Here is a 55,137-nt window from a genome sequence, read left to right on the forward strand (position 1 = left end):
CACCACGCCGGAGGAGGCGGACACGATGACCCTCGTCGACACCGCCGACCTCCGCCTCCGCGAGACGCCCGCGACGCCCGAGTCGCCCGCCCCGCCGGCCCGTCCCCGCACCGACCGTCCCCGCCGGTCCCTCCTCCGCACCGCCCTGATCGTGGCGACCACCGCCCTGCTGGCCGTCCTGGTCGCGGCGGCGCTCCTGTTCCACGCGTCCGGCGGACGCTGGTTCATCGTGCAGACGCCCTCCATGGGCACGGCCGCCCCGGTCGGCACCCTCGTCCTCACCGAGCCGACGGCCCTCGAGGACGTCCGGGTCGGCGACGCGGTCAGCTTCCACCCCACCACCACGCCCGACGAGACCTACACCCACCGGGTCGTCGAGATCGCGGACGACGGCACGCTCCGCACCCGGGGCGACATCAACGGCGCCGTCGATCCGTGGGCCACCGGCCAGGACCAGCTCATCGGAGTCGTCACCACGGCGCTGCCGGTGCTCGGCTGGCTCGTGCGCGGCCTGCCGCTGCTGATCATCGGCGCCGTCCTCGTGCAGCTGCTCACCCGCTTCATCGCCTCGCCCACCCAGCGGGCGTCGATGCGGATCCTCGGCCTCTCGCTCGTCGCGTCCGTCACCGTCTTCGTGCTGCGACCGCTCGTCGGCATCGTCGTCCTCGAGGCCACGGTCGACAGCGGCACGACGAACGCCACGCTCGTCTCGACGGGCGTCCTCCCCATCCGCGTGAGCGCCGAGGGCGCCGACCCGGTCGACCTGGTCTCCGGACAGGTCGGCCGCCTGCGGATCCCGGCGCACGACGGAGACGCCTACGCGCTCTCCTCCGCTCTGCACCTGCCGTTCTGGGGCTGGGTCATCTTCGTCCTGCTCTGCGCGATCCCGGTGCTCTACACGGTCTTCGTCGGCCTCCCCGGCGAGCCGGAGCGGACCGCCGAGCGAGGCCGCCGCGCCGCCCGCGAGGAGGAGACGGCATGAGCCGGCACCGCCTCTCCGCCGCCTCGCCGGCCGCGCGGCTGCGCACCCTCCTCGCCCGGCCACGGGCGGTCGCCGCCGCCCTCGCCGCCGCCGCCCTGACCGCCGTGCTGCTCACCGCCCCCGCCACCTCGGGCGCGTACACCGCATCGATCGTGAACTCGACAAACACCGTCGGCAGCGCCGCCGCGTTCTTCACCTGCGACGGCGCCCTCGCCGCCGACCGCGGAGCCGCGCTCTTCGCCTACACGCTCGCGCAGCCGAGCGGATCGACGACCGCGCCCGACACGGACTCCGGCCAGTACCCGGGCACCTACCGCTCCACCAGCCTCTTCCCGACCGCGATGGTCAGCTCCGCCGCGACGCCCAAGGCCTGCCCGCGCGACGCGGGCGGCTCCTGGACGCCGAACGGCACCAACCAGTACCTGAGCACGCCGCTGGAGCTCAGGAACCCCGGCACCTTCAGCACCGAGATCTGGTTCAAGACCACGAACGCGGGCGGCAAGCTCTTCAGCTTCAGCGCGGGAGCCACCGCTCCCGGCGGCCAGTACGACCGGCACACCTACATCGGCGCCGACGGCAAGCTGGTCTTCGGCGTCTACAACGGCGCCGCGCAGACGATCACGAGTCCCCGCGCCGTCAACGACGGGCTCTGGCACCACGTCGTCTCCACGCTCTCGCCGACGGCGGGCGTCGCGCTGTGGGTCGACGGTGTGAAGGTCGCCTCCAACAGCAGCTACCGCACGGCCGAGAACACGACGGGCACCTGGAAGATCGGGTACGACAGCCTCGGCGGCCAGTGGCCGAACGTCGGCTCGTCGTACTTCGGCGGGAGCCTGCGCTACGCCGCGGTGTACTCGACCGTCCTCACGCCGGAGCAGATCCAGACGCACTACGCGGCAGGTCGCTGAGCGAACGGCCCGGTCGGCGGCTCCTCCGCAGCCCTAGGGTGAGCGGATGAGCACCCCCGCCCTCTCGCGCCGCGCCCGCTTCCACCAGCGCTTCCTCGTCGAGGAGCGCGTGATGGCCCCTCAGGCGCGCCGCGGCCTCGACCGGGCCGGCTTCGGCCTGATCGGCGTCGGCGTCGTCCTCTTCGCGGCCTTCACCGCGCAGGTCGCGAGCGGCACCGGCCTCACCGTCCTCGACCCGGTCGTCGCCGAGTGGTTCCGAGAGAAGCGCTCCGCCGAGGGCACGGTCGTGATGGACGCGCTCGCCACCGTCTTCGGGCCGGTCTACCTGCCGGTCATCATCCTGGCGGTGCTCGTGCTCTGGTTCGTGCTCGCGCGGCATCTCTGGCGGCCGATCCTCCTGGCCGGCGGCATGCTCGTCGGGATGCTCAGCGTGCAGCTGGCCGCGCACCTCGTGATGCGGATGCGCCCGCCGGTCGAGTACATGCTGCTCGGGCCCGACGGCACCTTCTCGTTCCCCTCCGGCCACGTCACCGGCGTGAGCGACTTCTTCCTGATCACCACGTTCCTGCTCGCCTCCCGTCGCTCCTCCCGGAGCTGGATGATCGGCGGGTTCGCGCTCTCGCTCGGGATGATCGCCGGCCAGATCGTCGCCCGGCTCTACCTCGGCTACCACTGGCTGACCGACACGCTCGCCTCGGTGTCGCTCGCCCTGATCGTCCTCGGCTCGGTGATCGTGATCGACACCCGCCGGACCGCGGTCGTGCGCAGCGGCGCGGACTGATCGGAGCGGCGGCTCCGCGTGGGTCGAGGCACGGATCCGCACTCGTCACGGCCGCACGACGGAGGCGGGCCGACCCGAGGGGGTCGACCCGCCGAGAGGAGGAGCCGTGCTGTGCGGGGAGGGGCTAGCCGCGGGAGCTGGCGGTGTTGTCGATCGCGAAATACCGGTCGCTGACGTCGCGATTGTTCTCGGCGTTCGAGTCGACGGCGCCCGACGACCCCACCATGATGCGCGACCGCGACCGCAACGAGAGCGAGCCGTACTTCGGGAAGCCCACACCCGACGGGTTCGACGGACGATCCCGGAGCTGGGCCTTGTAGGTCAGGTTGAAGACCTCTCCCGGAGCGAGCGGCTTCTCCACGCGCTGGGACCACCACTTGATGTTGACCGAGACGTTGGGATCCTCCTCGAGTTTGGTGGTCGCGCTGGTGTCGATGCCGAGGTCGGTGAGCGGGATCGAGGCGGGGTTCTCCTGCACCGCGAGCGAGTCCCAGTAGCCGGCGAACGCCAGGCCGAAGCCGATGACGGAGCCGGCGGGCACCGTGTCGGGCCCGTTGTTGCGGTAGGTCGTGACGAACGTCAGGTCCCGGTAGCCCTTGTACATCGGATTGCCGTTGAAGGTCCCGCCGCCCGAGACCGCACCGTCGGGGGCCTCGGTCGGGCGCCGCACCGTCGTCGCCAGGTCGACCTGCGGGTCGGTCGGGACGGTCGACGCCGCCGCGAGCGGGGCGGCGATCGTGGCCGCCACGACCGGCGCGGCCCAGACGGCTCCGCGGACGATCGTCCGGCGGGAGGTCGCCTCGCGCGCAGCCCCGGACAGGGCGTCCGTCGATGTCTCGTCGAGCTGAGGGGTGTGTGACATGGATGTCTCCTAGAGGACGGTGGTCCGTCCGGTTCGCGGTGTCGTGTCGGCGCCGGCGATGCGGCGACGCAGACGAGGGCTCCGTCCGGCCGCCCGGGAGGGCGACCGGCCCGCCTGCGCGTGTCGGGTTCTTCTCCGCAGCCGACGGGTGGATCTGACCGATCGTCACCGAGACGCGGCGTCAGATCGAGGGCGCGGCGGCGATCGGACGGTTTCTCGTCAGGAGCGGTCGCATTGTCGTCCGTTCGGCGCGGATAACACGCGTGTGGTTGTGTACGGAGGACGGATCGAAGGCCGACAGGGGAGGGGTGGGCGCATGCTGCGGAGCGACCCGGTGGTGCTCGAGCGGAGAGTGGGCCTCGGAGGTGCGAGCGCGGCCGCCTGGCTCGGCGGGCGCGGCTTCGCCACCGCAGCGGCCGCCCGTGGCTTCCGGCTGGTGGCGGACACCTACCGGGCGCCGGATCTGGCCCTCGCGCGCATCCTCCGCGGACCGGGGGAGACGAGCTGGGGCGGGTCGCGCTCGCCGGGCGTCTCGCTCTCGATGGTCACCGAGGGCGCGCTCGAGCTCCTCCTCCCCTCCGGGAGCGTCCGGGTGGAGCGCGGGCAGGCCGTGTTCACCCGGGCGACGCGCGTCCTCGGAACGAGGAACACCGGTCCGGTCGGCACGATCGAGATCGTCTTCGGATCGACCTCCTCCCGGTTCGACCTGCAGCTGGGGGAGGAGCCTCTGCTCGTCGAGGGCGCCCTCCGAGGGGTCCGGACCCTCTCCGCGCTCGCCAACGAGATCCTCGGGAGCACCGACGAGTCGTCGATCCCGCTCCCGACCGGCTACCGGACGGCGCTGGAGGCGCTCGCCTCCGACGTCCTCGATCGGATCGGACCGGACCTGCCGCGGACGCTCGACCCCGCGGACCGCCGCCTCGTCCTCGGCGCGCGGCGGATCATCCGGGAACGGCTCGGCGATCCGGCTCTCTCCGTCCGCCGCCTCGCGGCCGAGCTCGCCGTCAGCGAGCGGAGGCTGCAGCGCGCGTTCGCACCGACCGGCACCACGGCGAAGGGCGCCCTGCGGCTCGCCCGAGCGGAGACGGCGGAGAAGCTGCTGCGCACCTACCCGGCGGTGACGCCGATCGAAGCGGAGCTCGTCGCGCACCAGGTCGGGCTGCCCGGCGTCCGCGCCCTGAAGGACCACCTCGCCGCCCACGGGCTGTCCCTCCCGGGTCCGGCGCGGTCGTCCGTCAGTCCCGTCCGGCCGGATCCTCCTCGGGAACGACCGGGAGCGGCTCCGTCACGCCGATCGTGCTGACGATCGGCACGACGCCGGTCCGGACGAACGGCTCCTCCGCCGCGGTCGCCGGCTCGTCCGGCAGCGGCGCGGCCGCGCGCGGGGACGACTCGTCCGGGGCCGGTGCGTCCGCCTGCTGCTCGGGGGCCGCCGCGGCGTCGTCCTGGTAGAGGACGTCGGCGGCGAGGGCCTGCTCCATGCCGCGGTCGCGACGCGTCCGGGCGCGGACCGGCGCCACGGCCCGCACGATCGGAGTGCGCAGCCGGCGGTAGGCGATGCGGCCGAGCGTGACTCCGCCGGCGAGGCCCAGCGCGATCATGCCGGCCTGCAGCAGGAGCTCGATCCCGGCGCTCGGGCCGGCGTTCGAGGTGAGGCCGAGGACGCCGCGGTAGAGGGTGAGGCCGGGCAGGAGGGGGACGATCGCGCACGCGGTGGTCACCACGGCGGGCACCCGCATCCGCTCGGCCAGCATCTCGCCGAGCAGGCCGATCGCCAGCGCCGGGAGGGCGTTGGCCATGAGCGGCGCGAAACCCGAGGTGGTCAGCGAGTCGGAGACGAGGAAGGCGCCGGCGCCGGTGAGGGCGGCGATGAGCGCGGGCCGCGGCGGGGTGTGCGACGAGAGCGCCCAGGCGCCCGCCGCGACCCCGGCGCCGAGCACCTGCACGGCGGCCGGCCAGGGGCGGGCGTAGGAGTCGACCAGCACCAGCTCGACCCCGAGCGAGCGCGCGCCGTCCAGCACCACGGCGATGCCGACGACGATGCCCAGCGTCAGCAGTCCGACCTCGAGCAGCCGGCCGCCCGCCGTGATCGGGAACCCGTTGATCGCGTCGTCCGCCGCTCCCACGAACGAGAGCCCGGCGAGGAGCACGACCACCCCCGACGCGACGACGAGCGCGGGCGGGAGCACCGCCAGCTCCACGGGCAGCCGCGGCACGACCGCGAGCAGCACCACCGCCACTCCGGTCGCCAGTGCGGCACCGGCGATCTGCTGGAAGAAGGCGGGCAGGCCCCAGCGGGCGAGCAGCTGGTTGACCAGGTCGATCGCGGCGGCCGTCGCGGCGGCGAGGAGCACGACGAGGGGTCCGCCGCCGAGCAGGAGCGCGACGCCCGCCGCCATCAGCGCGAGCGTGAGGGTGACGACTCCGCGGCGGTAGCGGTGCGGCTGGACGAGGATCGCGTCGAGCCGGTCGTGCGCGGCCTCGAACTGGTGCCGCGCCTCCTCGCGGGCCTCGGCGGAGTCGACGGCGTCGGCGACGCGCACCTCCGGCGAGCCCTCGGTGATGGCGGTGACGAGCGCCGTCACGCGGGAGAGCCGCTCGTAGTCGGCACTGCGGGAGGGGACGACGCGCAGCACGCTCACGCTGGGGGAGTCGTCGCCTCCGTCGTGCACGACCAGGATCGACGTGAAGGTGAGGTCGACCTGGCACTCGATGCCGTACGCGCGGCACACCCGCTGGATCGTCTCGGTCACCTCGGCGGCCGCGGACCCCAGCGAGAGCAGCGTCTCGCCCAGCCGCACGGCGAGCTCGAGCACCCCGCGGACCGTCTGCTCGGCGAGGAGTGCCCGCTGCGCTCGACGGCTCACCGGGGCCGCGGGCCGCTGCCCGCCGAGCTTGCCGACGACCTGCTGCAGAAGACGAGGAGAGCGCACCGTCCAGGGTAGGCATGCGGGGGCCGGTCCGGGGACGGGTTGCGGCCGCGGCTCCTGCTCCCCGTTCAGCACCGCTCGGCCGCGCGGCTCGGTAGCATCGGCGCGGAAGAAGAGATGAGGGGGCGCACGATGCCCGACCGATCGGATGTCGTCGCCGTGCTGGACGCGCTGATCGCTCTGCTCGAGGAGTACGAGCGCCCGCAGTGGGCCGTCGTCCTGCGCCACGATCGATCGCGTCTGCGATCCGGTGACGACGGAGCGTACGACGTCCTCCGGTACCGGCTGTCGGCGCCTCGGGGGCTGCGGGAGACGACGACAGGGCTCGCCGATCGGCGACTGAACGAGCGCTTCCGGGTGCTGGTCGATCGGCTCGACGGGCTCCTGGTGCCCGACCGCGCAGTCGACTCCGACTCGACGCCGCTGCCTCCGCCGGACTTCGGTGAGCGCACGGAGCGGACGGCGCCCGCGCCGGTCCTCCATTCCGCAGCCGCCTACGAGCGCGGCACGCTCCTTCTGCTGGGCGGGGGGCGGTTCTACCGGTCCACCTGGACGGTCCTCTCTCGTGATGACCGCGATCGCCTGCGTCCCGTGCTCCGGGTGTGGGTGCCGTGCGAGGTCGTCAGCGTGGAGGAGTACCGGAGTCTTCAGCACGCCTGTCTCGGCTGGTGGCTGACGCTCGCCGGGATCGTGCCCGCCTTCGCGGCCGTGGCCGTCTTCGTCGCGCCGCCGCCGACGTTCGGCCTGCTCTACAGCGTCTGCTTCGTGCTGCTCGTTGCGGCCGCGGTGATGGTCGGAGTGGTGGAACGGCGTCGCTCCGCGGTGGCCGCGCTCTGGAGCGAGCGGACCGGGCGGCTCGTCGCGCCGATCAGCCGAGGAGTGCCGTCGCGCGAAGCCGAGCGTCGCCCGCCTCGCTGATCCGCGGCCGGGGGCTGCGAGCGCGTCGCCCTCAGAAGGAGGCGTGCACCCGGGTCGTCAGCCAGAGGGCGGCTTCGAGCTCGGTGTGCAGCTCGCGGCCGAGGGCGAGCCAGCGCTCCTCCGCCTCGGCGCTCCTCCAGCCCTCGAACACGTCGCACCCGGACGCCCAGAGCTCCTGCCAGCGGAGCAGCGGTCCGAGCAGGGCCTCCGGGACGCCGACCGCACCCGGATCGTCGATCATGCCGTCGACTCCCCAGAGCGGATACCCCGCGCAGTGGTCGGGGGACAGGCGCAGATCCGTGAGCCGCCCCTCCCGATCGGCCCGCGCGCGGGCGAGGGTGCCCTCCTCCGTCGCGAAGCGCGGGACGATCCACTCGACCTGCGTGACGGGGTCGACGACTCGGCGTTCCACGGCTCCTCCTCCGCTCCTCGATGCGCGCACGACCGTAGCAGGGGCGTTCCACGCCGCGTCGGAGGGCGCCTGCCTACACTGGCGAGCGACTGCGTCCGCCAACGGGCGGGCGGGGCGAGGGGTGGGAGCGCATGAGGGTTCACGAGCGCGCGGTGCGGCACGGGCGGCTCCGACGGCGGTCCGGGGTGCGGACAGTCGTGGTCGGGATCGCGGCGGTGGTCGGCGTCCTCGCCGTCAGCGCCACCTCGCTCGTGGCGATCGCGACGGTGAGCATCAGCCGGAACGTCGCCGACAACGCGGTCGACCTGGGCGTCGCTCCTCCCACCGCCGGGAACGTGCAGATGGGCGCCGTCGAGGGCGGCTTCGACGTCCTGGTGGTCGGCACCGACAACGACGCGACGCAGGGCGACACGTTCGGCGTCCGCGACGACACGCTCAACGACGTCAACATCCTTCTCCACGTCTCGGCCGACCATCGCAGCGCGACGGTGATCAGCTTCCCGCGCGACCTGATCCTGGACCGTCCCGCCTGCACCGATCCGGAGACGGGCGTCGTCACCGAGGCGACCACCGGCGTCCCGCTCAACTCCGCGTTCCAGTACGGCGGGCTCGCCTGCGTCAACGACACCCTGCAGCAGTTCACCGGGCTGACCGTGCCCTACGCCGGCTGGGTGTCCTTCAACGGCGTCATCGAGATGAGCAACGCCGTCGGCGGCGTCCCGATCTGCCTCACCGGTCCGATCCTCGACACCGACTCGGGACTCGACCTGCCCGCCGGCACCTCCACCGTCTCCGGGTCGATGGCGCTCTCGTTCCTCCGCAGCCGCCACGGCGTCGGCGACCAGAGCGACCTCAGCCGCATCTCGTCGCAGCAGCAGTACCTGGCCTCGCTGATGCGCACCGTCCGCTCGGCCGACACCCTCTCGAACATCCCCGCCCTCTACGGACTCGCGCAGGCGACCTCGTCGAACGTGCACCTGTCGACGTCGCTCACGAGCCCGGCGACGATGATCTCGCTCGCCCTCGCGCTGAAGGACGTCGACCTCTCGAAGATGGTGTTCGTGCAGTACCCGGCGCTCGACGACCCGGACTACCCGGGCAAGGTCGTGCCCAACGCCGAGGTCGGGGCCGAGCTCATGAACCGCGTCCTCAACGACCAGCCGGTGACCCTCGCATCCGACGCTCCGGCGGAGGAGGCGCCCGCGGCGGAGGCGCCCGCGGACGGCGGCGCGGCTCCGACGGATCCCGCTCCCGTCGCCGTCGACGCTCCGGGTCAGACCGCGGCGGAGGAGACCTGCGCGGTGCCGTCCGACTGACCCGACGGGTCTCGCGACCGCGAAGGCGCCCGGGCGGTGTGCCCGGGCGCCTTCGTCGTCCGCGGTGCGTGGCCGTCTACGCGCGGCGGCGGAGCACCGTCAGGGCGAGACCGCCGAGGATGCCGAAGGCGGCCAGGGCGAGCGGCGCGGTCGTCGAGACGCCGGTCGAGGCGAGGACAGGGCGGTGGCCGCCCGTCTGCGCAGCGGGTCCGGAGCCGGCCGGGTGCCCTGCGGGCCCGGCGCCGACAGGGTGCGCCGTGACCGCGGCGACCGCGGCGGAGCAGTCGGCCTCTCCGGCGATCGGGTCCTCCTCCGTCAGGGTGTAGTCGTAGGAGGTGCTCGCCACGAGACCGCTCGACGTGCCGCGGGCGATGACGCAGTAGATCTCGCTCGCCGGGTCCTGCAGCGGGTACTGGCCGAGGGAGATCAGGCTCCAGCCGAGCGCGTCGACGCCGACCTCGAGGCTCGAGCCGCCGCCCGTGAGCGTCTGGCGCGCACCCGAGGTCGAGAAGACGCCGATCGAGACGGTCTCGTCCGCGCCGAAGCCGAGGAGAGCGCCACCGCTGGTGGGCTGTCCGTCCGCCGGGGCGGGCTCGGGCGAAGCCCCCTGGGGCCAGATCCGGATCGCGGTGCGCGAGGGGACCTGCTCGAGCGACGACGTCACGGAGCGTCCGCTGGTCTCTCCCGTGGCGGTGACGGTGAAGGTGCCCAGCTGGTCCGCCATGGTGTCGGCGTCGAGCAGGACGAAGGCCTCGCCCGAGAGCGGGGTCGGCGCGGGGGGCACGAGGGCGGAGGTGCTGCCGTCGGGCGCGGTGAGCGTGACGGACACGTCCTCGCCGCGGTCGAATCCGCGGAACGAGGCGACGACGCCGTAGATCCGGAACTCGCCGACCTGGATGTCCGCACCGGCCGGGAGCACCCCGCCGTCCTCCCGGTTCTGGAAGACGACGCTCGTGTCGGGCTGCGTCACGGTCAGCTCGACGGCATCGGAGGCGACACGGGCGCCCGAGGCGTCGAGTCCCTCCGCGACGACGGAGATCGTCTCGCCGGGGAGCGGGAGGTGGGGGTCCACCGCGACGCCGTCCGCGTCGGTGGGGAGCCAGTCCTGGAGGCGGAGCTCGCCGGAGGAGGTGATCACGCTGGTGGTGACGGCCTCCTCCGAGTCGCCGTCGCGGAGCACGACGACGGCGACGGTGCCGGGCTGGAAACCGGTCCCGGACACGTCCAGGCCGCCGGCCCAGCCCTCCGCCGACGGGATCGCGGAGAACGCCGAGCCCGCTTCGTAGGTGGTGCGGTCGAGGGCGATCGCCAGGGGCGACTGCGCGCTCTCGACGGGCGCGATGGTCGGAGCCGGAGTGGGCGCCGGAGTCGAGGCCGGCTGCGGCGTCGCCGTGGGCTCCGGAGTCGCGGTCGGCTCCGCGGTGGGAGCCGGCTCGGCCGGTGCAGGACTCGAGGCGGCGTCTGGGACGACCTCGGTGGCCAGGGCGACGGACGGGAACGCGAGCGCCCCCAGCAGTGCCGCAGTGGTGATGACGGTGACGCCGTGGCGTCGTCGCGCAGAGCGCACGATTCCTGCTTCCTCCGAGCCGCTGATCGCGGTCGGCTTCCCCATGAGCGGGGGACGCTCGCCCCCTGTCGCTGAGTGTGTCCTATGCGGAACCTCAGCCGGTGCCGGATCCTGCAACGATCCGATCACGCCGCGCGGCGCGAGGTGACGGTTCGGTCACGGGCGCGCGCGGCGACCCGGACAGACTGGTGGGCGACGCTCCCCGGGGGGTCCTCAGACCGGCGGCACGACCAGCAGCACCACGCCGATCGCGGCGCTCATCGCGGCGACCACGCACCAGCGCTCCGCTCGGGTCCCCGCGGGACCGCGCGTCCGCGCCACGGCGCCGAGACCGATCGCGAGCACGGCGATGCCGACCTGCAGCGCCACGGTGGTGCGGATCAGCGTCCAGGCCTCGAAGGCGCTCGCTCCGGTCGATCCCGTGGCGAGCAGCGGCACTCCGCCGACGCCCGCCGGCACCAGCAGCAGGCCGGATCCGATCGCCAGCGCCGCGATCAGGTGGGCGAGCACGTCGTCCAGCGCGGTCCGAGGCGGCGCGCCGACCGGCCCGAGGGCGGCGGCGCCGGGCCTGATCGCGACAGTGCGGAGGTGCATGGGGCGAGCGTAGGACCGGACCGCACCCGAGCGGACCCCCTGCGGAGGCCCCTGTCCGGTGGGCATCCCGGAGGAGGATCGGCGCTCACGGAGCAGTCCCTGCGCCGGAGGTCGAGCCGCTCGCGCGCGGGAGACCGGCTCGCTCGGAGCCCGTCAGTCGCTGCTTCCGGTCCAGGTCCCTTCGATCACCTGGATCGGGTCGTGCCGCTCATCAGGTCCCAGGTGCGGTTCGAACTCGATGACGAGCCGGTCCGACCGGTAGACGTCCCTCGTGCTGTAGACCGTCGCCTGCCGCGCGAGATCGAGGGAGCGGTAGCGGTGGATCGACGCCCCGGGCCCGTCGACGCCCTCCACGCACCCCCGACGATCTCCGCAGGCGTCCCTGCTCGGAGCGGCGGCCCGCTCGAGGCCGTCCAGGTCCGCGCGGGTGACGTCCCGGATCGTGATCCTCGATCTCGAGTCGTCGAGGAGGAGTCCCGCTCCGAAGACGGCGGCTCCTCCCACGACGGCGCCGACGACGAGACCCGCCGCCCCGAAGACGAGGGCGGTCCGGCCGACCGTTCCCGTGGCTCCGCTCGTCGCTGTCATGGAGGACCTCTCTTCGGTCGGCTGCTCGGGCGGACGGCGGAGTGCGACCGCATCCGGAGAACCTCCCAGCGCTCGTCGACGGAGTCAAGAGCGGGCACCTCGATGGCAGGAGAAGTGGCGCGATCATCGACGCAGAGCGTGCAGCAGGCTCTCCACCCGCCCGGCACCTCGGCCTCGGGCACCGTCTCGGGCAGGATCAGGGGATGCTCCTGCAGACCCTCACCACCGGATCCGGACCGCGACACGTCGGGCTGGTGCACGGTCTCGGCGGGTCGGCGGCGACCTGGGGGCCGCTCGTCGAGCGGCTCGTCGCGACCGGCCGTCACACCGTCACCGCCGTCGATCTGCGCGGGCACGGCGAGAGCCCGCGGGCCGAGTCGTACCGGATCGACGACATGGCCGCCGATCTGGTCGAGACGCTGCCGGCAGGGCTCCACAGCGTGGTCGGCCACTCGCTCGGCGGCGCGGTGCTGCAGCGTGCCGTCGCCGGACTCGCGCCCGGCCGGGCCGTCTACCTCGATCCCGGGTTCGCCCTGTCGCTCCCCACGAGCGGCCTGCGCGGACGGCTGTTCTGGGCGGCACCGCTGCTGTCGCTCGGCGTCGCCCAGCTCGGGCAGGCGCGGGCGAGCGCCGCGGTCCGCGCCGCCTACAGCCCGGAGATCCGCGCGCTGCTCGACGACGCGAAGAAGAGGTTCGACGCGCGGATGGCCGTCGGCGTGTTCCGGGACGTCGCCTTCCACCCGGTCCCGGTCCAGGCGCCGGCGGTCCCGTCGACGATCGTGCTCTCCGACCAGTCGCCGGCGGTGCTGCCCGACGCCCTGGCCGCGCGGCTCGAGCAGCGGGGCTGGCAGGTGCGCCGGCTCCCGGGCGTGCACCACGACATGCAGCTCGAGGACCCGGACAGGACGTTCGCCGCGATCGCCGACGTGCTCTAGCCGCGAGCCCCTCCGCGGGTCGGGCGCCGATGAGCGGGGATTCCCCGGAGCATCCGCGTTCCGACGACCGCGGAGGCGGGCGATACCGGAGCTCCGCCCGCCGTCCTCCTGCGCCCGCGGTCAGCGGACGGTCGTCGCGGCGGTATCGGCGTTGCTGCGGATCGACGGGTCCGGCGTCCTGACCGAGAACGCGGCGGCGAAGGCCGTCGCGGTGCCGGAGCCGGTGGCCGTGACGGTGATCCTCTCGGTGACGGTCCGCCCGTTCGCCAGACTCGAGCGCGGGTAGATCACGATGTTCCCGATACGGCTGTACGAGCCCGTGGCGGAGACGAACTGCACGGTCGGGGGGAGGACCACCTTCGAGTAGACGGACGTCGACGCGGAGGGTCCGGCGTTCTTCGTGAGGAGCGTGTACGTGAACGTCCTCCCCTTCACCGCCGTGGTCGGCGCCGAGACGTCGACGCGCAGGTCCGCCTTCGTGGTCGCCTTCTGCGGAGAGACGGTCAGCGTGCTCGCCGCCTCGGCGGTGCCCGCCGAGTTCACCGCGCGGAGGGTGAAGCTGTAGGTCCCCGCGGCGGTCGGGGTGCCGGTGAGGCGCCCGGAGACGTCGAGGGCGAGTCCGGGAGGCAGAGTGCCCGCTGCGACGGTGACGACCGGCGCCGGGGATCCGGTCGCCGTGTACGTGAAGTCGTAGGCGGAGCCGACCACGCCGGCCGCGGCCGTTCCCGAGAGGGTCGGAGCGGTCGCCGCCGGCCCGACGGTGAGGGTGTGCGGCGCGCCGGTGGTGGTGCCGAAGGTGGTGCGGGCGGACACGGTGAAGGAGGACGCTCCCTCGGCGGTCGGGGTGCCGGAGAGGACGCCCGCGGAGGTGAGGGCCAGGCCGGCCGGGAGGGACCCGGAGGAGAGCTCGAACGTCGACGCGCCGCCGGCGGTGAAGGTGTAGGAGAAGGGCGCTCCGAGAGGCGCCGTCACCGGAGGGGCGTCGGCCGTGAAGACGGGCCGAGCGCCGAGAGCGAGGCTGTGGAAGCTGCCGCCCGCCACGGCGGTGACGCCCGTGAGTCCCGTCGGCACGGAGGCCTCTCCGAAGCCGTCGTAGCCCCAGGCGGTGACGGTGCCGTCGCGGCGCACGGCGAGGCTGTGGTAGCCGCCGGCGGCGACGGCGGTGACGTCCGCGAGGCCGTCGGGGACGTCGGACTGGCCGTCGCTGTCGCTGCCCCAGGCGACGACGGTCCCGTCCGAGCGCAGCGCGAGGCTGTGGGAGGAGCCGGCGGAGACGGCGGTGACGCCGGAGAGCCCCGCGGGCACGTCGGTCTGCCCGAAGGCGTCGTCTCCCCAGGCGGTGACGGTGCCGTCGCGGTGCAGTGCGAGGTCGTGGAAGCGGCCGGCGGCGATGGCGACGACTCCGCTGAGCCCGTCCGGCACGGTCGCCTGTCCGGAGAAGTCGTATCCCCAGGCGGTGACGGTCCCGTCCTCGTGCAGGGCGAGGTTGTGGTAGCCGCCGGCGGCGATGGCGGTGACGTCGGTGAGCCCGTCCGGCACCGTGGCCTGCCCGTCGCCGTCGTCGCCCCAGGCGGTGACGGTCCCGTCCCTGCGCAGGGCGAGGCTGTGGTTGACGCCGGCGTCGACGGCGACGACGTCGTCCAGACCGGTCGGCACGGTGGCCTGCCCGCTGCTGTCCTCGCCCCAGGCGGCGACAGTGCCGTCGGCGCGCAGGGCGACGCTGTGGGAGCCGCCCGCGGCGATCGCCGTCGCGTCGGTGAGCCCGGCCGGCGCAGTGACCTGCCCGCTGGAGCCGTCACCCCAGCCGACGACACCGGTCGCAGCGGGAGCCGCGGCGACGGCGGTCAGAGGAGCCGTCGTCCCGATCAGGAGCGCGACGGTCGCCGTCAGCGCGAGCAGGCCGACCGCCGCCCGAGGCCTCGTCCTCCGCTCACGGGCGGAGCGGCGTGTGCCGGCGTCCGGGTCGGTCGGGCGGGAGGCGGAGGGAGAGTGCACGCTGGAGCCTTCGATCGGGTCGACCGTGGGTGGCCGTCTCCGAACAGTGGCACCCGGTCCCGCCGTCGACAACAGCCGCTAGCGGACATGTCCGCAACAGGGCAGCGGCGGGTCCGCGGAGGAGGCGTCCACCTCGGCTCGGGCCCGCGGAGCATCCGCCGCCGGTGCCGGGAGCGGTCCCGCCGGATCGCGCGCCCCGCTCGGTCGTGCCGACACCCCCCCGACGCGAGGAAGGGCCGCCCCGAGGGACGGCCCTTCCTGCGACTCCGTCGGCCCTCGCTCCTCCAGAGGAGCCGGGCCGACGAGTGCTCAGTGCTGGCGGATCTTGTCGATCAGCTTCCCGCCGAGGTCCTTGACCTTGTCGGTGATGGGGGTGCTCGACGTCGGCCGCTCGGTGACGGTGAACGGCAGGGTGATCGCCTTGCCGGTCTGGTCGCCGGTCACCGTGACGCTGTAGTCGCCGGGCGTGGTGGGCGCCTTCGCCGTGACGGTGAGGCCGCCACCGGCGAGGTCGCGGGTCGCAGTGCGGTCCGTGAACAGGGGCGCGGAGCCGATCAGCTGCGTGTCCCCGTTGAAGCCCTTCGCGGTGAGGGAGACGTCGGCTCCGGGGGCGAACGACGAGCCGGAGAGCTCGGCGGTGGCTCCGAAGCTCATCGAGCGGATGTCGCGGTCCACTCCGAGCGCGTTCGTGATGGTGAAGAACGTGTCGGTCTGGTCGGTGAGCCCGGCGACGTTCGCCGCGCCCGGCCCGTAGGCGGCGATGCGCAGCTGCGTTCCGGTGTGCTGCTGCGATCCGCCCTCGGCGGCGGTGCCGTACGACACCTTCATGGTGCTGCCGTCGGCGGTCTTCAGCGCGGTGCTGAGCGAGGTCGGCGGGGTGGAGTCGACGATCTGGCTGGAGTGGGCGTGGTCGGCGGTGACGATGACGAGGGTGTTCCCGTCCGCCTCGGCGAACGCGAGCGCGGCCTGGACGGCCTCGTCGAGGTCGACGGTCTCGCCGATCTGGCCGCACGCGTTCGCGGCGTGGTCCTGCTTGTCGATGCTGGCGCCCTCGACCTGGAGGAAGAAGCCCTTGTCGCCGGTGTCGAGGAGGTCGATCGCCTTCTCGGTCATGGAGCGGAGCGTCGGCTGCTCGGCCGGACGGGCGGGGTTCGCGACGCAGGTCTGCGGGGCGGCGTCCGCTCCGCCGACCGTCGCCGGCGTGGGCGCGTAGCGGACGGGCAGGTTGCCGGCGTTGAACAGTCCGAGCACGGGCGCGTCCTGGTCGGCGACGGTCAGCGCGTCGAGCTGCGCGGCGGTGGCGGGAGTCGTGGCGTCGCCGAGCACCTGGAAGCCGCGCTCCGCGGCCTGCTGGAACAGCGGCTCGCCGCTCCAGTCGCCGGCGCGGGCGACCTGCGCGAAGCTGGCCGAGCCTCCGCCGAGGGTCAGGTCGGCGCGGGTGTCGAGGATCTGCTCGCTGATCGAGCCGAGCCCGCCGTTCTCCAGCGCGTCGTCGCCGCAGCTCGCGCTGTCGGGTCCGTAGCAGCTGCGGGCGTCGACGTGGGCGGCCTGTACGGCCGGGGTGGCGTCCTGGATCTCGGCGGTGGTGACGTTGCCGGTCTTCAGGCCGTTCGCCTTCGCGATCTCGAGGAGGGTGTCCTTGCGTTGCTGGTCGATGTCGACCGAGATGGCGTTGTCGTAGGTCTTGGTGCCGGTGGCCCAGGCGCTGCCGGTGGCGGCGGAGTCGGGCACGTAGTCCGGGGCGCCCTTGACGGCGCCCGTCGCCGGGTCGTCCGCGCGGTAGAGCGAGTAGGTCGTGTACTGACCGGTGATCGGCAGGGCGTCGATCCCGGGGAAGCGGCCGGCTGCTCCGTACTGGTAGTTGCGGGCGACGGTGATCTCCGAATCGCCCATGCCGTCCCCGATGAGGAGGATGACGTTCTTCGCGTCCTGCTCCTTCACCGCTGCGCGCAGCGAGTCGGAGAGGTCGGCGTCGACCGGGGAGATGCGGGCGGCTCCGCCGGTGGCGGAGAGATCGGCGGCACCGACGGCGGTGGCGGCTCCGGGTGCGGCCAGGGCGGCGGCGCAGACCAGAGCAGCGGCCGAGAGGGCCAGAGCGGAGCGTCCGCGGTTCGCGGAGCGGAACAGTCGTGTCACGTCGTGGACTCCTTGAGAGGTGAGACCCCGAAAAGGGGCACGCTCATCTCACTCCTCATCGCCGCGTCGGTGGGTGAACGGTGATGCATAGCTGAGTGAACTTTCCGACGAGGGCTCTCGGCCGAGGCGGCCCGCCGGAGCGTCCTGCCGACCGCCGTCCTGCCGACCGGCGCTCACCGGGAGCATCGGTCGGCAGGAGCCTGGTCGCCGGAGTGGTCCGGTCGGGTCAGCGCTGGACGAGCGGGACGGCGATGTCGGTGACACTCGCACCGATGGTGCCGAGCGGAGTCGCCGTGCCGTTCAGCAGTCCGATCTCGTAGAGCGACCCGTTGACGGCGGCGAGGCCGACCGAGCCGATGGAGCTGCCGTTGCGGAGGACGGAGTAGATGTCGAAGCCGGTCGCGCCCACCGCGTCGAGGCCGAGCTTCCCGGTCGGCGCCAGGGTTCCGGCGTTGGCCGGGGACTGGATCGCGATCTGGTCGAGGGCCGTGTCGAGGACGAACAGCGTGGTCGCGCTGTTCGCGTCGAGATCGTTGTTCGTGTAGGCGGCCCCGGCGACACCGGTGGCCACGGCCGGCGCGGCGTAGCTCAGCGTGCCGTCGGCGACCGTCGCGGCGCCCGCGGTGGCGAACGGCTGACGGAGGTTCTGGCCCGTGTCGCTGACGACGCGGAGCGCGTTGGCGGCGGGGTTGAAGTCGACGCCGAAGGAGGTGCCGCTCAGCGCCACGGTGAGACGGGTCACCTGGGTGGCGACGCCGGTGGACGGGTCGATGGAGTAGACGCCGGCGCTCGCCGCGTTGTCGCCGACGCCGTAGAGGGCGCCGTCCTGGACCCGGTAGTCGATGCCGATGAGCGCGGTGTCGCCGCCGGTGAGGCCGGCGACGGCGACGCGGTTCGTGACCTTGCCGGGCTTCGTCGGGTTGAACTGCACGAGCTTCGTGCCGCCGTCGGAGAGGCCGACGACCCGCAGCTTCGCCGCCACGGAGCGGACCGCGTTGATCAGGTTCCTGTCCGACGCGCTGCTGGAGTCGCTGGTCGCCGCGGCGGGAGCGACACTGCTCGCACCGGCGAGCACGGGTGCCACCGCCATCACGCCCGCGACGGCGACAGCTGCGATGCCGACTCTGATGTTCCTGCTCATCGTGCACTCCTCGAGACTTGCGGTCGCCGGAGATCGGCGGCTCGAAGAGGGATACCGTCCGGAACGCGCGTGCGTTCATCCGATCCGGAGATCCGTGCCCCGTCACTCCAGCGAGCCGTCGGCGAACCGGCGGAGCGCGGCGGCGCAGCGGTCCGATGCCGACCGGAGCTCGAGCAGCGCCCAGGGGTCGTCCTCGACCGTGATGACCATCCCCGACGGCCAGGGGTCGCCGGGGAGAGGACGGGATGCGCGCAGGGGAAAGGCTCCTTCCGAGGGGTGAGGTCGGATCGTGTCGGAGAAGGCTCCAGGGAGGCTGGGCTCGCGTCGGCCGACGCGCCACTCCTCCCGGCGACCGGCGGCGTCGCCGGGGATCGTCCCCGCGGGCGGTCGAGGACGGCGCCGGGCGCCCCCCGAATGTCGGTGCCCCCGACCTACACTCGGACGCGTTCGAACACACGTTCGACGCGACGAGGAGGGAGCCGACCATGAGCGTGACCGTCGTGGAGCGCATCGCGACTCCGGCCTCGGACGCCGTCGCCGTCACCTTCCTCGTCACCAGCGAGGCGGTGGCGGCGGGCTTCCCCTCGCCGGCGCAGGACTACTTCGACGGGTCGCTCGACCTCAACGACCACCTGATCCGCGACAGGACGTCGACGTTCATCGTGCGGGTCTCGGGCGAGAGCATGGTCGGCGCCGGCATCAGCGACGGGGACGAGCTCGTGGTCGACCGGTCGATCACGCCGACCCACGGGAGCGTCGTCATCGCGATCCTCGACGGCGAGCTGACGGTCAAGCGCCTCGAGCTGCACCCCGGGGGAGTGGTGCTGCGGGCCGAGAACCCGGAGTACCCGCCGATCCACGTCGCCGAGCTGAGCGACCTCCAGGTGTGGGGCGTCGTCACCGTCTGCCTCCACAGGCTGCACCGTGCGCTCTGAGCGGCGCATCGCCCTGGTCGACGTGAACTCGTTCTACGTCTCCTGCGAGCGGCTGTTCGATCCGACGCTCGCCGGGCGGCCCGTCGTCGTCCTCTCGAACAACGACGGCTGCGTCGTGGCGCGCTCCGACGAGGTGAAGAGGCTCGGCATCGAGAACGGCACCCCCTGGTTCCGGATCGAGCCGCTCATCCGCTCCGGTCGCCTTCCGGAGGTGGTCGCCCGCTCGAGCAACTACGAGCTGTACGGCGAGCTGTCCGCCCGCGTGATGGAGCTGCTGGGCCGGTACTCCGCCTGGCAGGAGGTGTACTCGATCGACGAGAGCTTCCTCGGCGTCGACGGCGACGTGGCCGAGCGGGCGAAGATCGGACGCGCGATGCGGGCGGCGGTCGCGAAGAACGTCGGGCTGCCCGTGTGCGTCGGCTTCGGGCCGAGCAAGACGCTCGCGAAGTTCGTCAACAAGGGCGGAGCGAAGAAGCACCCGAGCCTCGGCGGTGTCTGCGACACCGACTGGTACACGCCCGAGCAGCTCGACGCGCTGATGGCCTCGCAGCACGTCACCGAGCTGTGGGGCGTCGCCGGCCGCACGGGGAAGCGCCTCGCGGAGCTGTCCATCCACACCGTCCGCGACCTCCGCGACGCGGACCCCGCGCTCATCCGCAGGAAGTTCTCCGTCGTCCTGCAGCGCTCGGTCTACGAGCTGCGCGGCGTCGACTGCATCCCGCTCGAGGCCGCCCGGACCGTCCGCGACCAGCTGATCTTCTCCCGGTCCTTCGCCACTCCGGTGACGACGATCGCGGACATGGAGCAGGTGCTCTCCGTCTACGCGCAGCGCGCCGCCCACCGCCTCCGGGCGCAGGAGTCGGTGACGAAGACGATGAGCGTGTTCGCGTCGACCTCGCCGTTCGCGGACGCGCCGTACGAGTCCGCGGGCGGCCTGGCTGGCTTCCCCGTCCCCACGGACGACCCGGTGGCGATGGTGAGGGCCGCGATCGGCACCCTGCGCCCGCGGCTGCGGGAGGGCGCGCGCTACGTGCGGGCCGGCGTCATCCTCACGAACCTGTCGCCGCGGAACTCCCACGCGCTGCTCGAGATCTTCGACGCCGCCTTCGACACGAAGGGACTCGGCGCCACCATCGACGCCGTGACGAAGCGCCACGGGCGGTCCGCGGTCGGCCTCGGGCTGGCGGGCATCCGCACGGGGCCGGTATGGACGATGAAGCGCGACGCCCTCTCGCTCCGGGCGACGACGCACTGGGGCGAGCTGGCGACGGCGCACGCGCGGTGAGCCCGCCGCCGGGGAGATCGGGTCATCCGACGCGTAGGCGCCGGGAGCGCTCTCGGGCAGGCTCGTCGCCATCGACGAGTGTCGGTGCGGGGACGGCGGGAGGACCCATGGCCGAGAGCTGGCAGGACGCGTCGGTGCGGGGCGTCGCGATGATCGAGAACGAGCTGGTGGTGCGCGACTTCCTCGAGGTGTGGAGCGCTCGCGACAGCCGGCAGCTCATCCCGTTCCTGCATCCGGAGGTGGTGTACAGCGCGTCGAGCTCGCAGGAGATCGCGGGCCGGGCGCGGGTCCTCGAGATGTGCGACGAGGTCCACCGGGCGTTCACCGAGATCCGGATCGCCCTCGTGACGATCGCCGTGGCCGGCAGCGTCGTCCTCACCGAGCACGCCCTGCACCTCCGCTCGGACACGGGGGAGGGCCACTGGCTCCGCTGCTTCGGGAGCTACGAGCTCCGCGGCGAGCAGATCGTCACCTGGCGGCAGCTCCATGGCTGAGGGCCGCGCGTGACGGCGGTGACCGGTCCCGCGCGCCTCAGGCTCGCCCTGGTGCTGCTGGCGATCGCCTCGGGCGCGACCGACGCGTTCGCGTTCCTCCTGCTCGGCGGCATCTTCACCGCGAACATGACGGGCAACCTGGTGCTGCTGGGGCTGTACCCCCGCTCCGCCTGGCTGACGACCGCGGCCGGAGCGGTCACGGCGATCGTCTTCTTCGCCGGAGCGGTCTACGCCGGGTTCCGCGGGACGCGGGCGCGCACGTCGCCGACCGTCGACGGGAGGCGTCCGCTCCGCTCCATCGCGCTCGTGGGGGTCGTCCTCCAGCTCGCCGTCGCGGCCGCCTGGCCGACGGTGCAGGGCGGCCGGTCGCTGCTCGTCGACTGCGCGTTCATCGCGACCAGTGCGGCGGCGCTCGGCCTGCAGACCGTGCTGGCGAAGCGGATCTCCGGCGCCGCCGGACTGACGACGACCTTCGTCACGGGCACGCTCACCAGCCTGATGCAGGAGCTCGCCGAGCGCTCGTCCGGGTCGAGGACCCTCCAGGCGCTCATCGTCGCGAGCCTCGCGGGCGGGGCCGTCGTCGGAGCGGCGACCGTGACGCTCGCTCCGGCCTGGGCTCCGACGCCGGCCCTCGTGCTCTCGGCGCTCGCCGTGGTGCTGCTCTTCGCGCACCGGACGCGAGCCGTGCCCGCGGGAGCGGAGCCCGGGGCCCCGCGTCCCGCGTGACCGGGATCAGGCGTCGAGCGCCCACTTAGGCCGGACCCAGTGGCAGGTGTAGCCGCCGGGGTGCTTGCGCAGGTAGTCCTGGTGCTCCTCCTCGGCGTCCCAGAACTCGCCGGCGGGCTCGACCTCGGTGACGACCGGTCCGGGCCAGCGGCCCGACGCGTCGATCTCGGTGATCGTCTGGCGCGCGACCTTCTCCTGCTCGGGCGAGAGGAAGAGGATCACGGAGCGGTAGGCCGTGCCGATGTCGTTGCCCTGACGGTTCTTCGTCGTCGGGTCGTGAACCTGGAAGAAGAACTCGAGCAGGTCGCGGTAGGAGAGCTGCTCGGGATCGAACTCGATCTCGACCGCCTCCGCGTGGTCGCCGTGGTGGCGGTAGGTCGCGTTCGGCGTGCTGCCGCCGGCGTACCCGGCGCGGGTGCTGAAGACGCCCGGCATGTCGCGGATGAGCTCCTGGAGCCCCCAGAAGCATCCGCCCGCGAGGATCGCGCGCTCCTCGGCCATCAGACGCCTGCCTTCGTGTCGTGCGCGGACTCGCGCGGAGAGATCATCATGCGGGCAAGTCCATCACGACCGGGGACGTCGCGGCGAGCGTCGGACGACTCTCGGAGCAGACCGTCGGCGGGGGAGCCGAGCGTGTCCCGGCCGAGCGCTCCGTCACTGCGATCGGTACGCCGCCGGAGATGCACGGGTGGGAACGAGTCATCTGACCGGGTCGCTCCGGGTGCCCCCGTTCCTACGCTCGTCGGTACAACCGAGCAGAGAGCGGAGCGGACCATGGAGCAGCCGAACGTCGAGACGCGCAGTGCACGGCGGGTGATCGAGACCCTGACCGCCAACGGCGTGAAGTACGTCTTCGGGATCCCGGGAGCGAAGATCGACGCGGTCTTCGACGTCCTCGCGGACGAGGGGCCGGAGCTGATCGTCTGCCGCCACGAGCAGAACGCCGCCTTCATGGCCGCCGCGGTGGGGCGGCTGACGGGCAGCCCGGGCGTCGTCCTCGTGACCTCCGGTCCCGGCACGACCAACCTCGCCACCGGCCTGCTCACGGCCAACACGGAGCAGGACCCCGTCGTCGCGCTCGCCGGAGCCGTGCAGCTCTCCGACCGCCTCAAGCGCACGCACCAGTCGATGGACGCGGCCGCCTTCCTCACGACCGTCACGAAGTACACGGTCGAGTCGACCGATCCGGACGACGTCTCGGAGGCGGTCAGCAACGCGTTCCGCGCCGCCGTCACCGAGCCCCGAGGCGCCGCGGCGGTCGTGCTGTCGGCCAGCGTGATGGCCGCGCCGACCTCGCAGGTCATCACCCGGGCGGCCACGGGGCCGACGAGCGGTCCGGCCCGCGCCGAGGACCTCACCCACGCCGCCGACCTGATCAACACCGCGGAGCGGCCCGTCCTCCTCGTGGGCCTCCGCGCGTCGGAGCCGGAGACCGTGGCGGCCCTGCGGGCCCTGATCAGCGAGACGGAGCTGCCGGTGATCGAGACGTTCCAGGCGGCCGGCCTCGTCTCCCGCGAGCTCGAGGACCACTACCTCGGCCGCGTCGGCCTGTTCCGGAACCAGCCCGCCGACCTCGCCCTCGCCGAGTCCGACCTCGTCGTCGCGATCGGCTACGACGCCGTCGAGTACGACCCGGTGATCTGGAACAGCGACGTCGACCGCCGGATCGTCCACATCGACTCCGTCGACGCTCCGCTGGACAACCACTACCTGCCGGCGCTGGAGCTGAAGGGCGACCTCGCGCAGACCGTCGCGGCCCTCACGCCCCTCGTCTCCGGTCTGCAGCTCGACGAGGACGCCGCCGACCGGGTCGCCCGGCACCGGAGCGAGCTGGAGCGGATCGACGACGCGGCGCGGACCGCCGACGCGGCTCCCGGGACCGTCGATCCCGCCCGCCTCGTGCTCCTGATGCGCGACCTGCTCTCGGACGACGCCACCGTGGCCTGCGACATCGGCTCGAACTACATCTTCATGGCCCGGCACTTCCGCGTGTACGAGCCCAAGCACCTGCTCTTCTCGAACGGGCAGCAGACCCTCGGCGTCTCCTTCCCGTGGGGCATGGCCGCGAGCCTCCTGCGCCCCGGGACCCCCGTGGTCTCCGTCTCGGGTGACGGAGGGTTCCTGTTCTCCGCGACCGAGATCGAGACGGCGACGCGGCTCGGCCTCTCGTTCACGCACGTGATCATGCGCGACGACACCTACGACATGGTCGGCTTCCAGCAGCTGCTGAAGTACGGCCGCAAGTCCGGGGTCCAGCTCGGCGACTACGACATCGAGAAGTTCGCGGCGGCGTTCGGCGCCACGGGCAGGAGGGTGAGCGGCCTCGCCGAGTTCGAGGAGGCCTTCCGGGCGTCCCTGGCCGAGCCGGGCGTCTCGATCATCGACGTCGCGGTGGACTACAGCCGCAACGTCGACATCGCCGCCCACCTGGTCGAGGACGCCTTCGAATGAGCACCCACACGGTCGACTCGACCGACGACTACGCGATCTACCAGAGCTCGACCATGGCCGCGCTGCTGGCCGGGGTCTACGACGGGGACCTGACGATCCGCGAGCTGCTCACCCACGGCGACCTCGGGCTGGGCACCTTCAACCACCTCGACGGCGAGATGGTGATCGTCGACGGCGTCTGCTACCACCTGCGCAGCGACGGCTCCGTCCAGGTGGCGGACGGCGACGACAGGACGCCCTTCGCGGCCGTGCTGCCCTTCCACGCGACCACGACGTTCACGGTGGAGGAGCCGACGGGTCTCGCCGGACTCACCCGGCTGATCGACGACGCGGTCGACGGCGGGAACATCCCCGTCGCCCTCCGGATCGACGGCCGGTTCACCGAGGTCCGCACCCGGACCGTCGGCGAGCAGACCGAGCCGTACCCTCCCCTGATCGAGGCGACCGCGCACCAGAGCGTCACCGGCATCGCCGACACCAGCGGCACGATCGCGGGCTTCCGCACTCCGCAGTTCGAGCAGGCCGTGTCGGTCCCCGGGTACCACCTGCACTACGTCGACGACGCCCGCGAGAAGGGCGGCCACGTCCTCGACGTGACCGTGGCCGAGGCGACGGTCTCGCTCACGACCGTCGCCGGACTGCACCTCGCGCTCCCGGAGACGGATCAGTTCCGCCGGGCGGACCTGGCGATGAAGGACATCGCGGCTCAGGAGGCGCGAGCGGAGGGCTGAGGCGGGTGGGACGTGCGGGGAGACGGGCCGGCCGCGACCCGTCTCCCCGGGGCCGGTCAGGGCGCGAGCTCCTCGCGGACGATCGCCGCTCCCGCGCTCAGCGCGCTGAGCTTCCCCCAGGCGAGGTCGCGGGGGAGCGGCGCCATGCCGCAGTTCGTGCTCGGCAGGAGCAGGTCCGCGTCGACGAACCGGAGGGCTCGGCGCAGAGTGTCGGCGACCTCCTCGGGAGTCTCGACGGTCCCGCTCGCCACGTCGATCGCTCCGAGCATGACCTTCTTGCCGCGGACGAGCTCGATCAGCTCCATCGGGACGTGGGAGTGGTGGCTCTCGAGCGAGACGATGTCGAGCGTGGACTGCTGGAGGAGCGGGAGCGACTCCTCGTACTGCCGCCACTCCGAACCGAGGGTCGCCTTCCAGTCGGTGTTCGCCTTGATCCCGTAGCCGTAGCAGATGTGCACGGCGGTCTCGATGCGGAGTCCCTCCGCCGCCCTCTCCAGAGCGGCCACTCCCCAGTCCTGCACCTCGTCGAAGAAGACGGTGAAGGCGGGCTCGTCGAACTGGACGATGTCGACTCCGGCGTCCTGGAGAGCCCGCGCCTCCTCGTTGAGGATCGCCGCGAACTCCCACGCCAGCTTCTCGCGGCTCCCGTAGTGCCGGTCGGAGAGGGTGTCGATCATCGTCATCGGGCCGGGCAGCGCCCACTTGATCGGCTGATCGGTCTGCTCGCGCAGGAACCGGGCGTCGTCGGCGAACACGGACTTCTCGAGGCCCACGGCGCCGACGACGGTCGGCACGCTCGCGTCGTACCGGTCGCGGATGCGCACCGTCTCGCGCCGCTCGAAGTCGACGCCCGCGAGGTGCTCGATGAACGTCGTGACGAAGTGCTGGCGGGTCTGCTCGCCGTCGCTGACGATGTCCAGGCCCCGGTGGTGCTGCTCGTGGACGGCGGCCCGCAGAGCGTCCTGCTTGCCCTCGGCCAGGGCGTCGCCGTCCAGTCTCCACGGGGACCACAGGGTCTCCGGCTGCGCGAGCCACGACGGCTTCGGCAGGCTGCCGGCGATCGAGGTGGGCAGGAGCGGGAGAGACGTCGAGGATCCGCGCGCGCTCATCGGACCGCTCCCGCGTACCCGGCGGCCCACTGCCGCAGCCGCTCCCCGTGCGGCCTCATCAGGTGCTCCTCCGCGAACCGTCCCTGCTCGACCGCGAGCCGGCCGCGCTCCTCGCGGTCGTAGGCGACCGCGGGCCGCGCGTAGTCCTGCTGCTCCAGGTCCGGCCGGTAGACGTCGGCGGCGGCCGAGCGCGCACCGTAGATCTCGGGCCGGTAGATCCTCTGGAACGTCTCCATCGTGCTGATGGTGGCGATGAGCTGGAGGTCCGAGTAGTCCTCGAGCAGGTCGCCGCCGCAGTAGAACGCGAGCGGTGCCGTGCCGCCGGGCGGCATGAAGAAGCGGACCCCGAGGCCCATCTCCGCGAAGTACCGGTCGGTCAGCGAGAGCTCGTCCTGCCGGTACTCGACGCCGAGGACCGGATGGCGGGTCCCGGTGCGCCGGTACGTCCTGCTCGTCGAGACGCTGATGCAGATGACGGGCGGCGTCGACGAGAGCTCCGCGTACTGCGCGGAGTCCCGGAAGTGCTGGAAGAGGGCGCCGTGCAGGACGCCGAAGTCGTCGGGGACGGTGAAGCCGGCCCGGGAGGCGTTGACCGCCGGCAGCCGCACGCTGAAGTCGTGGTCGCGGAGGTAGGACGAGAAGTTGTTCCCCAGGGTCCCCGGGTGACATCGTCCGGTGCGGCGGTCGAGGATCCTGGTGCGCAGGACCTCCAGCAGGGGGAACTCCCGGTCCTCGCCGTCCGCGCTGAGCCGCAGCCCGACGGAGACGATGTCGAGCCCGACCGTGTAACGGTCCGGATCGTCGCCGGATGCGAGCTCGCTGAACCGGTCGTCGATCATCCGCAGCGCGGTCCGGAGGTTCTCCCGGCGGCGCTCGCCGCGGGCCAGATTCGCGAAGTTGGTGGTGATCCGGGAGCTCGGGGCCGGCGAGTAGTCCTCGTCGAAGGGGGTGAGGGTGATGCTGAAGGCGGGTTCGTTCGTCATGATCGGCCGATCGGTAGGAGGGACAGGGGCGGGGGCACGATCCCCTACGTCCCGAAGAGATTGGCGCGGGTCCCGCCGGGGGCGAGCTCGTCGCGGAGGATCCCGCGGCGCCGCAGGACGGGGACGAGGTCGTCGAGCATCCGGTGCAGGGTGACCGGGTGCAGGTCTCCGGAGAGGAGGAGCCCGTCGTTGCCGCCGTCGTCGCCGAGCTCCTCGACGAAGTCGGCGAACTCCTCGGCGGTGCCGACGAAGCCGGCGCGGTCGGCGACCCGGCCCTTGCGCGCCTTCCGGGTCAGCAGCTCCCGCAGCGGAGCGTCCTCCGTGCCGCCGTACAGGCCGGCGATGGTGCCGTGCGAGACGTGCTCGCCGAACACCGACCGCGGGACGGGGAGGTCCAGGTCCAGCCCGGTGAGGTCGGTCTCCAGGTCGCTCGACCAGCCGAGCGCGATCCGCCGCAGCGCGTCCTCGTCGGGGTGGCGCGACGCCTCGACGACGCGCGCCGCCTCCTCCGGGCTCGACACGATCTCGGGCTTCACGACGAAGAGCACGCGCAGGTCGTCCGCCGTCCGCCCGTGCTGCTCGGCCGCGGCGAGCACGCGCGCCCGGTAGTCGCGCACCGCCCGGGCCTCCAGCGGTGCGAGAGCGAGCTGCACGTCCGACTGCGTTCCGGCGAAGGCGAGACCGCGGGGCGAGCCGCCGGGGGAGACCACGATCGGGTCGCCGTTCTCGAAGGGGACGGCGTTGAGGGGGCCGTCCACGCGGAAGTGCTCCCCGCGGTGCCGGAACGCGTCGATCCGGGTGCCGTCGGCGTAGCGGCCCGACCCGGGGTCGGCGACCAGCGCGCCCTCGCCCCAGCTGTGCCAGAGCCGGCGGACGACCGCCATCCACTCGTCGGCCCGGTCGTAGGCCGCGTCGTGCGACAGCGGCTCCAGCCCCACGTGGCGGGCGCTGCCGACGTCGGTGACCAGGTTGATCCCGAAGCGGTCGGAGCTGAGGTGCTGCAGGGTCGCCGCCTGCCGGGCGGCGAGGTACGGGGGCGTGATGCCGGCGTTGATCGTCGGTGCCAGCCCGATCCGCTCGGTCGCTGCGAACAGGTACGGCGCCAGGAGGAGCGGATCGTGCTTCGGCCCGCCGTACGCTCCCCGCACCCGCAGATCGAGCGTCTCCGGGGAGCCGAGCGAGACGGCGTCCTCCATCACGATCAGCTCGAAGCCGGCCTGCTCCAGCTCGCGCGCCGACTGCTGGTAGAGGCCGGGCTTCGTCCAGTCGTGGTTCCACTCCCGGTAGGGGTGCCCCCATCCCTGCGGTCCGAAGCCGCGGGAGAAGAACCAGCCGAAGTGCTGACGGCGCGCCACGCTCACACCCCCGCGAGTGCGGGGAGGGCGCGTGCGCGCACCGCGGCGAGCCCGCGCTCGAGGTCGCGGAGGAGGTCGTCGACGTCCTCGATCCCGATCGACAGCCGGAGGAGCCCGGGGTGGATCCCGGCGGCGGCGCGCTCGGCGGGGGTGCGCCCGGCGTGGGTGGTCGACGCGGGGTGCAGCACCAGCGAGCGCACGTCGCCGAGATGGGTCATGTGGCTGAACAGCTCGACGGCGTCGATGAAGGCGGCCGCGCCCGCCTCTCCTCCGGCCACGGTGAAGGAGAAGACGGAGCCCTGCCCGCGGGGCAGCAGGCGCTGCGCGAGAGCGAACGACGGGCTCGACTCCAGACCGGAGTAGTCCACCGACACGACCTCGGGCCGCCCCTCGAGGAAGCGGGCGACGGCGAGGGCGTTCGCCGAGTGCCGCTCGACTCGCAGCGACAGCGTCTCGACGCCCTGCCGCAGCAGGAAGGAGTTCAGCGGTGACGGCGTCGGTCCCAGGCGGGAGACCACGATCTCGCGCGTGTAGGAGACGAACGCGCGTCGGCCGTGCTGTTCGGCCCAGCTGCGCCCGCCGAACGACCGCTCCTCCTGGTTGAGGTGCGGGAAGAGCGCGGCGCGCGCCGCCCAGTCGAACGTGCCGGCGTCGACGATCACGCCGCCGAGGGCCGAGCCGTGCCCGGCGAGGAACTTGCTGGTCGAGTGCACGACCACGTCGGCCCCGTGCTCGATCGGGCGGAGGAGGTACGGGGTCGCGAGCGTGTTGTCGACCACGAACGGGAGCCCGTGCCGGTGCGCGATCGCGGCCAGCGCCGGGAGGTCCAGGAGGTCGTTCTTCGGGTTCGGGATCGGCTCGCCGAAGAGGACCCGGGTGTCGGGTCCGATCCGGCGCTCCCACTCGCCGAGGTCGGACCCGTCGTCGACGAAGTCCACGCCGATCCCGAGCCGCCCGAAGTTCTGCACCAGCAGCCCGCGGTTGCCCTCGTACAAGCGGCGCGACGAGAGCACCCGGTCGCCGGCCTGCAGGATCCCCAGGAGAGCGGAGGCGGTGGCCGCCTGGCCGCTCGCCACCAGGATCGCCTCGGCACCGCCCTCGAGATCGGCGAGCCGGCGCTCGACCTCCTCGGTGGTCGGGTTCCCGTTGCGGGTGTACAAGTAGCCCTCGTCCTCCCCGGCGAACCTCTCGCGGGCGTGCTCGAAGCTGTCGAACACGAAGCCGGCGCTGAGGTGCACGGGAGTGACGCGCGCCCCGTGGGCGCCGTCGGGCGCGGCACCGGCGTGCACCTGGCGCGTGGTGAAGCCGGCCACCGCGGAGGCACGGGGTGCGGGCGCCGCGGTCGTGGTCGCGGCGCTCGCCGCAGCAGTGGTCGCGGTGGTCGCCGGTGCAGTGATCGTCACGGTGTGCTCCTGTCCAGACGCCCGGAAGGCGGATGCCGGGAGCCTGTCAGGCCGAGGGGAGTGCGCGTCGGATCGTGACGGAGTGTGACTGCGAGGGCGTGCCGTCGCGGGGTCGCGGACGCCGACCGTCGGCGTCGCGGGTCGCGTCTCAGCTGTGCGTCGTGTTCGCTCGGATCTCCTCGACGGACAGCTCCGGTGCGCCGCCCGCTGCCGCCGCCGGGTCCATCCAGACGAAGTCCCAGTGGTGGCCGTCGAGGTCGTCGAAGCTCTTCGAGTACATGAACCCGTGGTCCTGCTCGCCGGCCGGGGTCGCCCCCGCGGCGAGGGCCTTCCCGTGGAGCGTGTCGACCTCCTCCCTGCTGTCGGCGCTGAGGGCGAGCTGCACCTCGGTCGAGGTGGTGGCGTCGATGATCGGCTTGCTGGTGAACTCCGCGAAGAACTCCCGCGTGAGCAGCATCGCGGTGATCGTGTCGCTGATCACCACGCTGACGGCGTTCTCGTCACTGAAGCCCTCGTCGATCGAGTAGCCGAGCGATTCGTAGAAGGCTCTCGCCCGGGCGAGATCGGCGACGGCCAGGTTGACGAAGATCGTGGTGGGCATCGGTGCACCGTTCCTGTCGGGTCGCCGGTGGCACGCCGCCGCCGGTCGTGACTGCATGATGATGACCGGCCGGCGGCGGTGTCAAGGAAGCGCCGTCGAGAAGGCGGCGGATGCCCGGTGCGGGGCGCCCGGGTGAGACTGCGGCGCGCGAGCGGGGAGCGGCTCATCGTCGTGAAGCCCTTTGGGAAGGGTCGTCACGGCTCCGCGTCCGCGCCAGTTCTGGTGGAAGCCGCGCCTGTACGGAGAAGGCTGTTGTTCCCTCGGCCGCTCGAACCTATGGTCGGCGATCGTGACCGCGGCGGCGGGGCTCCTCCTCCGTGACGGACCGCTCGGAAGGGTTGACCATGCGACGAAGCAGAACGTTCCACCTCTCGATCACCGCTGTGATCGCCTGCCTGACCGTCGGGACGGTCGCACCGGCCCCAGCCGCTCCTGCCGCCTCGACGAGTGTCCCGGTCGTCGTGAGCCGCGTCGACGGCATGTCCACGGGATTCCTCAGCGGTGTCGACGTCTCCTCCGTCCTCTCCCTCGAGGAGAGCGGGGTCGTCTTCCGCGAGAGGAGCGGCTCTCCGGCGGATCTCTTCGCCGTCCTCGCTGATGCGGGCGTCACGGCGGTCCGGGTCAGGGTGTGGAACGATCCGTTCGATGACCGCGGCCGAGGCTACGGCGGCGGGAACGTCGACGTCGGGCGAGCCGTCGAGGTCGGCAGACGCGCCACGGCTGCTGGACTGGGAGTGCTGGTCGACTTCCACTACTCCGACTTCTGGGCGGACCCCGGTCGTCAGCTGGCTCCGAAGTCGTGGGCCGGCTCGACGCCGGAGGCGACGGCAGCAGCCGTGCGAGGCTTCACGGTCAGCGCGCTGCGGAGGTTCGAGGACGCCGGCGTCGACGTGCGCGTCGTTCAGGTCGGAAACGAGACGAACACCGGGATGGCCGGCTACTCCCGCGACGCCACATCGATGGACGCCTCCCTCGCAGCGCTCTTCGCAGCGGGTGCTTCCGCCGTGCGGGAAGTGCTGCCGCATGCTCTTGTCGCTCTGCACTTCACGAACCCGGAATCCGTCGGGCGGTACTCGGCGATCGCCGCGGGGCTCCACCGCTTCGGAGTCGACTACGACGTCTTCGCGAGCTCCTACTATCCGTACTGGCACGGCTCGACCGCGAACCTCACCGAGGTGCTGGCTCAGGTCTCACGGACCTACGGCAAGAAGGTGATGGTCGCCGAGACCTCGTGGCCGTACACCCTGACGGACGGCGACGGGCATCCGAACGTCATCGCCACTGCTCCCTCTTCGAGCCGGTACCCGATCAGTGTGCAGGGCCAGGCGACGGCTCTCCGGGATGTCGTCGCAGCAGTGCGCGATGTCGGATCGACGGGCATCGGCGTCTTCTACTGGGAGCCGGCCTGGCTGCCCGTCGGTCCTCCATCGGCTCTCGCCGCGAACCGGTCGCTCTGGGAGCGCTTCGGCGCGGGATGGGCGACGAGCCGCGCCGCGGGCTACGACCCGGTCCACGTCGGCGGGAGTCACGGCGGATCGGCCTGGGACAACCAGGCCCTGTTCGCTGCGGACGGCCGTCCCCTCGAATCCCTGCGCACCTTCGAGTACCTTCGCGGCACCCGCGGTTCCCGCGAGGTCTCGACCTCGGAGTGAAGCAGGTGGTCGATCCTCAGTGGTCCCGCCGCACGACCCGGACGCCCTTCCCCGGAACGACCACGGTCCCGTCCACGGTGCTGCCGGTGATGAGCTCGAGCGTGCCGGGGCTCGCGACCGCCGCGTCCGTCTCGGCATGGTTGATGAGGAAGGTGAAGTCCGCGACGTCACCGTGGCGGACGACGACTTCGAGCCCTTCCACTGTCTCGGCGGGTGGAGTGATGCCGGCGTCCGTGAGCAGGGTGTCGACGAAGTCCGCGAGATCGTCGCCCCGGAGCCGCGTGGAGAGGTACCAGGCCGATCCGTCGCCGAGCACGTTGCGGGTGATCGCCGGTCCTCCGGCAGCTGGTCCGGAGGCGTACCGCGCTCTCTCGACCGCGCCCTCGAGGGCGATGTCGTCGGTCCAGCCGCTTCCTCGCGCTCCGGAGTCGAGCTCGACGACCTCGCCGTCGCGGAGCGGCAGGAACTCGGGGATCGAGAGGCCGAGGACCTCGCGAAGGGCGCCGGGGAAGCCGCCCTCGTGCACGGCGTCGTTCTCGTCGACGATCCCTGAGAAGTAGGAGGCGGCGAACGTGCCGCCGGCGCGGACGTACTCGGTCACGTTCGAGGACGACGTCCGGTCCATCAGGTAGAGCGAGGGGGCGAGGACGAGGCCGTAGCCGCTGAGATCGGAGTGGGGGTGGGCGAAGTCGACCGTGACACCGCGCATCCAGAGCGCGGAGTAGAAGGCCTCGATCCGCTCGCGGTGATCGAGCTCGACCGAGGGCCGCCACTCCAGATCGTGCGCCCAGAAGGACTCGATGTCCCACAGGATCGCGACGCGAGTCCGGACGACGGAGCCGAGGACCGCTGAGAGGCGGTCGAGGTCGGCGCCGAACTCGACGACCTCCTTCCAGACCCGCGTCCGCGCCCCGGCGTGGGGGAGCATCGCGGAGTGGAACTTCTCGGCTCCGTACCGGGAGGCCCGGAACTGGAAGAAGAGGACCGCGTCGGCCCCGCGCGCGAGATGGCTCGCGGCGTTGCGTGCGAGCTCACCGGGGCGTTTCGCGATGTTGCGCGGCTGCCAGTTCACCGCCGACGTCGAGTGCTCCATGAGGATCCACGGACGCCCTCCGGCGAAAGATCGCGTGAGGTCGGCGTCCATCGCCAGCAGCACGTGGTTGTCGTGGCGCTCTGCGGCCAGGTAGTGGTCGTTCGAGACCAGGTCGACCTCGCTGCTCCATCTCCAGTAGTCGATCGAGGGGCAGTTGGTGGCCATGAAGTTCGTGGTGACCGGCTTGTCCGAGTAGCGCTTGATCGCGTCGCGTTCCGCCGTGAAGCAGGCGAGGAGCGCGTCCGAGGTGAAGCGGGCGAAATCGAGCCGCTGCGTCTGGTTCACGACGGTGGCCGCGACCCGTGGCGCGTCGATCTCGTCCCACTCCCCGTACACCTGGCCCCAGAAGAGCGTGCCCCACGCCGCGTTCAGAGCGCCGAGCGTCGCGTACTTCGCCTGCAGCCATGCGCGGAAGGCCGCGACAGAGTAGTCGGAGTAGTCCTCGCTGACCGGAGCGCCGTACTCGTTGTGCACGTGCCAGAGGACCACCGCGGGATGCGCGGCGTAGCGCTGCGCGAGCTGCTCCGTGACGGCGACGGCCGCCGCCCGGTACTCGGGCGAGCTCGGGCTGACCATGCCGCGCGAGCCCCGGCCCAGGGTGACGCCCTCCCGGGTGACAGGGTGGGAGTCCGGGTACGCCTTCCAGAACCAGGCGGGCGGGACGGTCGTCGGGGTCGCGAGGTCGACATCGATCCCGGCGCCGTGCAGCAGATCGAGCAGCTCGTCGAGGAACCCGAAGTCGTACCGGCCCTCCTGCGGCTCGAGCAGTGCCCAGGAGAAGATCCCGACGCTGACGAGGTCGACGCCCGCCTCGCGCATCAGGGCGACGTCCTCCGCCCAGACCTCCCGCGGCCACTGCTCGGGGTTGTAGTCGCCTCCGTAACGCAGCCCCGGCCGCCCCGGGATCCACGGAGCCCGGGGGAGCGGACGCCCGTCGGCTCCGGGGAGCCGGTAGCGGAAGGCGGAGGGGGTGTCGCCGGTAGCGGTGGTCATGCGAGCTGTCTCCTTCGGCTGTGCGCGGTCCCAGTGTCGTGCCCTGGTGCGGGTGGCTGCGCCACTGTTGACAGGACCATACACGTATGGCTAACTGTAACCGCTCACAGGGCACGCCGCCGTCCTCCTCCCGAGCGGAGGCGCCGGGGATCGACGAACCAGCTTCTTCAAGGAGGACGAATGCACATCCCGTTCCGCAGGATCCGCTCCCTCGGCGCCGCCGCCGCTGCCACCGGAGCGCTCCTGCTCACCGGCTGCTCCACCGGCTTCGACGACGGAGCCTCGGGCCCCGTCGAGCTGACGTATTGGGCCTGGGCGCCGAACCTCGATCAGGTCGTCGACATCTGGAACGAGGACCACCCGGAGATCCAGGTCACCGTCAGCAAGCAGGACGGCGGCGACCCCGCCATCACCAAGCTGCTCACCGCCGTCAAGGCGGGCAGCGGAGCCCCCGATCTGGTTCAGGCCGAGTACCAGAAGATCCCCACCCTCGTCGCGGCGGATGCTCTGGCCGACATCTCCGACGAAGGCGCCGGCGATCTGGAGGGCAGCTTCTCCGACGGCACCTGGTCGGCCGTCACGCTCGGAGGTGACGCCGTCTACGCGATCCCCCAGGACTCGGGGCCGATGATGGCCTACTATCGCGCGGACATCCTCGAGAGCCTCGGCCTCGGCGTCCCGACGACGTGGGAGGAGTACGCCGCGGCCGCGGAGGCCGTCCACGCCTCCGACCCGGCCCGACACCTGGGCACCTTCTCCTCCAACGACGCGGGCTGGTTCGCCGGCCTCGCGCAGCAGGCCGGAGCCTCCTGGTGGTCGACGGACGACCGGAGCTGGGGCGTCGACATCGACGCCGGACCGACCGAGAAGGTCGCGGCCTACTGGGGAGAGCTCGTCGAATCCGGGGCGATCGGCAACACGCCGATGTACACGCCGGAGTGGAACGCAGGGTTGAACGACGGTTCGCAGGTCGGCTGGATCAGCGCCGTCTGGGCACCCGGCGTGCTCAGCGGCAACGCCCCCGACACGAAAGGCGCGTGGATCGCCGCAGCTCTGCCGCAGTGGGACGCCGCGAACCCCTCCAGCGGGAACTGGGGAGGAAGCACCACGGCAGTCACCAGTCAGACGAAGAAGACCGCGGCCGCTGCCGAGTTCGCGACCTGGCTGAACACGGATCCGGTGGCGGTCGCGGCACTCGCCGAGGTCGCGGGCGTCTACCCGGCGGCGACCGAGGCGGCGAGAGCAGCGCTCAGCAGCCCGCCCGACTTCTTCAGCACCCAGGGGGACTTCTCCGACATCGCCGCCGCCGCCTCCGAGTCGGTCGCTCCGTTCACCTACGGGCCGAACGTGAACGTCGCCTTCAGCGCGTACAACGACGAGTTCGCGAAGGCCGCCGCCGCGAGGACGCGGTCCGCCTTCGTCGACGCCGTGGCCGAGATGCAGCGGATCACCTCCGACGACCTCGTGAAGAGCGGCTTCTCCGTGGAGTGACCGGTGCGCGGCCCGCGTCCACCATCGGGCCGCGCGCCTCCCGGCGGCGAGGATCCGGCGCCGCTTCCCGACCGCTCTCGTTCCGAAGGACTCGGCATGGCTCCCCCACCCCTGACTCTCCCGACCGCGCCGCCGAGGAGAGGTCGACTCGGCACCGGCTTCCGCGCCCGAGTACTCGCTCCCTATGCGATGCTCGCACCGGCGATCGTGCTCTTCGCCGCCTTCATGGCCGCGCCGATCCTCTACACCGTCATGCTCAGCTTCCAGAAGAAGCAGGCCGTTGGGCTCGGCCTGGGTTCCCGCGGCCGGAAGCAGGTCTTCGCCGGCATCGAGAACTACCTCGGGTCGCTCAGCGATCCGGAGTTCGGGGCCAGCGTCGGACGGGTGCTCCTCTACGGGCTCGTCCTCATCCCGTGCATGCTCGGTCTCGCGCTCCTCTTCGCTCTCCTCCTCGACGCGAGGCGGGCCCGTGCGGTCTCGTTCTCGAGGGTCTCGATCTTCCTGCCTTACGCCGTACCGGCCGTCATCTCCTCGCTGCTCTGGGGATTCCTCTACCTGCCGGCCGTCTCGCCTTTCGCGTACGTGATTGAGCGGCTGGGCGGGGAAGCCCCCGACATCCTGTCCTCCGGCGCCGTCGTCTTCGGGATCGCGAACATCGCGCTCTGGGGCGGCGTCGGATTCAACATGATCGTCATCCACACCGCCCTCCAGGCCATTCCCTCCGACGTCTACGAGGCGGCACGGATCGACGGGGCGAGCGATCTGCAGATCGCGCTGCGCATCAAGATCCCGATCGTCACCCCCGCTCTGGTGATGACGGCGCTCTTCTCGATGGTCGCAACTCTGCAGGTGTTCGCCGAGCCGACGACGCTGCGACCGCTGACCAACAGCCTCTCGACCTCCTGGTCCCCGCTGATGCTCGTCTACCGGGACGCGTTCACCCGCGACGACATCCACTCCGCCGCCGCGACCTCCGTCGTGATCGCGCTCGCCAGTTTCGCCGTCTCCTTCCTCTTCCTCCGGGTCGTGCAGAAGCGAGCCTTCGGACAGGAGGACTGATCCGTGCCCGGCATCCTTCAGCGGCCCCCCGCCCGCACCGTCGGGCGGACACGGTCCAGGACCGCACGCCGCGACCCCGATCGCGGACGTCCGGGCTGGATCGCGACGACGATCCTGCTGATCGGCGCCGTCTACTGCCTCTTCCCCGTGCTGTGGGTGGTGACGGCGTCCACGAAGAGCGGCGGCGAGCTCTTCTCCACCTTCACGCTCGCGCCCGGCTCGCATCTGATCGACAACGTGGTCGCTCTCGCGCAGTACCGGGGAGGTCTGTTCTGGCGCTGGATGCTGAACACCGCGCTCTACGCGGGCGTCGGTGCAGTGGCCTCTACCTGGGTATCGGCACTGTCGGGATACGTGCTCGCGAAGTTCGACTTCCCCGGCAGGAAGGGCGTCTTCGCCGTCCTGCTGATGGGCGTCCTCGTCCCCGGCGTGATCCTCGCGATCCCTCAGTACTTCCTGCTGGCCGAGGTGGGGCTGACCAACTCGTTCTGGGGAGTGCTGCTGCCGCAGATCATCAGCCCCTACGGCATCTACCTCGCGCGGATCTACGCCGCGGCCGCCGTGCCGACGGAGGTCATCGAGGCCGCCCGGACCGACGGCGCCCGGGAGATGGGGATCTTCACCCGGATCGCCGTTCCGATGCTCCTGCCGGGGCTGGTGACGATCTTCCTCTTCCAGTTCGTCGCGATCTGGAACAACTTCATGCTGCCGTACATCATGCTCGGCGACGACTCGCTCTTCCCGCTCACGGTCGGCCTGAACGGGCTGCTCAACCAGGGCGCCTCCGCGCCGGCGCTCTACACGCTGGTCATCACCGGGGCACTCCTCTCGATCCTGCCGCTGATCGCGATGTTCCTCGTCCTGCAGCGGTTCTGGCGGGTCGACCTGGCGGCCGGGGCGGTGAAGTGACGCGGATGCCTTCGCGCGGAAGAGGCGGGACGCCCTCACGCCCCACGATTCAGGACGTCGCTGTCGAGGCCGGTGTCTCGCGCGGGACGGTCTCGCGCGTGCTGAACGGCGGAAGATGGGTCAGCCCCGAAGCGCACGCGCGAGTGGAGGCGGCGATCACGAGGACCGGCTACCGCGCCAATCCCCACGCCCGGAGCCTGTCCCGCAGCCGCACCGACACGGTGGCCTTCCTCCTCACGGAGGACGCGCGCTCGCTCTTCGAGGATCCGAACTTCGCCACTCTGCTCCGAGGCGCCTCAGCCGCACTCGCGGAGCACGACGTCGCCCTCGTCCTCATCCTCGCGGGGACGGAGCACGAGCAGAGGCGAGCCCTCGCCTACATCGACGCGGGCCACGTCGACGGGGTCCTGCTCATCTCCGCCCACGTCGGCGCACGGCTGCTCACGGACATCCAGAGATCCTCAGTGCCGGCCATCGCCTGCGGCGTGCCGGTCGGCTACGAGAAGCGCATGGGCTACGTCGCCGCCGACGACGAGGAGGGAGCGCGGGAGATGGTCGCTCATCTGCGGAGCCTCGGACGCTCGCGCATCGCCACGATCGCCGGACCGCCCGACACTACGGGAGGGATCGCGCGGCTCGCGGGCTACCGCGCGGAGGTGGGCGGTGCGGAGGCGGTGGAGTTCGGCGACTACGGCCGGGCCGGTGGGGCCACTGCGATGGAGGCGCTTCTCGCCGCGCATCCCGACATCGACGCCGTCTTCGCCGCCAACGACCGCATGGCAGCAGGCGCTATCGACGCACTCGCCCGGCTCGGCAAGCGTGTGCCGGAGGACGTCGCCGTCGGCGGATTCGACGATTCGGCCGTCGCCCTCACGACGGACCCGCCGCTGACGACCATGCGGCAGCCCTTCGAGCGGATCAGCGCGGAGATGGTCCGCCTCCTCCTGCAGGCGATCGAGGGGGAGCGCCCGGCTGCCATCACCCTGCCTACGGACCTGGTGAGGCGCGGGTCGACCCAGCCCGGCGTGAGCCCGTGACGACGGCGGTGCCGGTCTGGGCCTCGCGATCACCCGGGCGATCCTCGCCCGGGCAGGCGGGACCGTCACCGTCTCGACGTCGTTCACCCGGCCCGCCGGGGGCCGGTCTTCACGGCGACCCTCTCGGTACCGGCCTGACGGCGACTGCCCGGCAGCGGTCATCATGGGAGGCGTGCGCCGGTGGTCGGGTCCGACACCGCAGCACGGGCAGGAGGGAGCGGGAGTGGTCCGGACCCTCGTCCTCACCGCCGTCGCGGCAGCCCTCCTCGCCGCCGCCTGGCACGCGATCGGACCCTCGCGCCCGGTCTTCGCCGCGGTCGCGCAGATGGTCCTCACCGGCTGGGCGGCACTGACCTTCGGTGCGCGCACCCGTCCGCTCGAGCAGTCCTGGTTCGACGTGGGCCGCCGCGAGCCGACGGTGCTGCGGGCGCTCGGGGTCGGCGTCTTCGGTCGGCTGCTCGACGTCGTCGGGTGGAACCGCCTCGTCACCCGCGAGCGCGGCTTCGACGGCACGCGCGCGGGGCTGGCCGCTCTCGATCAGCACACCCGCCGCTCCGAGGCGGTGCACGTCGCGTGCACGGCCGTCGGAGTCGCGCTCGCCCTCGCCGCGACAGTCACGGGTGCGACGGGCGGCGCGGCCTGGCTGCTCGGGTCGACGATCGCCGTTCAGCTCTACCCCGCGCTGCTGCAGCGGCTGGTGCGGGCGCGCATTCAGCGGGCGGGGCGGGCTGGAGGAGGCGCGTCCTCCGTCGCAGGGGCATGAGCGCTGATCCGTCGGGGACTCAGTCGTCGCTGTCGCCGCTGGGCGCGGGTGCCTGGTCGGTGCCGGTGGTGGAGTCGGACCAGACGGCCTGCGCCCCGGAGTCGCCGATGCGGACGACGTCGATGGTGGCTCCGACGGAGACGGCGATCGCTGCGACGGCAAGCACGATCCCGACGACAGGGCGGCGGGTGGTGGCGTGGTCATCGCTCCGTCGCGTGCGGCGGAACCAGAGCCACTGCACCAGGGCGATGAGGAACAGGCCGGCGGCCCAGGGGAGCAGGTGATCGCCGAGCTCCGTGTGCAGCTCGAGGATCGCGGACGGCTCCGTCCGGCGTTCGAGGGCTTCGCCGGCCTGCGTGGTGAGCGGGACGGCGATCAGCGCGGCCAGGGCGATGATCGGGGTGAAGATCCCGAACCTGCGGCGGGCGGCGGGCCAGACGCTGCCGAGGACGAGCATCAGTGCGGCGAGGGGGAGCAGGACCACGACGGCGTGCACGAGGAGCGGGTGGAGAGGGAGGCCGTTGATCTGCCAGTCGTTCATCGGGGGCGCCTTCGGTCGAGGGGTGCTGTCCTCGTGACGCTACGCGCCTGTCCCGCGCGCTCCGCCGGATCGACGCGTTCGTGTGAGCCCTCGAACGATCGCTCGCCCGTCCTCGGAGCCCACTCCCCGCTTCACCGCCGAGCTGCGAGGCGCCGACCGGGCGGAGTCAGTGCGTGCGCTCGCTCGCCGGAGCGATCAGTCGTCGGAGCCGGTGGCCTCCTGCGATCGGTCGTCGAGGGCCCGGCTGTCACCGCTCGGGCAGCACCATCGTCACCGCGACTCCGCCGGAGCTGCGGTTCTCGAGGGCGACCGAGCCGTCCGCGATGTCGACGAGCGCCGCCACGAGGGCGAGCCCGAGCCCGCTGCCGCCGTCGCGGCTGGTGCGCGCCTCGTCGGGCCGGGAGAAGCGCTCGAAGGCGTGCGGCACGAACTCCTCCGGCACGCCGTGCCCGGTGTCCTCGACGTGCAGCTCGAGGCCGGAGTCGTGCTGGCGCAGACGGAGGGTGATGAGTCCTCCCGGCGGCGTCGCAGCGATCGCGTTCGCGCCGAGATTGTCGAGGATCCGCGAGAACGCGCTCGCCGAGAGCGGGTAGGGCGCATCGGCCCGCTCGATCGCGGTGTCGAGCTCGATCTCGGGGCCGGCGCCTCCGGCGATCGTCCTCAGCCGGTCGACGGAGTCCATCAGCTCGGTCTCCAGCTCGCGCGCCGTCGCGCGCGCCGCGACCGGCGGGGCGGCGTTCAGGCGGGAGAGCTCCAGGAGGTTCGTCGCCAGCCGGGACAGGCGAGCGAGGGACCCCTCGGCGGCGCGGATCTCCGTCTCGAGGGCGTCCGCGTCGCCGAAGTGCCGGTGCGCGAGTTCGAGCTGGGTGATGACGACGGCCAGTGGCGTGCGGATCTCGTGGCTGGCCGCGGACACCATCTGCCGTTCCCGATCCGCCGTGTCCCGCGTCCGGGCGAGGAAGGCGTTCAGCGTCTCCGCTAGGTCCGACAGCTCATCAGTCGCCGAGCCGACGGGGAGCTCGCCTCCGTCACGATCGCCGAGCGAGGCGGCGGTGCGGCGCATCCGCTCGACCGGACGCAGGGCGACGCCGGTGAGCAGCCATGCGGCGAGAGCGGACAGGATCACGAGGGCTGCGGCGCTGACGAGCAGCGTCCGGTCGAGGGCCGCGACGGTGAGGTCGCTGCCGGCGCCGCTGCGCGCCGCCCAGAGCTCCCACGTGCCCGCGCCGGTGTCGAGGGTCCGCGAGACGACGGTGAACCGCACGTCCTCGTCGGTGACGACCGTCGAGGCGCCGTCGTTGCCGCTGCTGCGGTCCAGGGCCTCGTGGACGTCGTGCGGCATCGTGTCGACGGGGACCGCACCGCCGGGAGCGCGCGCGAAGATCAGGATCCCCTCGGCCGGCGGGTCAGGGGTCTCGGTCGGCTCCGATCGCAGATCGGCGAGGTACGGGGCGAGGTCGCCCTCGGCGAGGGTCACCTCGGAGGCGACCACGATGCTGCGGAACTGCGCGTGCAGTACGAGGGTGGTCGCACCGACCCCGATCAGCGCGACGAGGAGGCTGCCGAGAGTGATCCGGGAGCGGATCGAGAGGGAGCGCAGCAGCCTCACTCGGCGCGCTCCAGCCGGTACCCCGCGCCGCGGACCGTCGTGATCCGAAGGCCCGTATCGGCGAGCGCGAGCTTCTTGCGGAGGTAGCTGACGTACTGGTCCACGAGAGTCGGCTCGAACGTCTCCGACGACCCCCACACCTCGGTGAGGATCCCCGTCCGGGTCAGCACCTCGTCCGGCCGCAGGGCGAAGAAGCGCAGCAGGGTGAACTCCTTCACGCTCAGCGCGAAAGGGCGGTCGCGGACGGTCGCCCGCACCGCCAAGGCGTCCAGGCGCAGCGCTCCGATCTCCACCACAGGCTGTGGGCCGCTGGTCCGGCGGCGGATCTGCGCGCGGATCCGCGCGCTCAATTCGCCGAAGTGGAACGGCTTCGTGACGTAGTCGTCGGCGCCCGAGTCCAGCCCGAAGATCCGGTCCTCGACGGCGTCCCGCGCCGTGATCAGCACCACCGGGACGGTGCTGCCCGATTCGCGCAGCCGACGGCAGACCTCGAACCCGGTCATCCCCGGCAGCATGACGTCGACGACGGCGACGTCGACGTCTCCCGCCGTGAAGGCGATCAGCGCATCGACACCGTTGTCGACCAGATGCACGTCGTAGCCGTCCTCCTGCAGCCCCCGCTCGACGAGGGCACCCATCTGCGGGTCGTCCTCGACGACGAGGATCCGGGGCATCAGATCGCGCCGGACGTGCCGAGCAGCGACCCGATCAGGAACGTGGCAGCGAGCGCCAGAGCGCCGCCGACGACGATGCGGATCATCGGCCGCAGAGCCCGGCTGCCGCCGACCCGGGCGCTGATGAACCCCGTCGCGGCGAGGGCGATCAGCACCACAGCGAAGGTCACCGGAACCCTCTGTTCCGGCGAAGGGAGCAGGATCGCCAGCAGCGGCAGCGCGGCGCCGAGGAGGAACGACAGTGCCGAGGCGCCGGCGGCGGCGAGCGGACTGGCGACCGCCTCCTCGCTCAGGCCCAGTTCCACTTCCAGATGCGCGGTCAGAGCGTCGTTCTCGCTCAGCTCGCGGGCGACCCGATGCGCGGTCTCCGGGGTCAGGCCCCGCGCCTGGTAGAGAGAGGCGAGCTCCTCGAGCTCCCCGGCGGGATCCTCTGCCAGCTCGACGCGCTCCTTCTCGATCAGTGCACGCTGACTGTCGCTCTGGCTGCTCACCGACACGTACTCGCCCAGCGCCATCGAGATCGCACCGCCGACGACCCCTGCGACGCCCGCCGTCAGGATCGGTGCCGTGGCGGTCGTGGCGCCGGCGACGCCCACGACGAGAGCGGCGACCGAGACGATTCCGTCGTTCGCGCCGAGCACGCCCGCCCGCAACCAGTTCAGCCGCCCCGAGATCGCACCGTCGTGAGGTTCCGCGCGGGGCGAGGAGGGCGGAGGCGCGGACGGGGTCGACATGAGGGCCATGCAAGCACCAGCCCCGCTGACGCGCCAGCAAGGAGAGGCTGCCCGATCCTTCCGACGCCGCCCGGCTGAGAGGAGACGCAGGGGAGGGGCAGAGGTCGGCGCAGGCCGCACGCTACGGTGCGACGACCTCCCCGGACCCGAAGGAATCACCATGCCGCTCATCCGCATCGACCTGATCGAGGGCCGCTCCGACCAGCAGATCACCGCACTCGGCGACGCGCTGATGCGCACCCTCGTCGAGGTCTACGGCCTCCCGGAGCGCGACCGCTTCCAGATCGTCACCGAGCACAAGCCCGGCCGGCTCACCGCCCTCGACGTCGGTCTCGGCATCGAGAGGTCCGAGCAGGTCGTGGTCATCCAGATCTTCACTCAGACCGGGCGCACCACGGACGAGAAGCAGACGTTCTTCGCCGCACTCGCCGCCGCGCTGGAGGAGATCGGCGTCGACGGCGCCGACCTCGTCGTCGGCTTCGTCGAGAACACCGCGGCGGACTGGTCCTTCGGCTTCGGTCGAGCGCAGTACCTCACGGGCGAGCTCGCAGCGCCCGGCAGCGCTTCATGACGCCGTCCCGGCGGGGAACGGCTCTCTGAAACGCGTCGCGACCCACTCCGGTCGTCGGGCCGCCACTCGGGCAGGGCCCAGCGGGCGCGGCCGACGGAACGCGACCGGTCAGCCTGCGGGCCTGCTGAACAGGTTGACGACGTTCCCGTCCGGGTCGCGGACGAGGGCGGAGCGGTTGCCCCACGGCATGGTGCTCGGCGGGAGCACCACGTCCTCGCTCCGGGGTGCGAGCTCGGCGAAGGCGCGGTCGACGTCGGGCACCTCGAACTCGAGCAGCGCGGAGCGGTTCGACGCGGGGACGACGGCGCCGTCGAGCATCCCGACGGTCGTGGTGTGGGCGATCGCGAGGGTCGCGCCCGCTCCGGTGAACTGCGCGAAGACCGGCGCCGGGCGCTCGGCCGGACGGCCGATGACCTGCTCGTAGAAGACGACGAGGCCGTCGAGGTCGTCGGTGACGAGGCGGAGGGAGGTGAACGGCATGGGGCTCCTTCAGGGGCGGGGACGAGGTGGAGGCACCAGGCTCGCCGGTCGTCGCGACACCGTCCTGTCGGTGTTTCCGCAGATCGTCCTCGTCTCCGCGAGGTCCGCGGCGGTCGTCGGCGTCCCCGGAGCGGGTCAGTCGTCGACGACGGACCGCAGTCGTCCGTACTGGAGCGCGAGGTCCTCGGCTCGGAGGGTGCGCTGCGGAGGCCGCTCGTCGGTCACCTCGACCGACAGCATCCGGTCGCCGCGGAACGCCCGGACCCCCTCGCGCAGCCGGCACCACGCGATCAGGTACCAGTGCTCCTCCTTCCCGATCGAGCCCAGCGGTTCGACGTCGCGGACCGACTCCGCACCGCTGCTGTCGCGGTAGCGGAGCCGGACGACACGATCCGCTCGGAGGGCCGTCGCGAACTCCGCCGGGACGGGCGCCTCCTCCTCGCTCTCGAGGAAGTGCACCCGGGAGGCGACCGCGCCGGCGCGGGCGGCCACGTCGTCGGGCAGGACCGCGAGCGTCTTCCGGGCGGCGGTCCGGGCCGCCTGCCGGAACGGACTGCGCCGCAGCGCGCTGAGGCCGATCAGCACGGCGACGGCCTCCTCCAGCGTGAACCCGGCCGGACCGAGGGTCGCCGACGCGTCGATGACGTAGCCGCCCGTGCGGCCGGGCTCCGCCCAGATCGGCAGACCCGCCTGCTGCAGCGCGGACAGGTCCCGCTCGATGGTCCGCACCGACACCTCGAACCGCTCGGCGAGACGGCGCGCGCTCCGCGGCCGGGGCGAGACCGCCCTCAGCTCCTCGACGAGCCCGTAGAGACGATCGGTGCGGTTCACCCGACCATCATCCGCCCGGGCGCGCCAGGTCGCGCTCGTCAGCGGACTCACTGTGCGGCGGTGCTTCCGCTCGACGCGCGATCAGGTCAGCGCCGGCGGTTCGCGGGTGGTCTCGGCCACGTCGGTGAGCCGGGCGGCGAGCCTCTACCGTTGCACCCGTGCCCCTCCTTCTCGCCGGCCTGCTGTCGTGAGAGCGCTCGTCGCCTGGCTCGAGCACCGCCAGATCCCGCTCTACCTCGCGGCGATCGCCGCCGGCGCCGCTCTCGGACTGCTGCTGCCCGCCGCGCACCACCTCGATGTCGCGATCGAACCGGTGCTCGCGCTGCTGCTGTTCGCCACGTTCCTCGGGGTCCCGTTCGCCGCGATCGGACGGTCTCTGCGCGACGGCCGCTTCCTCGCCGCGGTCGGGGTGCTGAACTTCGTCGTCGTGCCGCTCGTCGCCTACGGGCTGTCCCGATTCGTCGCCGACACTCCGGTGCTGCTGTTCGGGGTCCTGCTGGTGCTCCTGACGCCGTGCATCGACTACGTGATCGTGTTCGCCGGCCTCGCCGGAGGAGCGTCCGACCGACTGCTCGCCGCCGCACCGCTGCTGATGCTCGCGCAGATCCTCCTCCTCCCCGTCTATCTGCTGCTCGTCATCGGTCCTGCGGGGGTGGCGGTGGTCGACGCCGGTCCGTTCGTGCGGGCGTTCCTTCTGCTGATCGTGGTGCCGTTGTCCGCGGCCGGTCTGGTGCAGGCCCTGGCGCGCCGACACAGAGCCGGACGGATCGTCGAGTCCACGATGCTCGGGCTCATGGTGCCGCTGATGACGGCCACGCTCTTCACCGTCGTCGCCTCTCAGGCCGGCGCCGTGGGCGCCTCGGCCGGCCGGCTTCTCGTCCTCGTGCCGCTCTACGCCGGATTCCTCGTGGTCATGACCGCTCTGGGGCTGGGTGCTGGACGCGTCTTCCGACTCGACGTGCCCGCGACGCGCGCCCTCGTGTTCAGCGGCGCGACCCGCAACTCGCTCGTCGTGCTGCCCCTCGCACTCGCGCTCCCGGCGCCGCTCGCGCTCGCGCCGGTCGTCGTCGTCACGCAGACTCTCGTGGAACTCGTCGGCATGGTCGTCCTCGTCCGACTGCTCCCTCGGCTCGCCCGAGACCGATCAGCGCGGGCCGGCCCGGTCTGACGCGGACTCACCAGCGCCCGAGACGACTCGGGCCTGCAGAAGGGCCGCCCGGGGAGTCGCCCGGAAGGTGCTCGCCGGTCAGTCCTTCTCGGGTCTGCCCGCACTCCCTGCGTCAGCGGGCTCGTCGGCCGAGGTGAGAGGAGCTGCGGACTCGACCGCGGTGGGCTGGACCCCGGCTGATCTCGCAGTCTTGGCGGCGAGGCGCTTCTTCTGGGACTTGCCGGTGCTGAACGGGCTCACCCACAACCAGGAGAAGCGGCGCAGCGACTGGAAGAGGAACAGCGACGCCCAGAGGGAGAACACCGTCAGGGCGACCGGGAAGACCGTCGCCGGGAGGGGTGGGACATTCGTCTCGCCGAGCAGGGGGACGAACGCGACGACGACAGCGATCACGAAGAGGTGCAGGAGATAGATCTGGAAGCTCTGCTGCCCCATGGTGACGAAGATCTTCAGTGCGCGGACCTTGACGAGGTACTGGGAGCCGGCGATGCCCGCGATGATCGCGACCGAACTGGCTATCAGGATGACGCCCGGAATGCGGTTCGCGTCGAAAACGACGATCACCGCGATGATGCCGAGGTAGGACACCGCGAGCGCGAGCGCCTGCCAGAGCTTCACGCGAGCGGCGAAGCGGTAGAACGTGCGGGGGATGAACATCGCCACGAGGAAGAAGAGGAAGTTCTGGAGGACCCGGTCCCAGCCGATGTTGTCGGTGTCCAGCAGGCCGGTGGTCGTCGCCGCGACGGCGAGCAGTCCGGCCACGGAGAGCTGGATCCACCGGGGCACCTTGCGGATCAGCCAGGCGAGGATGCTGAAGATCGCGAGAGCCCAGATGAACCAGTAGCTGCTCGACGGCAGGATGGGGAGCACCAGCACGTTGAGCGGGTCCGTCGGCGAGGTCGCCTCCGACCGTGAGAACGGGACGACGAGGTAGAAGGCGACCCGGATGAACGACCACAGCAGGTAGAGGTACACCAGCGCGAGCACCCGGCGGCGCCACAGTTCGGCGAACGTCCACGTCAGCATCCGGGCGGCCGTGAGGCCCGCGATGAAGAAGAACACGGGCATGGGGAAGTAGAGCAGCACCGTGCGGAGCTTCGGGACGTACCCCGCGAGGTCGAAGAATCCCAGGAACAGCGACGAGTGGTAGAGCACGACGAGGCTGATCGCGACGCCCTTGGCGAAATCGATCCACTCTCGCGACTCGGGGCGCTTCACCACGGCGCCTGCCGTGCTTGAGCCCGTCATCCGTCGCTCCTCGCGTGGGCGCACAGGGCGCGATCACTCTTCACCGATTGCTGCGGATCCATTGCGCCCCCAAGATGCTGAATACGAATCGGCTGCGAATGAGCCCCGATTCATTCCCCGTACGGGTTTTGAGAGTACGCGAAAGAATCCGATCGCGGACGAATCGCTGGAGCATCGAGCCGGCCGGGGAGGTCCGGACGCCTCGCAGACACCGGACGACGTCCTGTCCGTGGAGTCGCCCGCTCCACGCCGGAGGGCCTTCGGCTCGATCCGAGCGACGTCGGTCGGTCCGCGACCGCAGACGAATGAACCGTGGAGGGACGCCGTGACGACACTTTCGTCCAATTCCACGGGTTCGAGACCCGAAGGATGAGACGAAATCGGCCCGCGGCCAGGACACCCCGACCACTCCGGCATGCTCCATGACGTGAACGACGCCACCACCGCCCCCAGTCTCGACGGCCGCGAGTTCGTGATGACCTCCTCGACCAACAGCGCGGTCGACCCGGAGTCGCCGTCGCGGTTCCACTACTCCGAGCGCGACGGAGTGGTCTGGGGCGACTACGCCGGCGACACCGTGACCTTCGGCCGGTTCGTGGGCACGCGCACCGGCGACGCCCTGCAGGTCTCGTTCGTGCATCAGCTGATCGACGGCGGGACCGTGGTCAGCGGCACCGGCGGCAGCCGTGTCGAGCTCGACGGCGAAGGCCTGCTGCGGCTCGTCGAGGAGTTCGAGATCGACGGCGACGACCACGTCAGCATCTGCGTCGAGGTCTGACGCTCAGCGCGCCGCGTCGCGGCCGTTCCCCGCGGTGGTGAACCGCGTCATGCCGAGCCGGTTCGTCGATCCGGAGCGGTCGGGGATGTCGGAGGGCAGCAGGTAGGCCTTGCGCACCACCTCGTCGAGCACGACGACCGAGACCACCGACTTCACCTCGGGCCGGGCCGCGACCACGCCGGTGACGAAGTCGTGCACGCCGCCGATGTCGAGCGAGCGGACCAGGAGCATCGCGTCGTGCTCGCCGGTCGTGATGCAGCAGTACTCGACGTCGGGCATCTGGAGGATGCCCTCGCGGAACCGGTGCCACGACTGCGGGTGCACCGTCACGAACACCAGGGCGCAGACGTCGAGCCCCACCTTGCCGGGATCGACCAGGGCCGAGAACCCGGTGATGACCCCGGAGGCGGTGAGCTGCTCGCCCCGGTTGTAGACGCTCGCCCGCGAGACGTTCCGCGCAGCGACGGTGACCCTCGGCCCCCACCGGGTGGAGCTGCTGCAGTACGACCCGCCTCGACCGCTCGAGTCCGCCGGCTCGCCCGCACAGGTCGGCACGGTGCACATCGCGCTGACGGTCTCAGACCTCGATCGTGTGCTCGAGCTCTGCGCTGGACACGGCTGGAGACCGGTCGGGACACCTCACCGGATGACCGGTGGCGCCCGAGCCGGCACGCGCATCGTCTACCTCGAAGGCGACTGGTGATGTTGGTCCGTGACGCCTGAGACGAATCCGTGCTCTGAGGGCATTCACTACTGAGGGGGTGATGTCGGATGGTCGGTGCTGCTGAGGCGACGCTGGTGGATCGTCTGCGCGGCGGTGACCCTTCGGGGTTGGACGCTCTCTTCAGGATGCACGGCCGCGCGGTCCATCGGGCTGCGAGGAGCTTCCTCGTGGACGCCGGCCAGGCGGAGGACGTCGTTCAGGAGAGCTTCCTCCTGCTCTGGAAGCGCCGCTCGAGCGTGCGCATCGCGGGGGAGTCGGTGCTGCCGTGGCTTCTGGTGACGGCGCGGAATCTCAGCTCCTCGACCAACCGCCGCGAGCAGCGCCGGCGCCACCAGCCCCTCTCCGACGACACCGCTTCTCGCGGCGTCGACGCGGAGACGAGCGACCGGCTGCTCGACGTGCGGCGTCTGGTCGAGCAGATGAGTGCGACCGACCGCGCGATCTGGACGGCGTGCATCGAGGACGACCTCAGCTACAGCGATGCCGCCGCCTCCCTCGGCCTGTCCCACGGGACGGTCCGCAACCGGCTCTCGCGCGTGAGGGCCTCCCTGACGAGAACCCTGACGGAACGGACAGAGGACCATGGACAGTCGTGACCTGAGCGATGAGCAGCTCGAGCGCATCAGCGCACGCCTCGCGCAACGGATCCGCCGCCGCCGACGTTTCGGCCAGGCCGCGGCGGTGACGCTCGCCGGCATCGCGGGCGCGGTCCTCAGCGCGACAGTCGTCACTGCGGTGACGACGGACCGCGGCACTCCGGTCGCGGCGCCCGTCACCTGCTGGGAACAGGACGGGCAGGGCGTCGCACTGTCGGGCGAGATCCGAACGACGGCAGAAGAGCCCATCGAGTCACTCGCCGCGGCATGCGCTGCACTCCTGGGGTCGGGTACCGACGGCATCACAGACGGGACGGACGCTGCACTGTTCTCCCTCGCCGGAACCCAGGTGTGTCAGGAGGGCGGGGGGATCCGGATATTCACGGGGATGAGCACCCCGGTCGACTGCACTGACCTGCCCATGAACCAGGACGGAGTCGACCAGTGATCACCAGACGTGCGAGACCCCTTCCCTTCAGCATCCTCTGCCTCTCCGGGGCGCTCCTCCTCGGCGGATGCGCGACGAGCGCCACCGTGTCCGGCGCACCGCCGTCATCGCAGGTCCCGGGTGAGCAGCTGCGAGCCGAAGACGTGACGAAGCTCACCTACGAGAGCACCGCGGTCATCGGTGATCAAGGATCAGGCGGATGGGTGCTCGATCATCCGGTCGCCTTCCACATCGTCAGCATCGACGGCCGATCGAAGCTCAGCGTGAACGAGCCCTGCAACGGGCTCACCTACGATCTGCAAGCGGCCGGCCTGCAGCCTTCCGTCTGGGTCGTCACCGCAGGCCCTGCGACGACGTTCGTCGCCTGCACTGACGGCGAGCAGTGGCTGGTGGACGTGCTGGGCGCCGAGGACGTGAGCCTCACGCAGACCACGACCACGCTGCGCATCCGCTCCGGCCCCGTCACCATCGACGCAACCGCGAGTACGACGCCCACCTCGACTGAGACGCAGGCGGCACCGGCCTCGACTCGGGACCCCCAGCCGTCGTCACTCCTGACGGAGGCCCCGACGTGCCCGCCGACTGATGACACCGCCTACGGGCCGATGATCGACGTCCAGCAGCTGACGAACCCGGCGCTCGACCTGGCCGACGGCGCCGGAAGTCGCCTCTCGACGCTCAGCGCGGAGGAGAAGACGCAGTACCCGATCTACGCGGTGCGGGCGACGTATGCGGAGCTGTCCTCCTGCGCCCCGGGACTCGGCGGCGACACTCGAATCTCACCGGAGGCGCTGATGTGGGCTCTGAGCGTCCACGCCCCTGTCGTGAACGACGCGCCCTACGGGTTTCCGGCTAACAAGTGGGACGTCTACACCGTCGTCTACGACGGCACTACCGGAGAGGCAATCGTCTCCTCGACGGGGGTCGACCTCCAGGCGCTCGGGATGCGCGGTGCGGTGATCACCGCACGGTAGAGGAACGAGAAGATGATGGATCGGCGTTCAGTACGGGGATGGTTGATCGGTCACGAGACGCGGCGGTCCCGGTCGACGTCTCCAGTAGCTGTGGGTGTGCAGCGCCCAGCTGTGCTCGGCCTCTGAGGTGGAGGTGTATGCGCATGACTCGCGTCTGGTTCAGAGCGGAGGAAGCTCGACGTTCTGGCGTGCGGCCAGACGGGTGAGCGCGGCTTCTAGGTCTTGCCGAGCTAGCTGTTCTGCTTTCGGTCCGGTAGGAATCTTTGCGACAGAACGCCTGACGATCATTGTCAGTGTTGTGTTCACGAGTCGGACGATCGGCGTCTCGCGCGGTGGCTCGTAGTTGACGTACCCACTCACGTGGTCCACGCCGACTAGGCGCCACCACCGTTTCCACTCGGGTGAGCAGAGCCGGTCAGCAAGCCGGTCGACCTCGGCGAGATATTCCGCGGGAACATCGTTCACCGGGCCTCCTCCTCCCCACCCGACGTAGACGTCGTCAGCGGGCTGCTCGATGAAACGGAAGCCCGCCCCGACGGCGGGACCGGTCGACTCGATCGGCAGCGGCGTCGTGAACCCTCTGCTCTGGTGGACCGCACCGGTGGCGACGTCGAGGGTGAACCGTCCTCGGTCGCCGAGCAGGATGCCGGGAATCGATACGCCTTCAACGGAGGAGCTCGACGTCCACCGCAGGTCTCGTGCAGCGCGATCGAACGACCAGAAGGTGGAGTCGCCGACTATCGTCTCGGACAGCACCGGCGGACGCCCTCCGCCCAGGTGCTCCACTTCGACACGGAGACGGAAGTAGCCGTCGTCCTCGAGCACGCCGATCAGCCGCATGCGATGCGATCGAGCCGGGTTCTGCTTCCAGGGCCCGCGACGCGGTTCCCCGTAGTCGACTCCTCTTAGAGCGTCAGTCGCTCGACTCACCGCGGCCGGATCGCCGCCCTGGTTGCTCACCAGCCTTCGCAGCGTCTCCGTCCACATCGTCAGCACCAGTTCGTCCCGCGCACGCACATCGAGGTTGTGGAATCCCGCCGGTACCGCGAAGTGGACCGAGTTCTCACCGTCGATCACGATGCGAGAGATCTCGACCTCGAGATCGGTACTCGCGGATGCTCCTCCTGGGAGAAGTCGGATGCTCGCCCGCGGCATCTCTATGCGCTGCTCCGCCAGGCGTTCTCCGAGCGGTTCGGAGATCTTCCTCGACCCTCGAAGAATGGCGTTCATCTCGAGCAGGGGCCAGTCCGATTCGTCCGGGGGGCGCGGTGGAGACCATCGGACGTCCGGGTGGCCCGTGTTCGGCCAGAGGTGCACTTCCCTCAGAATCGGCGCCATGCGCCGATCATCCCACCGGGACAGCGCGACAGTGGCGCCTCACGGTGGGCGGCTAGGTCTCCGGTGTGCGGATCGGTGTCGCAAGCGGGTCCTGCGGCGGCGGGTCCGTGAGGTGGACTGACCACGCTTCGCCGTGGCTCTCGGACCAGGAGAGGTACATGTCGCAGCGCGCGAGCCCGGGTGCCTCGAGGATCACCCTCGCGTTGACCGGGACGACGTCGGAGTAGACGGTCGGTCGTGCTTGAGCTTGTGCGACCGGGGAGCACTCGGCGACGAGCTCCGCGACGGAGTTCGGGTTCGATGCTGGGAAGTGAGCCATGACCGCGGTCTGCGGATCGTCCGTCGTCAGGTCCCGCACCAGTGTCTCGGCGTACTCCTCGTTCAGACCCTCTTTCGGGTAGTACGGCTCCGCAGTAGCGTTCGCGAGGGCGAGGGCGGATCCTGCTGCGCCCAGCGCCAGCAGAACAGCGAATCCTCCGATGAGGACTTGAGTCGATCTCCGGGCCATGTGCCGATCATGCCGTCTAGCTCTCCTCGTGATCGACAGGCGAGGGCGGCTGCCGCTTCCGGTCGACGAAGAGGAAGACGGCGGACCCGAGGATCGCCGATCCCACGACAGCCGCTGTCACCCCGAGGACGACCCACCCCGCGGGGACGTCTGGCGCAACGGCGAGGCCGACCGCGACGCCGACGAGGGCGAGGACGAGTGGCGTGAGGGCCACGGCTGTGCGGCGCGGACTGCACCACGCCGACGGATACGAAATTCCAGCGCAGCGACCTTCGGGAGCGTGTCGCGCAGATCCTAGCCTTCGTCACGTCGCGCCTCACGGCGCATGAGGACCACGAACCCGACGATGACGAAGAGGACGACGAACACCACGGAGACGATCGGCCAGTAGGTCACGAAGAACCAGACGATGGCCAAGGGCACCAGAATGACTGCGCGGGGATCAGGCACCCGGCGTTCCCCCGTGCCCCGCCGGCCGAAGGGGCGGGTCGAATGGGTGCTGCTCGTTCTTGCGGGAGCTGCTCATGTCGCGGGACAGCTCGTAGGGGAGCGCGGCGAGCGTGCTTTCCACGCGGAGGCCGGTGCCGGTACCTGGCGGTGCCTTCCGTTCGCGGCGCTGCGGCGTCACTGTTCCGTGCCGGAGGGCGACAGTCGAGCGGCTGCGAGCTGGCGGGTGCCGGGATCACCGACACCCAGGATCAGGACGCTCTCGATACCGCCGATCGTGTCGGGATCGATGATCTGCAATTCCTGGTCGGCATCCGCTGTCAGCGAGCCGACCTCGCTTCCGACGTCCGCAGGGAACCTCAACTCGCCGTCATTGTCTTCGAGTGGAGCGCTTGTGAGAAGGACTCGCGGCTCCACTGCTCCGGTCAGGCTCAGCCCGCTGAGGGACAGCCACACCGTCCCGTCCTCTCGCTCCTCGATCAGGAGATCACCGCTCGCATCGTTGGACACGCTCTCGAGCGAGGTGCGGATGGGCAGCTGCTCCAGAAGTGACTGTGCGGCGGGAGAGCCCGTTGCATCGGAGCCGTCCGTAGGGCTGCCCGTTGGGAGGCTGGAAGCGGTGGACGTCATCGAAGGGCTGGCGACGGCGGTTCCATCGAGGGGTGCCGTGCACCCGGCCAGGGCCAGAACGAGCCCGGTCGCAGCGGCCACGGCCGAGAGTCGACCGATCGCGTTCGTGTCTGTCATGGTGTGTGCTGCTCCGTCCGTCGATCTGTCGCTCAGCCTACGCAGGGCGCGATTCTCATCGCCCTGTCGACGGTTCTCTGCGGGGCCGGTGGCGTGAACTCCTCCCGATCGGATCGTCGTCCGAGCAGCGACCGGGCGTCAGTCGCGCTCCACCCTTGTCCCTCTTGGCATCGTGAGCCAGAGGATGAGGGTGAGGATGAGGCCGATGATGCCGCTGACGATCAGCGCGGCGACGGCGAAGGCGGAACCGCCGAACGACCCCTGAGCATCGTTGCTCGTCTCCACCGGCACGAACCAGTAGGCGACGGCTCCGACGATGAACAGCACGCTGACGACAAGGGCTCCGATGCAGGTGTCCCGTCGCACCTTTTCTTGGGACCCGTCGCCTGAGAGGGTGACGAGCCACAGGATTCCGATCACGGCGGGAGCGCCGGCGAGGAGCACGAGTAACACGGGTTCCCCTGGCTGATGACGGGCCGCGACAGTATCCGCAGCTGGGGCAGGAAGAGCGCCTCGGCCGATACGGCGAGCATCACGCTCCTCTGTCGAGGGCGACCGAGTGGCTCGCGGTCATCGGGCGGCAACGGTGAGATTCAGGTCCTCACCGACGCGGAGGATCTCGTCCGAGGGGAACCGGAACGGGTTGAGGTAGAACAGGTCGTCGGCCGTCATGCCGAATCGTGCCGCGACGTCCTCTGCGAGGTCGTTGCGAGCGACCGCGTACGACGTCGGCTTCCCGTCAGTGGATGACACCTCGCCACGCGCTGCTGCACGCGGGCCGGCGTCCCGGGCGACGAGGGTATTGCGCTGCGGCTGCACGTTCCACTGGACGTCAGCGATGGCGAGGATTCTGGTTGAGCAGTCGGGGTCGTCCTGCGGTCGTGTCGTGAGAACGAGTTGATCGATCGCTGTCGGGTCGCCGCGGAACTCTGCGAGGTTCCGCCACGCCTTGTAGGGCTTCCCGGACTCCGCGTTCGCGAGACGCATCGGGAAATCGACGTCGAAACAGGTGATATCCGCGTCGATCGGATCGAGCGCCCCCATGACCGCTACGGAACCGGAAGATGCGGCGGGGATGACGAGCTCGTCGGATGTCAGGGCCAGCCGGCCGTCCGCCGCGCTCAACTGGACGGCGCCGGTTGTCCCGTCGCTCCCGGTGAACGTCGCTACGCCTAGATCGCCGGTCAGCGGGGAGGTGAAGCCGTCGTCCGTGTTCGTTGCCGGTGGCGGAGTCGGTGGTGCAGGCTGCGCCGTGCATCCCGTCACGACTAGCAGGCATGCCGCGACCGCGACCGTGCTGCGCACTTTCGAGAACGTCCCCACCGGCTCAGGCTAAGCGACGTCACCGCTTTCCTCGTGGTCGCGTCTCCGCCTGAAATGCTCAGCGCCGTTCCGAAAGGGGAGTGTCTGTCGCCGGTCATCAGGAAGCCCGACGGCTCCTAGGCTGACCTGATGAATTCCCCGGCATCGACCCGCCCACTCGTGGGCGCTGCTCGCATCGCCGTCGGCGCAGCCGCGATCGCGGTGATCCTCCACACCTACGCGCTGAGCATCGCGGCCGGCGACCCGAATCCGTTCGACTACTT

At 71.5% G+C, this 55,137-nt stretch carries 58 protein-coding genes (1 of these 58 only partly in view); 27 read left to right on the forward strand and 31 right to left on the reverse strand.

Annotated elements, in window-relative coordinates:
* The 3 genes from C5D44_RS12530 to C5D44_RS12540 form a co-directional block, all read left to right on the forward strand.
* A partial coding sequence (locus C5D44_RS12530) for a S26 family signal peptidase (RefSeq protein WP_104281821.1) occupies nt 1-982 on the forward strand: 982 nt, incomplete at its 5' end.
* Complete coding sequence (locus tag C5D44_RS12535) at nt 979-1,890, forward strand: LamG domain-containing protein (RefSeq protein WP_104281822.1); 912 nt, start codon at nt 979-981, stop codon at nt 1,888-1,890. The genes C5D44_RS12530 and C5D44_RS12535, both read left to right, overlap by 4 nt.
* A 46-nt stretch (nt 1,891-1,936) precedes the next feature.
* Complete coding sequence (locus C5D44_RS12540) at nt 1,937-2,671, forward strand: phosphatase PAP2 family protein (protein ID WP_104281823.1); 735 nt, start codon at nt 1,937-1,939, stop codon at nt 2,669-2,671.
* Between the two features lie 124 nt (nt 2,672-2,795).
* Here C5D44_RS12540 and C5D44_RS12545 read toward each other — a convergent pair whose 3' ends face one another.
* Nucleotides 2,796-3,533, reverse strand: coding sequence for a hypothetical protein (locus C5D44_RS12545; RefSeq protein WP_104277797.1), 738 nt, complete (start codon nt 3,531-3,533; stop codon nt 2,796-2,798).
* 316 nt (nt 3,534-3,849) lie between these two features.
* Between C5D44_RS12545 and C5D44_RS12550 the strand changes: the two genes are divergently transcribed.
* The gene (locus C5D44_RS12550; RefSeq protein ID WP_104281824.1) at nt 3,850-4,836 is read left to right on the forward strand and encodes an AraC family transcriptional regulator; all 987 of its coding nucleotides are present in this window, start codon (nt 3,850-3,852) and stop codon (nt 4,834-4,836) included.
* Here the strand turns inward: C5D44_RS12550 and C5D44_RS12555 are convergent.
* Nucleotides 4,769-6,466 (reverse strand): threonine/serine exporter ThrE family protein, encoded by a 1,698-nt coding sequence (locus C5D44_RS12555; protein WP_181118503.1) that lies wholly within the window; start codon nt 6,464-6,466, stop codon nt 4,769-4,771. The genes C5D44_RS12550 and C5D44_RS12555 overlap by 68 nt on opposite strands.
* Nucleotides 6,467-6,595: 129 nt before the next feature.
* Between C5D44_RS12555 and C5D44_RS18115 the strand changes: the two genes are divergently transcribed.
* Nucleotides 6,596-7,381, forward strand: coding sequence for a hypothetical protein (locus C5D44_RS18115; RefSeq protein WP_181118504.1), 786 nt, complete (start codon nt 6,596-6,598; stop codon nt 7,379-7,381).
* Nucleotides 7,382-7,412: 31 nt separating this feature from the next.
* On the opposite strand, the gene C5D44_RS12565 is transcribed toward C5D44_RS18115, so the two are convergent.
* Complete coding sequence (locus tag C5D44_RS12565; RefSeq protein WP_104277801.1) at nt 7,413-7,793, reverse strand: hypothetical protein; 381 nt, start codon at nt 7,791-7,793, stop codon at nt 7,413-7,415.
* Nucleotides 7,794-7,924: 131 nt separating this feature from the next.
* Here C5D44_RS12565 and C5D44_RS12570 point away from each other — a divergent pair, with 131 nt between their 5' ends.
* Nucleotides 7,925-9,109: an LCP family protein gene (locus C5D44_RS12570; protein ID WP_104281826.1), complete on the forward strand. Its 1,185-nt coding sequence runs from the start codon at nt 7,925-7,927 to the stop codon at nt 9,107-9,109.
* Nucleotides 9,110-9,185: 76 nt separating this feature from the next.
* Here the strand turns inward: C5D44_RS12570 and C5D44_RS12575 are convergent, their stop codons facing one another.
* The 3 genes from C5D44_RS12575 to C5D44_RS12585 all read right to left on the reverse strand — a co-directional run bounded on the left by C5D44_RS12575 (nt 9,186) and on the right by C5D44_RS12585 (nt 11,858).
* Nucleotides 9,186-10,721 carry a hypothetical protein gene (locus C5D44_RS12575; protein WP_104281827.1) on the reverse strand — a complete coding sequence of 512 codons (1,536 nt, stop codon included), beginning with the start codon at nt 10,719-10,721 and terminating at the stop codon, nt 9,186-9,188.
* 168 nt (nt 10,722-10,889) lie between these two features.
* The gene (locus tag C5D44_RS12580; protein WP_104281828.1) at nt 10,890-11,270 is read right to left on the reverse strand and encodes a hypothetical protein; all 381 of its coding nucleotides are present in this window, start codon (nt 11,268-11,270) and stop codon (nt 10,890-10,892) included.
* 153 nt (nt 11,271-11,423) lie between these two features.
* A complete protein-coding gene (locus tag C5D44_RS12585; RefSeq protein WP_104281829.1) occupies nt 11,424-11,858 on the reverse strand; it encodes a hypothetical protein in 435 nt (144 codons plus the stop codon).
* A gap of 203 nt (nt 11,859-12,061) precedes the next feature.
* On the opposite strand from C5D44_RS12585, the gene C5D44_RS12590 reads away from it, so the two are divergent.
* Nucleotides 12,062-12,793 carry an alpha/beta fold hydrolase gene (locus C5D44_RS12590; protein WP_104281830.1) on the forward strand — a complete coding sequence of 244 codons (732 nt, stop codon included), beginning with the start codon at nt 12,062-12,064 and terminating at the stop codon, nt 12,791-12,793.
* A 120-nt stretch (nt 12,794-12,913) separates the two neighbouring features.
* Here C5D44_RS12590 and C5D44_RS12595 read toward each other — a convergent pair whose 3' ends face one another.
* From C5D44_RS12595 to C5D44_RS12605, 3 genes are all read right to left on the reverse strand, one after another.
* Entirely contained in the window at nt 12,914-14,788 is a 1,875-nt protein-coding gene (locus tag C5D44_RS12595; protein ID WP_146088046.1) for a putative Ig domain-containing protein, read from the reverse strand.
* 309 nt (nt 14,789-15,097) lie between these two features.
* Complete coding sequence (gene phoA, locus C5D44_RS12600) at nt 15,098-16,924, reverse strand: alkaline phosphatase (protein WP_258067972.1); 1,827 nt, start codon at nt 16,922-16,924, stop codon at nt 15,098-15,100.
* Between the two features lie 226 nt (nt 16,925-17,150).
* The gene (locus tag C5D44_RS12605; RefSeq protein ID WP_219815191.1) at nt 17,151-18,065 is read right to left on the reverse strand and encodes a DUF4394 domain-containing protein; all 915 of its coding nucleotides are present in this window, start codon (nt 18,063-18,065) and stop codon (nt 17,151-17,153) included.
* A gap of 485 nt (nt 18,066-18,550) precedes the next feature.
* On the opposite strand from C5D44_RS12605, the gene C5D44_RS12610 reads away from it, so the two are divergent.
* From C5D44_RS12610 to C5D44_RS12625, 4 genes are all read left to right on the forward strand, one after another.
* Entirely contained in the window at nt 18,551-19,000 is a 450-nt protein-coding gene (locus tag C5D44_RS12610) for a LexA family transcriptional regulator (protein WP_104233991.1), read from the forward strand.
* Nucleotides 18,990-20,285, forward strand: coding sequence for a Y-family DNA polymerase (locus tag C5D44_RS12615; protein WP_104281832.1), 1,296 nt, complete (start codon nt 18,990-18,992; stop codon nt 20,283-20,285). Before C5D44_RS12610 ends, C5D44_RS12615 begins: the two co-directional genes overlap by 11 nt.
* A 107-nt stretch (nt 20,286-20,392) precedes the next feature.
* Nucleotides 20,393-20,779 carry a nuclear transport factor 2 family protein gene (locus C5D44_RS12620; RefSeq protein ID WP_104247117.1) on the forward strand — a complete coding sequence of 129 codons (387 nt, stop codon included), beginning with the start codon at nt 20,393-20,395 and terminating at the stop codon, nt 20,777-20,779.
* A 9-nt stretch (nt 20,780-20,788) separates the two neighbouring features.
* A complete protein-coding gene (locus tag C5D44_RS12625) occupies nt 20,789-21,505 on the forward strand; it encodes a YoaK family protein (RefSeq protein WP_104281834.1) in 717 nt (238 codons plus the stop codon).
* 6 nt (nt 21,506-21,511) lie between these two features.
* Here the strand turns inward: C5D44_RS12625 and msrA are convergent, their stop codons facing one another.
* Nucleotides 21,512-22,006: a peptide-methionine (S)-S-oxide reductase MsrA gene (gene msrA / locus C5D44_RS12630; protein WP_104281835.1), complete on the reverse strand. Its 495-nt coding sequence runs from the start codon at nt 22,004-22,006 to the stop codon at nt 21,512-21,514.
* A gap of 273 nt (nt 22,007-22,279) precedes the next feature.
* On the opposite strand from msrA, the gene alsS reads away from it, so the two are divergent.
* On the forward strand, nt 22,280-23,956 hold the full coding sequence (alsS, locus tag C5D44_RS12635) for an acetolactate synthase AlsS (protein WP_104281836.1): 1,677 nt from the start codon (nt 22,280-22,282) through the stop codon (nt 23,954-23,956).
* Nucleotides 23,953-24,687, forward strand: coding sequence for an acetolactate decarboxylase (gene budA, locus C5D44_RS12640; protein WP_104281837.1), 735 nt, complete (start codon nt 23,953-23,955; stop codon nt 24,685-24,687). The genes alsS and budA overlap by 4 nt, the downstream gene beginning before the upstream one ends.
* A 56-nt stretch (nt 24,688-24,743) precedes the next feature.
* Here budA and C5D44_RS12645 read toward each other — a convergent pair whose 3' ends face one another.
* The 5 genes from C5D44_RS12645 to C5D44_RS12665 all read right to left on the reverse strand — a co-directional run bounded on the left by C5D44_RS12645 (nt 24,744) and on the right by C5D44_RS12665 (nt 30,138).
* On the reverse strand, nt 24,744-25,796 hold the full coding sequence (locus C5D44_RS12645; protein ID WP_104281871.1) for a methionine synthase: 1,053 nt from the start codon (nt 25,794-25,796) through the stop codon (nt 24,744-24,746).
* On the reverse strand, nt 25,793-26,779 hold the full coding sequence (locus tag C5D44_RS12650) for a putative oxygenase MesX (protein WP_104281838.1): 987 nt from the start codon (nt 26,777-26,779) through the stop codon (nt 25,793-25,795). The genes C5D44_RS12645 and C5D44_RS12650 overlap by 4 nt, the downstream gene beginning before the upstream one ends.
* Before the next feature lie 44 nt (nt 26,780-26,823).
* The gene (locus C5D44_RS12655) at nt 26,824-28,134 is read right to left on the reverse strand and encodes an LLM class flavin-dependent oxidoreductase (protein WP_104281839.1); all 1,311 of its coding nucleotides are present in this window, start codon (nt 28,132-28,134) and stop codon (nt 26,824-26,826) included.
* Nucleotides 28,135-28,136: 2 nt separating this feature from the next.
* Nucleotides 28,137-29,447, reverse strand: a complete 1,311-nt coding sequence (locus tag C5D44_RS12660; RefSeq protein WP_308471647.1) for a PLP-dependent transferase — start codon at nt 29,445-29,447, stop codon at nt 28,137-28,139.
* Between the two features lie 238 nt (nt 29,448-29,685).
* Entirely contained in the window at nt 29,686-30,138 is a 453-nt protein-coding gene (locus tag C5D44_RS12665) for a VOC family protein (protein WP_104257611.1), read from the reverse strand.
* Nucleotides 30,139-30,482: 344 nt separating this feature from the next.
* On the opposite strand from C5D44_RS12665, the gene C5D44_RS12670 reads away from it, so the two are divergent.
* Nucleotides 30,483-31,790, forward strand: a complete 1,308-nt coding sequence (locus tag C5D44_RS12670) for a glycosyl hydrolase 53 family protein (RefSeq protein WP_104281840.1) — start codon at nt 30,483-30,485, stop codon at nt 31,788-31,790.
* 16 nt (nt 31,791-31,806) lie between these two features.
* On the opposite strand, the gene C5D44_RS12675 is transcribed toward C5D44_RS12670, so the two are convergent.
* Nucleotides 31,807-33,876: a beta-galactosidase gene (locus C5D44_RS12675; protein ID WP_104281841.1), complete on the reverse strand. Its 2,070-nt coding sequence runs from the start codon at nt 33,874-33,876 to the stop codon at nt 31,807-31,809.
* Nucleotides 33,877-34,056: 180 nt separating this feature from the next.
* Here C5D44_RS12675 and C5D44_RS12680 point away from each other — a divergent pair, with 180 nt between their 5' ends.
* The 5 genes from C5D44_RS12680 to C5D44_RS12700 all read left to right on the forward strand — a co-directional run bounded on the left by C5D44_RS12680 (nt 34,057) and on the right by C5D44_RS12700 (nt 39,135).
* Nucleotides 34,057-35,367 carry an ABC transporter substrate-binding protein gene (locus C5D44_RS12680; protein WP_104281842.1) on the forward strand — a complete coding sequence of 437 codons (1,311 nt, stop codon included), beginning with the start codon at nt 34,057-34,059 and terminating at the stop codon, nt 35,365-35,367.
* 96 nt (nt 35,368-35,463) lie between these two features.
* A complete protein-coding gene (locus C5D44_RS12685; protein WP_104277438.1) occupies nt 35,464-36,426 on the forward strand; it encodes a carbohydrate ABC transporter permease in 963 nt (320 codons plus the stop codon).
* Between the two features lie 99 nt (nt 36,427-36,525).
* Nucleotides 36,526-37,335 (forward strand): carbohydrate ABC transporter permease, encoded by an 810-nt coding sequence (locus tag C5D44_RS12690; RefSeq protein ID WP_258062243.1) that lies wholly within the window; start codon nt 36,526-36,528, stop codon nt 37,333-37,335.
* Between the two features lie 5 nt (nt 37,336-37,340).
* The gene (locus C5D44_RS12695) at nt 37,341-38,372 is read left to right on the forward strand and encodes a LacI family DNA-binding transcriptional regulator (protein WP_104223277.1); all 1,032 of its coding nucleotides are present in this window, start codon (nt 37,341-37,343) and stop codon (nt 38,370-38,372) included.
* A gap of 223 nt (nt 38,373-38,595) precedes the next feature.
* A complete protein-coding gene (locus C5D44_RS12700) occupies nt 38,596-39,135 on the forward strand; it encodes a hypothetical protein (protein ID WP_104223276.1) in 540 nt (179 codons plus the stop codon).
* A gap of 19 nt (nt 39,136-39,154) precedes the next feature.
* Here C5D44_RS12700 and C5D44_RS12705 read toward each other — a convergent pair whose 3' ends face one another.
* The 4 genes from C5D44_RS12705 to C5D44_RS12720 all read right to left on the reverse strand — a co-directional run bounded on the left by C5D44_RS12705 (nt 39,155) and on the right by C5D44_RS12720 (nt 42,693).
* Nucleotides 39,155-39,676, reverse strand: a complete 522-nt coding sequence (locus tag C5D44_RS12705; protein WP_104281843.1) for a DUF2231 domain-containing protein — start codon at nt 39,674-39,676, stop codon at nt 39,155-39,157.
* Nucleotides 39,677-39,923: 247 nt separating this feature from the next.
* Nucleotides 39,924-41,285 (reverse strand): cell wall metabolism sensor histidine kinase WalK, encoded by a 1,362-nt coding sequence (locus tag C5D44_RS12710; protein ID WP_104281844.1) that lies wholly within the window; start codon nt 41,283-41,285, stop codon nt 39,924-39,926.
* A complete protein-coding gene (locus C5D44_RS12715) occupies nt 41,282-41,959 on the reverse strand; it encodes a response regulator transcription factor (RefSeq protein ID WP_104281845.1) in 678 nt (225 codons plus the stop codon). The genes C5D44_RS12710 and C5D44_RS12715 overlap by 4 nt, the downstream gene beginning before the upstream one ends.
* Complete coding sequence (locus C5D44_RS12720; RefSeq protein WP_104281873.1) at nt 41,959-42,693, reverse strand: VIT1/CCC1 transporter family protein; 735 nt, start codon at nt 42,691-42,693, stop codon at nt 41,959-41,961. Before C5D44_RS12720 ends, C5D44_RS12715 begins: the two co-directional genes overlap by 1 nt.
* 160 nt (nt 42,694-42,853) lie before the next feature.
* Here C5D44_RS12720 and C5D44_RS12725 point away from each other — a divergent pair, with 160 nt between their 5' ends.
* On the forward strand, nt 42,854-43,264 hold the full coding sequence (locus tag C5D44_RS12725) for a tautomerase family protein (protein WP_104223271.1): 411 nt from the start codon (nt 42,854-42,856) through the stop codon (nt 43,262-43,264).
* Between the two features lie 108 nt (nt 43,265-43,372).
* Here C5D44_RS12725 and C5D44_RS12730 read toward each other — a convergent pair whose 3' ends face one another.
* The gene (locus C5D44_RS12730) at nt 43,373-43,744 is read right to left on the reverse strand and encodes a VOC family protein (RefSeq protein ID WP_104281846.1); all 372 of its coding nucleotides are present in this window, start codon (nt 43,742-43,744) and stop codon (nt 43,373-43,375) included.
* A 135-nt stretch (nt 43,745-43,879) separates the two neighbouring features.
* The gene (locus C5D44_RS12735) at nt 43,880-44,575 is read right to left on the reverse strand and encodes a YafY family protein (RefSeq protein WP_104281847.1); all 696 of its coding nucleotides are present in this window, start codon (nt 44,573-44,575) and stop codon (nt 43,880-43,882) included.
* A gap of 187 nt (nt 44,576-44,762) precedes the next feature.
* Between C5D44_RS12735 and C5D44_RS12740 the strand changes: the two genes are divergently transcribed.
* A complete protein-coding gene (locus C5D44_RS12740) occupies nt 44,763-45,743 on the forward strand; it encodes an arsenic resistance protein (RefSeq protein ID WP_104281848.1) in 981 nt (326 codons plus the stop codon).
* A 78-nt stretch (nt 45,744-45,821) separates the two neighbouring features.
* On the opposite strand, the gene C5D44_RS12745 is transcribed toward C5D44_RS12740, so the two are convergent.
* A complete protein-coding gene (locus C5D44_RS12745; RefSeq protein ID WP_104277429.1) occupies nt 45,822-46,991 on the reverse strand; it encodes an acyltransferase in 1,170 nt (389 codons plus the stop codon).
* Between the two features lie 427 nt (nt 46,992-47,418).
* On the opposite strand from C5D44_RS12745, the gene C5D44_RS12750 reads away from it, so the two are divergent.
* The gene (locus C5D44_RS12750; RefSeq protein ID WP_258067973.1) at nt 47,419-47,769 is read left to right on the forward strand and encodes a hypothetical protein; all 351 of its coding nucleotides are present in this window, start codon (nt 47,419-47,421) and stop codon (nt 47,767-47,769) included.
* Nucleotides 47,770-47,772: 3 nt separating this feature from the next.
* On the opposite strand, the gene C5D44_RS12755 is transcribed toward C5D44_RS12750, so the two are convergent.
* Nucleotides 47,773-48,333, reverse strand: a complete 561-nt coding sequence (locus C5D44_RS12755) for an Lrp/AsnC family transcriptional regulator (protein ID WP_104281849.1) — start codon at nt 48,331-48,333, stop codon at nt 47,773-47,775.
* Between C5D44_RS12755 and C5D44_RS18715 the strand changes: the two genes are divergently transcribed.
* The 4 genes from C5D44_RS18715 to C5D44_RS12770 all read left to right on the forward strand — a co-directional run bounded on the left by C5D44_RS18715 (nt 48,257) and on the right by C5D44_RS12770 (nt 50,511).
* Nucleotides 48,257-48,472, forward strand: coding sequence for a VOC family protein (locus tag C5D44_RS18715; protein ID WP_219815345.1), 216 nt, complete (start codon nt 48,257-48,259; stop codon nt 48,470-48,472). The two genes, C5D44_RS12755 and C5D44_RS18715, sit on opposite strands and share 77 nt — an antisense overlap.
* Nucleotides 48,473-48,540: 68 nt before the next feature.
* The gene (locus tag C5D44_RS12760; protein ID WP_104277425.1) at nt 48,541-49,089 is read left to right on the forward strand and encodes an RNA polymerase sigma factor; all 549 of its coding nucleotides are present in this window, start codon (nt 48,541-48,543) and stop codon (nt 49,087-49,089) included.
* A complete protein-coding gene (locus C5D44_RS12765) occupies nt 49,076-49,537 on the forward strand; it encodes a hypothetical protein (protein WP_104277424.1) in 462 nt (153 codons plus the stop codon). Before C5D44_RS12760 ends, C5D44_RS12765 begins: the two co-directional genes overlap by 14 nt.
* A gap of 143 nt (nt 49,538-49,680) precedes the next feature.
* On the forward strand, nt 49,681-50,511 hold the full coding sequence (locus tag C5D44_RS12770) for a hypothetical protein (RefSeq protein WP_146088047.1): 831 nt from the start codon (nt 49,681-49,683) through the stop codon (nt 50,509-50,511).
* A gap of 159 nt (nt 50,512-50,670) precedes the next feature.
* Here the strand turns inward: C5D44_RS12770 and C5D44_RS12775 are convergent, their stop codons facing one another.
* From C5D44_RS12775 to C5D44_RS12800, 7 genes are all read right to left on the reverse strand, one after another.
* Nucleotides 50,671-51,849: a hypothetical protein gene (locus tag C5D44_RS12775; RefSeq protein WP_104281851.1), complete on the reverse strand. Its 1,179-nt coding sequence runs from the start codon at nt 51,847-51,849 to the stop codon at nt 50,671-50,673.
* 52 nt (nt 51,850-51,901) lie between these two features.
* The gene (locus C5D44_RS12780) at nt 51,902-52,357 is read right to left on the reverse strand and encodes a hypothetical protein (protein ID WP_104281852.1); all 456 of its coding nucleotides are present in this window, start codon (nt 52,355-52,357) and stop codon (nt 51,902-51,904) included.
* A gap of 16 nt (nt 52,358-52,373) precedes the next feature.
* The gene (locus tag C5D44_RS12785) at nt 52,374-52,571 is read right to left on the reverse strand and encodes a hypothetical protein (RefSeq protein ID WP_104277420.1); all 198 of its coding nucleotides are present in this window, start codon (nt 52,569-52,571) and stop codon (nt 52,374-52,376) included.
* 80 nt (nt 52,572-52,651) lie between these two features.
* Nucleotides 52,652-52,774 carry a hypothetical protein gene (locus C5D44_RS18530; RefSeq protein WP_258067408.1) on the reverse strand — a complete coding sequence of 41 codons (123 nt, stop codon included), beginning with the start codon at nt 52,772-52,774 and terminating at the stop codon, nt 52,652-52,654.
* 207 nt (nt 52,775-52,981) lie between these two features.
* A complete protein-coding gene (locus C5D44_RS12790) occupies nt 52,982-53,551 on the reverse strand; it encodes a hypothetical protein (protein ID WP_104281853.1) in 570 nt (189 codons plus the stop codon).
* 138 nt (nt 53,552-53,689) lie between these two features.
* Nucleotides 53,690-54,004: a hypothetical protein gene (locus C5D44_RS12795; protein WP_104281854.1), complete on the reverse strand. Its 315-nt coding sequence runs from the start codon at nt 54,002-54,004 to the stop codon at nt 53,690-53,692.
* A 117-nt stretch (nt 54,005-54,121) separates the two neighbouring features.
* Entirely contained in the window at nt 54,122-54,874 is a 753-nt protein-coding gene (locus C5D44_RS12800) for a hypothetical protein (RefSeq protein ID WP_104281855.1), read from the reverse strand.
* A gap of 129 nt (nt 54,875-55,003) precedes the next feature.
* Here C5D44_RS12800 and C5D44_RS12805 point away from each other — a divergent pair, with 129 nt between their 5' ends.
* Nucleotides 55,004-55,137, forward strand: the 5' portion of a protein-coding gene (locus tag C5D44_RS12805; RefSeq protein ID WP_104281856.1) for a Pr6Pr family membrane protein. 487 nt of this gene lie beyond the right edge of the window; 134 of the gene's 621 nt are visible here — the first part of the coding sequence; its start codon is at nt 55,004-55,006; its stop codon lies off the right edge, out of view.

The organism is Rathayibacter sp. AY1B5, from assembly GCF_002932795.1.
Lineage (GTDB): Bacteria > Actinomycetota > Actinomycetes > Actinomycetales > Microbacteriaceae > Rathayibacter.

Bases quoted from the DNA above. Each gene is read 5' to 3' on its own strand.
- C5D44_RS12670 (WP_104281840.1), top strand. From the start codon at position 30,483: ATGCGACGAAGCAGAACGTTCCACCTCTCGATCACCGCTGTGATCGCC.
- C5D44_RS12665 (WP_104257611.1), bottom strand. From the start codon at position 30,138: ATGCCCACCACGATCTTCGTCAACCTGGCCGTCGCCGATCTCGCCCGG.
- C5D44_RS12730 (WP_104281846.1), bottom strand. From the start codon at position 43,744: ATGCCGTTCACCTCCCTCCGCCTCGTCACCGACGACCTCGACGGCCTC.
- C5D44_RS12545 (WP_104277797.1), bottom strand. From the start codon at position 3,533: ATGTCACACACCCCTCAGCTCGACGAGACATCGACGGACGCCCTGTCC.
- C5D44_RS12760 (WP_104277425.1), top strand. From the start codon at position 48,541: ATGGTCGGTGCTGCTGAGGCGACGCTGGTGGATCGTCTGCGCGGCGGT.
- msrA (WP_104281835.1), bottom strand. From the start codon at position 22,006: ATGGCCGAGGAGCGCGCGATCCTCGCGGGCGGATGCTTCTGGGGGCTC.
- C5D44_RS12725 (WP_104223271.1), top strand. From the start codon at position 42,854: ATGCCGCTCATCCGCATCGACCTGATCGAGGGCCGCTCCGACCAGCAG.
- C5D44_RS12620 (WP_104247117.1), top strand. From the start codon at position 20,393: ATGGCCGAGAGCTGGCAGGACGCGTCGGTGCGGGGCGTCGCGATGATC.
- C5D44_RS12650 (WP_104281838.1), bottom strand. From the start codon at position 26,779: ATGACGAACGAACCCGCCTTCAGCATCACCCTCACCCCCTTCGACGAG.
- C5D44_RS12780 (WP_104281852.1), bottom strand. From the start codon at position 52,357: ATGGCCCGGAGATCGACTCAAGTCCTCATCGGAGGATTCGCTGTTCTG.
- C5D44_RS12590 (WP_104281830.1), top strand. From the start codon at position 12,062: ATGCTCCTGCAGACCCTCACCACCGGATCCGGACCGCGACACGTCGGG.
- C5D44_RS12705 (WP_104281843.1), bottom strand. From the start codon at position 39,676: ATGAACGACTGGCAGATCAACGGCCTCCCTCTCCACCCGCTCCTCGTG.
- C5D44_RS12610 (WP_104233991.1), top strand. From the start codon at position 18,551: ATGAGCGTGACCGTCGTGGAGCGCATCGCGACTCCGGCCTCGGACGCC.
- C5D44_RS12775 (WP_104281851.1), bottom strand. From the start codon at position 51,849: ATGGCGCCGATTCTGAGGGAAGTGCACCTCTGGCCGAACACGGGCCAC.
- C5D44_RS12575 (WP_104281827.1), bottom strand. From the start codon at position 10,721: ATGGGGAAGCCGACCGCGATCAGCGGCTCGGAGGAAGCAGGAATCGTG.
- C5D44_RS12540 (WP_104281823.1), top strand. From the start codon at position 1,937: ATGAGCACCCCCGCCCTCTCGCGCCGCGCCCGCTTCCACCAGCGCTTC.
- C5D44_RS12715 (WP_104281845.1), bottom strand. From the start codon at position 41,959: ATGCCCCGGATCCTCGTCGTCGAGGACGACCCGCAGATGGGTGCCCTC.
- C5D44_RS12550 (WP_104281824.1), top strand. From the start codon at position 3,850: ATGCTGCGGAGCGACCCGGTGGTGCTCGAGCGGAGAGTGGGCCTCGGA.
- C5D44_RS12535 (WP_104281822.1), top strand. From the start codon at position 979: ATGAGCCGGCACCGCCTCTCCGCCGCCTCGCCGGCCGCGCGGCTGCGC.
- C5D44_RS12685 (WP_104277438.1), top strand. From the start codon at position 35,464: ATGGCTCCCCCACCCCTGACTCTCCCGACCGCGCCGCCGAGGAGAGGT.
- C5D44_RS12570 (WP_104281826.1), top strand. From the start codon at position 7,925: ATGAGGGTTCACGAGCGCGCGGTGCGGCACGGGCGGCTCCGACGGCGG.
- C5D44_RS12605 (WP_219815191.1), bottom strand. From the start codon at position 18,065: ATGAGCAGGAACATCAGAGTCGGCATCGCAGCTGTCGCCGTCGCGGGC.
- C5D44_RS12580 (WP_104281828.1), bottom strand. From the start codon at position 11,270: ATGCACCTCCGCACTGTCGCGATCAGGCCCGGCGCCGCCGCCCTCGGG.
- C5D44_RS12745 (WP_104277429.1), bottom strand. From the start codon at position 46,991: ATGACGGGCTCAAGCACGGCAGGCGCCGTGGTGAAGCGCCCCGAGTCG.
- C5D44_RS12765 (WP_104277424.1), top strand. From the start codon at position 49,076: ATGGACAGTCGTGACCTGAGCGATGAGCAGCTCGAGCGCATCAGCGCA.
- C5D44_RS12720 (WP_104281873.1), bottom strand. From the start codon at position 42,693: ATGTCGACCCCGTCCGCGCCTCCGCCCTCCTCGCCCCGCGCGGAACCT.
- C5D44_RS12755 (WP_104281849.1), bottom strand. From the start codon at position 48,333: ATGTGCACCGTGCCGACCTGTGCGGGCGAGCCGGCGGACTCGAGCGGT.
- C5D44_RS12675 (WP_104281841.1), bottom strand. From the start codon at position 33,876: ATGACCACCGCTACCGGCGACACCCCCTCCGCCTTCCGCTACCGGCTC.
- C5D44_RS18115 (WP_181118504.1), top strand. From the start codon at position 6,596: ATGCCCGACCGATCGGATGTCGTCGCCGTGCTGGACGCGCTGATCGCT.
- alsS (WP_104281836.1), top strand. From the start codon at position 22,280: ATGGAGCAGCCGAACGTCGAGACGCGCAGTGCACGGCGGGTGATCGAG.
- C5D44_RS12790 (WP_104281853.1), bottom strand. From the start codon at position 53,551: ATGACAGACACGAACGCGATCGGTCGACTCTCGGCCGTGGCCGCTGCG.
- C5D44_RS12695 (WP_104223277.1), top strand. From the start codon at position 37,341: ATGCCTTCGCGCGGAAGAGGCGGGACGCCCTCACGCCCCACGATTCAG.
- C5D44_RS12645 (WP_104281871.1), bottom strand. From the start codon at position 25,796: ATGAGCGCGCGCGGATCCTCGACGTCTCTCCCGCTCCTGCCCACCTCG.
- C5D44_RS12680 (WP_104281842.1), top strand. From the start codon at position 34,057: ATGCACATCCCGTTCCGCAGGATCCGCTCCCTCGGCGCCGCCGCCGCT.
- C5D44_RS12585 (WP_104281829.1), bottom strand. From the start codon at position 11,858: ATGACAGCGACGAGCGGAGCCACGGGAACGGTCGGCCGGACCGCCCTC.
- budA (WP_104281837.1), top strand. From the start codon at position 23,953: ATGAGCACCCACACGGTCGACTCGACCGACGACTACGCGATCTACCAG.